Origin of the sequence: Actinocrispum wychmicini (genome assembly GCF_004345645.1) — a bacterium.
Lineage (GTDB): Bacteria > Actinomycetota > Actinomycetes > Mycobacteriales > Pseudonocardiaceae > Kibdelosporangium > Kibdelosporangium wychmicini.
On sequence record NZ_SLWS01000001.1, the window covers coordinates 570,449 to 628,119 of the forward strand.

Sequence of the window (57,671 nt, forward strand, 5' to 3'; positions counted from 1 at the left end):
GCGACCCGGGTGGAGAGCGACTTCTCCCTGCGTGGCGCGAACCTGCGCCCGGGGGATCTCACCGGCGCGGTCGTCGGCGCCGATCCCGGGTTCGACCTGACCGCGACCCTGATCGCCGACCGGATCCGGGTCGAGGGCAACCTCGAGCTGGACCAGGGCCTGCGGTCCACCGGGACGCTCCGGATCGTCAACGCGGTCATCGGCGGCTCGCTCCGACTGTCCAGTTCGGACATCGACGTGTCCGGCGAGGCGCCGCCGCCGTGGCCGCACCGGGCGCTGCACCTGGACGGCACCCAGATCAGCGGCGACTTCGACGCGCGGTCGATGCGGCTGGCCGGGCAGGCGCGGATGGTGGACGTGGCCATCCGCGGCAACCTGCTGCTGGACGGGGCCAACCTGCGCAACCCCGAGGCGGACGTGGTGCTCGGCCGGCGGTTCAGCGTCGGCGGCAACCTGGACGCCAGGTTCGTCGAAGCCGCGGGCAACCTGTCCCTGCAAGGCGCGCGGATCGGCGCGAACATGGACCTGCGCGGCACCCGCCTGGTCGAGCCCGGCAAACACGCGCGGACCAACGAGATGCTGCCGTCGGTGGACATCCGGGCCGCGATCATCGGCCGGGACCTCATCCTGTCCGCCGGGCACCGGCCGTTCGCCGCGCACGGCGGGGTCCGGATGCACCGCGCGGAGATCGGCCGGGAGGCCAACTTCGACGGCGCGATCCTCGGATCGGCGTTGACCGGGCGGGCGTTGAACGCGCACGGCGTGGTCGCCCAGGAACTCGTGCTGACCGTCGGGCAGGCCCCGCGCGGCCGGGTCACGCTACGGCACGCGCGGTGCGCTTCGTTGGCGGACAACGAGAAGTTCTGGAACACGACCGGCAAGCTCGACCTGGAGGACTTCCGGTACGAGGCGCTCGCCGTCCCGATCGACGTGAAGGACGACGCGGCGGTCCGCACGCGGCTACGTTGGCTGCACGGCGCCATGCAACGCAACTACAGCCCTGGCCCGTACGACCAATTTGCCGCCGTGCTGCGCGCGAGCGGCAACGAGGAGCACGCGTCCACTGTGCTGATCGAGAAGCAGAAGTGGCGCTATGTGGCCATGGCCGACGGCTTCCGGGTACTCGGGCCGGGTGTGCGGCTATGGAGCTGGCTGCAGCGTTCCATGGTGGGCTACGGCTACCGGCCGACCCGTGCGCTGGTGTGGCTGCTGCTGGCGCTCGCGTTGGGCAGCTTCTGGTTCGCCGTCCACCCGCGGCTGGAGGAGATCAACGAGCAGGACCACCTGATCTGGAACCCGGTGCTGTACACACTGGACCTGCTGGTGCCGATCATCGACTTCGGCAACAAGAATCGCTGGCAGGCGCCGGGCGCGTCACAATGGATCGCGTCCGGCCTGATCGCCACCGGGTGGGTGCTCGCCACCACGGCCGCGGCCGGCCTGACCCGCATGCTCAGACGCGCCTAGGAGTGTCATCGTGGAACCGTCGGCGACCGACAAGATCACCGTGAACGCGCCGGCCGATCAGGTGTACGACCTGATCAGCGACGTGGCGGAGATGTCCGCGCTGGCCGAGGAAACGGTCAGCAACACCCTGCTCGACGGCGCCAGGACCGCCACGGTCGGCGCCAGGTTCCGCGGCAGCAACCGCCGGGGTGTGCGCCGCTGGTCGACCCTCGCCACGATCACCGACGCGTCCCCGGCCACCCAGTTCGCGTTCGACGTCACGTCCTTCGGCATCCCGATCGCCCGCTGGCAGTACGACATCGAACCGACCGACACCGGGTGCGTGGTCACCGAGAGCACCTGGGACCGCCGGCCCCGCTGGTTCAACGGCGTGGGCCGGCTCATCACCGGGGTCGCCGACCGGGCCACCGTCAACCAGCGGAACATCACCGCGACCCTGACGCGCCTCAAAGCGAAAGCGGAGCACCAGTGATCCCACTGGTGATCATCGACGCGGCGAACGTCGTCGGCTCGGTCCCGGACGGCTGGTGGAAGGACCGCCACGGCGCCACCGAACGCCTCCGCGACACCCTCGCCACCCTGCCCACCACAGGCGTCGGCACCCTCGAACCCCCACTGGACGTGGTGATGGTCGTCGAAGGCAGAGCCAGGAACGTGACCGCCTCGGACACGATCCGCGTGGTGTCCGCCCCCGGCTCCGGCGACGACGCCATCGTCGACCTGGTCCGCGCCGCGCCGGACAGAACGTGCGTGGTCGTGACCGCCGACCGTGGCCTCCGTGCCCGCGTCACCGACCTCGGCGCGTCCGTCCTCGGCCCCAGCTCGGTACGTCAGTGAGGAGAAGACCAGTGACAGAGGTGGCACTGCGGTCGGTCGAGAACGCCGACCTCGACGCGTTGTTCGAGCAGATGCGTGATCCCGAATCGGTCCACATGGCCGCCTTCACCGCCAAGGACCCCAACGACCGCGCGGCCTTCGACACCCACATGTCGAAGTTGATGACCTCACCCGACCTCATCCTGCGCGCGGTGACCCGGAACGGTCAGCTCGTCGGCACCATCGGCAGCTTCGTCATGGACGGCAACACCGAGATCACCTACTGGATCGACCGTTCGGTCTGGGGACAGGGGGTCGCCAGCCAAGCCGTCGCCCTGTTGCTCGACATGGTCAAGATCCGTCCCGTGCGCGCCCGCGCCGCCAGCGACAACCTCGGCTCGATCAGGGTGCTGCAGAAGGCCGGCTTCGCGGTCGTCGGCACCGAGATCGCCTACGCCCCCGCGCGGAACACCGAGATCGAGGAGACCATCCTGCGTCTCGACTAAGCCGACCCGGTCGATCAGTTGAGCATGAGCGCTACCACCGGGGCGGGGATCGCCCATGTGGACGGCCCGGTGTCGGTGATGTTCTTGGTCGCCAGAACCCCACCGCCGTACTTGCCTTCGACCACCCGCGCCTCAGTTCGCCAGCCGTGCGACACCCACTTGGCTTCGAGCGGAGTCGTGCGCACCACCTGGCCTGCCACGGGCACCGGGACCGGCCCGAGATCAACTTCGTTTCCCGCGCCGGTCCGCACGTAGCCGATGGTGTCGCCACTCATCCAACGGCCGGGCTCGATGTCGTCGATCGTCACTGCCAGTGCGGACGCGAGTGCCATCTCGGTGAGCGACGGCATCGCCGGTTGCGGCAGACCGGCGCGCAACCGATGCCCCAGCCAGGCCAGCAGTGGATCAGTCAGATAGAACTTCGACTGTGCACCGGAGATCCGGGTACCAGCGTCACCGATCTGGTGACACCACAAGCCCGCGAAACTGTGCATCAATCGGCTGAGTCGGACGTCGAAGGTCTGGGCACTGGGGTATCCCAGCTGTTCAGCGGTGCTTCTGCGGTTGAGGGGCGACGTCGACCGATGCTGCAGTTCGGCGAGCAGGCGCGGAATGGAATCGGGCGGGGCGTCGTGGTCGACGTCGCGATGCAACCAGGCCGCCAGGTCTTCCATGAAGGACTGGCTCACCATCCCTTCTTTGGCGTGTTCGGCAACGGCTCGCGGGAATCCGCCCGAGGTCAGATAGGACTGCCAGGCCAGATCCAGATCATCCACGTGCAGCTCGAGGTCGTCCGCGACAGCTCTGGCTTCCGCGCTCTGCAATCCCCACGGTGGGAGAGGACCAGGCCGAGCGAGCTCCGGACGGGTGGCCGCGAGGACATCCCGGAAACGCATCGGCAGCAACAGTCGCGTTCGCCGGCATGCTCCGTTACCGGCCCGCCCGGCCAGCAGATCTCGTTCCACATCCGCCGTGTCACTCCACGACGATCCAGTGCAGACGACGGTGTCATCTCCGACGAGTGTGTTGTCCCGTAGGTACTTGAGTGCCGCTGTCCAGTCCTCGATGCCGGTCACCTCGTCCAGCAGCCAAATCCTGGGACGTGCTCCGTTCCGGTCGACCGACCTCGTGACGTCCCTGCCCAGCACGAGCGCACGACGCAGGTCCTTGGCCCGCATCCCGTCGGCAGGGAGGTAGACGATCTGACGCGGATCGACATCTTCCCGTCCGCACAGGACGGAAGCGGCGTCTTTCATCGTGACCGACTTGCCCACACGCCGTGGCCCGCGAAGGACTACCAACTTGTCATCGACAGGTCCTGATGCGACGTCGTCGAGAATGTCCGACCGGTAACCCAGGTCGTGGCGAGCGCGGTCCCGGAGGGCGCGGTCGTGGGTGACCCATGAGCACGGGTCACCACCGGCGGCAACTGCCCGCCACCACGGGTTGACTTCGCGAAGCCGGCCTTGGATCTCATCGTCGCGCACGGAACAGGCTTATCAGAACCAGGGGGGTTCTGCATGGTGGGTCACTCAAAAGAGGGGGGGTTCTGACAAGGACGATCTGCCGGCGATGTTCTGGTCCTGCAGTGTGGGCATTCAGAACAGCGACCTCCGCAGCGGTGTTCACTGTAACCGTGACCAATTCGATCAAACGGAAGGCTCGGGTGCGGGCGCCCGAACTCGTTGGGCGTGGCTGGTTGAACACGGGTGGTGAGGATGTCCAGCTCAAGAACCTGCGGGGCAAGATCGTCCTGCTGGACTTCTGGACGTTCTGCTGCGTCAACTGCCTGCATGTCCTGGACGAGTTGCGGCCGTTGGAGGAGGAGTTCGCGGACGTCCTGGTGACCATCGGGGTGCATTCACCGAAGTTCGTGCACGAGGCCGATCCGGCGGCGTTGCGGGCCGCGGTGGAACGGTACGAGGTGCGGCATCCGGTGTTCGACGACCCTGAGTTGACCAGTTGGCAGAACTACGCGGTCAAGGCGTGGCCCACGTTGGTCCTGGTGGATCCCGAGGGGTATGTCGTCCATGTCGCTGCCGGTGAGGGGCATGCGGAGGCGTTGCGGCGGGTGATCGGGGAGTTGGTCGAGGAGCACGAGAGCAAGGGGACACTGCATCGGGGTGATGGGCCGTATGTGCCGCCGGTGTCGGAGGCGACGGAGTTGAGGTTCCCGGCGAAGGCTGTTGTCACGTCGGACGGGACGTTGCTGGTGGCGGATACGCGCAACCACAGTGTCGTGGAGTTGGCGGCGGATGGGGAGACGGTCATTCGGCGGATCGGTGACCGGACGAGAGGGCGGCGGGACGGGCTGAAGCCCGCGTTCGCCGAGCCGTCCGGGATCGCGTTGCTGCCCAAGGACGTTGCCGCTCAGGTGGGTTATGACGCGGTGGTCGCGGACACGGTCAACCACTTGCTGCGGGGGCTCAACCTGAGCACGGGTGAGGTGACCACTGTTGCCGGGACCGGTGAGCAGTGGCGGGACGGGCCGGTTGACGGGCCCGCGCGGGAAATTGACCTGTCCAGTCCGTGGGACGTCGTGTGGTGGCGCGACGGCGTGATCGTGGCGATGGCCGGCAACCACACGTTGGGGCACTTCGATCCTTTGCGGGACAAGGTTTCCCGGTTCGCCGGTACCACAGTGGAGGGTTTGTACGACGCGCTGGTAAAGGACGCGTTCTTCGCGCAGACCTCGGGGCTCGCGGCCACTGAGGAGCGGCTGTGGCTGGTGGATTCGGAGACGTCCGCGCTTCGCTGGATCGACGCGGATCTGACCGTGCACACGGCGATCGGCAAGGGACTGTTCGACTTCGGCCACCGTGACGGTGACGCGGAGCAAGCGCTGTTGCAGCATCCGTTGGGGGTCGCTGTGTTGCAGGATGGGACTGTCGCGATCGCGGACACGTACAACGGCGCGATCCGCCGGTACGACCCGGAGACCCGTGAGGTGTCCACGCTCGCGACCGGTCTCGCGGAGCCGTCGGGGATCGCGACGATCGACGGGCGGATCGCGGTCGTCGTGTCCGCCGCGCACCGGATCGAGTTCCCGATCGCGCCCGGCGACGAGCAGCGCATCGCCGGCCAGGCCCACCAGGTCAAACGGCCGCCGACCGAGCTACGGCCCGGGGTGGTCGAGTTGGTCGTGGTGTTCCAGCCGCCGCCCGGCCAGAAGCTCGACGACCGCTACGGGCCGTCGACGCGCCTGGAGGTCACCGCGTCACCGCCCGAGCTGCTCGTCGACGGCGCGGGTGTGACTACCGAGCTGAGTCGGAAAATCACCCTCGCGAACATCGACAACGGTGTGCTGCATGTGGTGGCACAGGCCGCGAGCTGTGATGACGACCTCGCTGTCGAGCACCCGGTGTGCCGGCTGACCAGGCAGGACTGGGGGGTGCCTGTCCGGATGGCCGATACCGGGTTGCGCCGTTTGCCGTTGGTGATGGGTGGCATGGACGACTAATCCAGTGCCCGCCGCTTGCCGGCGGGCAAGTACGATTCGCCCGTGTCCGAACTCAAACTCGAGATCCAGATGCTGCACGACCGGGTGTTGGTGCGGATCTCACCCGAGGATGGGGAGCGGCGGAGCACGGGCGGCATCGTCATTCCGGCCACCGCGCAGATGGCGCGCCGGCTGGCCTGGGGCGACGTGCTCGGTGTCGGCAACAACGTCCGCCAGGTCAAGGTGGGCGACCGGGTGTTGTTCAACCCGGAGGACCAGCTCGAAGTCGAGGTGCAGGCGCAGACGTACCTGGTGATGCGGGAACGCGACGTGCACGCCATCGCCAGCGAGCGCACCGAACACGGCACCGGGCTGTACCTGTAGTTCCGTGGAGGATTGAGCGTTGCAGCCGCAGTGGCCGGAGTCGCACGACGACCAGACCGACCTGTTGCCCGTCGTCCAACCATCCGGGTCCGACGAGCCGACGGTTCAGTGGACCAAGGCCGCCCCGCTCAAGGCCGACCGGAAGCGCAAGAGCCTCCGCCGGAAGGCCGCGGTGGTGGCTGGTGCCGTCGTGGGCTTGTTCGGCGTGCTGTACCTCGTCGACCTCCTGACGAGTGAGGGTGACGTGCCACGCGGCGTCGTGGTGGCCGGTGTCGAGGTCGGTGGCCTGAGCCGGGCGAGCGCCGAGGCGAAGCTCAGGGAACAGATCGAACCGCGGCTGACCCGTCCGGTGCGGCTGGCGGCGGCCGACTTCACCACCCAGGTCGAACCGGCCAAGGCGGGCCTGGCCCCGGACTGGGCCAGGACCCTGGACAACGCCGGCGCCCAGCCGGTCAACCCGATCACCCGGCTGACCTCGTTCTTCACCAGCCGGGACGTCCCGTTCCAGACCCAGGTCGACCGGGCCGCGCTCGGCGGGGTCCTGGCGGAGATCGGCCAGAAGGTCGACCAGCAGCCGGTCGAGGGCACCATCACGTACGACAACGGCAAGCCCGCGATCGTGGAGCCCAAGGCGGGCCGCAAACTCGACCCGGCAGCGGGCGACCTGGTGGTCAGGCAGTGGGCCGACGGCAAGGCGATCGAGTTGCCGGTCGTGGTCGCGCCGGTGAAGGTCACGCCCGAGGCCGTGCGCAAAGCGTTCGACACCGTGGCGAAGACAGCCGTGTCCGCGCCTGTGGTGATCAAGGGCGACGGCAAGGACGCCACGCTGGGCCCGGCCGCGATCGGCACGGCGCTGACGTTCAAGCCGGCCGACAACGGCACGTTGGTGCCCGCGTTCGACCAGGCCAAACTGGTGGCCGCGGCCGACCCGCAGCTGAAGTCCACGGAGAAGGACGGCAAGGACGCGGCCATCGTGTTCGACGGCGGCAAACCCACGGTCCAGCCGTCCGTCGACGGCAAGGCGATCAAGTGGGACGCGCTGCTGGCGCCGTTGGCCGACGCGGTTCAGAAGGCCACCGGCCGTGAGGTCAAGGCCGAGTACGCGGCCAAACCGGCCAAGGTCACCACCGACCAGGCGAACCAGCTGGGGATCAAGGAAGTCATCGGCGAGTTCACCACCAGCGGCTTCGCAGCCGACTCCGGCGTGAACATCAGGACGGTCGCCCAGAAGGTGAACGGCGCCGTCGTCAAACCGGGAGACACCTTCAGCCTCAACGGGTTCACCGGCCCCCGCGGCGCCCCGCAGGGGTACGTGGAAGCCGGCGTGATCGAGAACGGCGCGCCCGCGAGGGAGGTCGGCGGCGGCATCTCCCAGTTCGCGACGACCCTGTACAACGCCGCCTACTTCGCCGGCATGAAGGACGCCGGGCACAAGGAACACAGCTTCTACATCAGCCGGTACCCGGCCGCCCGCGAGGCCACAGTGTTCCAGAACCCTGACGGCGGCAGCGTGATCGACCTGAAGTTCACCAACGACGCCACCACCGGCGTCGCGATCCAGACGATCTGGACCAACAGCAACATCACCGTGCGGATCTGGGGCACCAAGCGCTACAACGTCGAGTCGGTCCCCGGCCCGCGCACGAACCCGACCGACCCGGCCGAACAGGCCGGTCCGGCGGCGAACTGCCGGCCAAGCAACGGCGCACCTGGCTTCACCGCGTCGGACACCCGGGTCATCAAGGACCTCAACGGCAACGTCGTCCGCAAGGACACCCGGACCGTGAAGTACAACCCGCAACCCAAGATCACCTGCGGCCCGCCGGCCTGACGAGAAAGCGCAAGGGCGGCGATCCCCATGGGGAACGCCGCCCTGTTCTCACCGCGGGATGGCGAGCTAGAAAGCCGCTTCGGTCAGGTCCATCAGGGTGTTGTCGGCACCCTCGACGATCTTGCGGCCGGCGGACAGTTCGGGCAGCACGTTGTGCGCGAAGAACGAGGCCACCGCGACCTTGCCCTCGTAGAAGGACTTGTCGCGGGCGGAGACGTCGCCGGACAGGGCGCGCAGGGCGACGTCGGCCTGGCGCAGCAGCAGCCAGCCGATCACCAGGTCGCCGGTGGCCAGCAACAGCCGGACGGTGTGCTGGCCGACCTTGTAGATGCTGCGTGAGTCCTCCTGGGACGCCATCAGGTAGCCGATCAGCGCGCCGATCATGCCCTGCACGTCCTCAAGGCCCTGCTTGAGCAGCGCCCGCTCCTCCTTGAGCCGCCCGTTGCCGCTCTCCGCGGACAGGAAGGCGGTGATCTCGCCGGCGATGTGCGCCAGCGCCTGGCCCTTGTCCCGGACGATCTTGCGGAAGAAGAAGTCCATCGACTGGATGGCGGTGGTGCCCTCGTACAGCGAGTCGATCTTGGCGTCCCGGATGTACTGCTCGATCGGGTAGTCCTGCAGGAAGCCGGAGCCGCCCAGGATCTGCAGCGACTGGGTCAGCTGCTCGGACGCCCGCTCGGAGCCGACCCCCTTGACGATCGGCAGCAGCAGGTCGTTCACCCGCTCGTACAGGGCCTTGTCCGGGGCGTCCATGGCGATCTTGTCCTGGTACGTCGCCGTGTACAGGTAGGTCGCGCGCAGGCCCTCGGCGTACGCCTTCTGCAGCATCAGGCTGCGGCGGACCTCGGGGTGGTGCGTGATGGTCACCCGCGGCGCCGACTTGTCGAGCATGTTCGGCAGGTCGGCACCCTGGACGCGCTCCTTGGCGTAGTCCAGCGCGTTCAGGTAGCCGGTGGACAGGGTGGCGATCGCCTTGGTGCCGACCATCATCCGGGCGTACTCGATGACCTGGAACATCTGCGCGATGCCGTTGTGCACGTCGCCGAGCAGCCAGCCGACCGCGGGGGTGCCGTGCTGCCCGAAGGTCACCTCACAGGTGGCCGACGCGTTCAGGCCCATCTTGTGCTCGACGTTCGTCACGAACGCGCCGTTGCGGTCGCCCAGCTCGCCGGTCTGCGGGTCGAAGTGGAACTTCGGCACCAGGAACAGGCTGAGGCCCTTGGTGCCCGGCCTGGTCTCGACGCCAGGCCCCTCCGGCCGGGCCAGCACCAGGTGCAGGATGTTCTCGGTGATGTCCTGATCGCCGGACGTGATGAAGCGCTTCACGCCGTCCACGTGCCACGTGCCGTCCGCCTGCAGCACGGCCTTGGTGCGTGCGGCGCCGACGTCCGAACCGGCGTCCGGCTCGGTGAGCACCATGGTGGCGCCCCAGCCCCTGTCGATCATCAGCTGCGCCCAGTGCTTCTGCAGGTCGTTGCCGTTGCGGTGGATGACCTGGGCGAAGTTCGGGCCGGCCATGTACATGAAGATCGCCGGGTTGGAGCCGAGGATCAGCTCGGCCGCGGCCCAGGTCACCGTCGGCGGGATGCCCATGCCGCCGAGCTCGTCACCGAGGCCCAGCCGGTACCACTCGCCGTCCCACAACGCCTGGTACGACCGCTTGAAACTGTCGGGCAGCGTGACCGTGAACGTCTTCGGGTCGTACTTCGTGCCTTCGCGGTCCCCTTCCGCGAACGACTCGGCCAGCGGTCCCACCGCCAGCTTGTTCAGCTCGGCCAGCAAACCGCGCGTGGTCTCCTCGTCGGACTCGGCGAACGGTCCGGTGCCGAGTCGTTCCTGGACGTTGAACACTTCGAAGAGGTTGAACTCCAGGTCGCGCACGTTGCTCTTGTAGTGGCCCATGTGGTCGCTCCCCTGTCAGGCTGCACCGGCGCCGGGCAGGCTCGTGCTACTCGCCGGTAACCCCAGTTTATTACCCGCCGGTAACCTAAGCAAGTGAAGTAACTCTAATAGGGGTGATCCTCCTGGTTGACGGTCAGAACGCCGGACCGGAAAGCCACCGCGACCGCGTGCGTGCGATCCCGCGCGGACAGCTTGCGCAGGATGCTCTTCACATGAGTGCGGACGGTCTCCACAGATACATAAAGGATCTTGGCGATCGCCTGGTTCTCCAGGCCGTCGGCGATCAGCTGGAGCACCTGGTACTCCCGCCGGGACAGCGGCTGCTGGCCCGGGTTCACCGGCGGGGCGATCGGCTTGCCCTTCGGCGTGCCGAGGGCGGACGCGAGCGTGGGGTCGATGTACCGGCGTTCGGCGTGGACACGCTGGATGGCCTGGATCAGCTGGGGCGGCTCGCTGCGCCGGGAGATGACGCCGTGCACACCGGCCGCGATCGCGCCCGCGATGTACGGCGTGTTGCGCTGCGTCTCCCGGATCATCAGGAGCACGCCCAGGTCGGGATCGTTGCCGATGAGCATCCTGGACAGGTGCCACCGGGGATCCAGGCCCGAGTCGATGATCACCGCGTGCGGCCGGAACCGTTCACACAGCTGTAGCGCCGCATGCGGGCTGCCGGCGGCGCCGACCCAGCGCAGCCCCCGGGTTCGCATGACGAGCGCGGACAAGCCCTCGCGCACCAGCGGCACGGAGTCGACCAGGGCGATGCCCAGACCGCCCTCAGTCGACCGCCCGGTGGTGACCAACCCTGTCGGTCGCACCTGGCGGTGGTCGATGTTGTTCGCCATCCACACCTCCACGCCTCCTCACTCGTCCGATACTGCGACGTCAGAGACCTCCAGTCGTGACGTAGTGGCCCGATGTGACGTGCGGTAACACGAAAACTCACCCCCGCGGGTGATAACTGTCCAGTGTCCGGGCACACGTCATCGGGAACCAGATCCTGAATATGCCCGTTGGTCGGATATGCAGGCGATGGTGTGGGCGGTGTCACTCCCTGCCCTGGTCTTCTTACTCCTCGCACTGGGGGTGCTTGAGCGGGTCTGGCGCCGGATGCGCAAGACCCGCAAGACCGGCGGGCTGCCGGTGTCCGGGGCGTCCTTCGACGAGTTCACAGCCTTTCTCTACGGCACGAAACGCTACGAGCTTGACCAGCGAGCCACCCAGTCCCTGATGCGCGAGGAGGAGAACGACGGCGCGCCGCCCAACCAGGTGGATCTGGACAGTGGTGTGGTGGTCCTGCGGCAGCGTGACACACGCGACTAGAACACGTTACAGTTACCCTTCCGTCGAGCCGACCGAAGGGCAGCACACGGATGAAGTTCACCGTCGCCGTCGCACTGAGTCCGCTCGACCAGCTGACCGAGCTGGCGCGCACCGCGCAGGAGTGCGGCTACTCGGCAATAGCCTTGCCGGACTCCATCTTCTTCTCGGAACGGGTGTCCGAGGACTATCCGTACACCGCGGACGGGTCGCGGTTCTGGAACGAGGAGACGCCCTGGGTGGACCCGCTCGTCGCGGCCGCCGCGATGGGCGCCGTCACCGATGAGATCAGGTTCTACACCCAGGTTCTGAAACTCGGCCCGCGCAACCCGCTGCTGCTCGCCCGGCAGGTCGGGTCCGTTGCCTGCCTGACTGGCAACAGGTTCGGGTTGGGGGTCGGCATCGGCTGGACGCCCGAGGAGTTCGAGTGGTGTGGCGCGCCGTTCGAGAACCGCGGCGCCCGGGTGGACGAGGCCATCGAGGTGCTCCGGCTGGTCCTGGCCGGCGGCATGGTCGAGTACCACGGCGAGTTCTTCGACTTCGACCGATTGCGGATGAGCCCCGCCCCCACCGAGCCCGTGCCGCTCTACGTCGGCGGCCACACCGAGCGGGGCCTGCGCCGGGCGGCCAGGGTCGGCGACGGCTGGACCTCGGCGATGATCAAGTTCGACGACCTCGCCCAGACCATCGACCGGCTGACCCTGCTACGCGCCGAGTACGGCCGCGCCGACCTGCCGTTCGAGATCCAGGCGGTGTGCGTCGACCGGTTCGGCCTGGACGGCTACCGGCAGCAGGCCGAGATCGGCGTCACTGACGTGCTGGTGGCCCCGTGGGTGTTCTACGGCGTGCCGATGGACGGCCCGCTGCAGGCCAAGAAGGACGGTCTGCGACGGTTCGCCGACGAGATCATGGCCACCATGTGAGGAGTGTCCGGAGATGACGGCAGTGACCTGGGCGGCGACCGAGACCGAACACCCCGCCCGCAGCGCGTCCCGCCGGTCGATGGACGCGGTCTGCCGGGGCGCCAAGGACGAGTGGCTGGCACTGTTCGCGCCGGACGCCGTGGTCGAGGACCCGATCGGAACGTCCTACCTGGACCCGACCGGCGCGGGCCACCGCGGCCCGGTGGCCATCGCGGCGTTCTGGGACAGGACCATCGCGGTCGTCGAGCGGTTCGAGTTCGCCATTGACGACTCGTTCGCGGCCGGCGACGAAGTGGCCAACATCGGCACCATCACGGCGTTTCTGCCGGGCGGCATGCGGGTGGACACCGACGGTGTGTTCACCTACCGGGTCGGGCCGGACGGCCTGATCAGGGCGCTGCGTGCGTTCTGGGAGGTCGACCGGGCGATGGCGACCCTGCGTGCGGTGGGCTGACTCGGCTGAACGGCCCTAAGTGGACTGGTCGGCCACGGCTAAACATTTCGCCAACTAAGAGTTTCGACTAACGTGCACATTGTGGCTGAAGAGGGTGGGACCAAGGGGCGGCCGCGACCCGGCATCGACCCGCGTGACCTGCGGGTGTCCGACGCCGAGCGGGAGCATGTCGCCGGCCTGCTGAACAGGGCCCTCGAACGGGGGCTGATCGACCTTGACGGGTTCTCGTCGCGGATCGCCGCGGCGATGGAAGCCCGGACCCGCGCGGAGCTGAACGGCGTCCTGATCGATCTTCCCGGTGTGGTGGTGCGGATCGATCCGAACGGACGTGGCGGCTGACCAGGCGGACATGGCACGGTAGGCCGATTTCCTCAACTCGGACGCCGGCGGCCAGTCATCCGAAAGGGCCGCCGGCTAGCGTGCTGATGCGGGACACTTGACCGGCTGACGCTTCGTGATGGACTCGTGACCGCGGGCACCTAAGGTCCCGCGGGGCGGTCCGTTGCGTGGGCCAGGCCCGGTCGGACATGTACATAAGGGGTCGGTGAGTGACGGAAGCACCAGGGCGAGCGACGTTCCGCGAGGTGTTCGGACTGGCAGAGTTCCGGGCCCTGTGGTTCGCCGAGATCATGTCCATCTTCGGCGACCAGATGGCCAGGGTGGCCCTGTCGGTGCTCGTTTTCAAGCAGACCGGTTCCGCCACGCTGACCGGCCTCACCTACGCCCTGACGTTCGCCCCCTCGCTGCTCGGCGGCATCCTGCTGAGCCCGCTCGCCGACCGGTTCCCGCGGCGGAACGTGATGATCGCCGCCGACCTGGTCCGCTGCCTGTTCATCCTGCTGGTCGCGGTGCCGGCCATGCCGCTGTGGGCGATGGCGGTGTTCGTCGCCTGCGCGACACTGTTCAACCCGCTGTTCAAAGCGTCCCAACTGGCGATGCTGCCGGACATCCTCAAGGGCGACCGGTTCATCACCGGCATGGCGATCCGCAACATCACCACGCAGACCGCCCAGCTCGCCGGGTTCGCCGGCGGCGGCCTGTTGATCTCGCAGATCGACTCGCGGGTCGCGCTGGTGATCGACGCGGCCACGTTCGTGGTGTCCGCGATCCTGGTGCGGACCGGGGTGCGCAGTCGCCCGGCGGCCGCCAAGAAGAACGAGCGCCCGTCGTTCTTCGGCTCGATCGCGCAGGGCAGCCGGACCGTGTTCGCCGATCCCGGCCTGCGGTCGCTGCTGTTCGTCACGTGGCTGATGGGCCTGTTGCCGGTGTACGAGGGCATCGCCGCGCCGTACTCCCAGGCGGTGTTCGGCGGCAGTACCGTGGCCACCGGACTGATCTTCGCCAGTGACCCTTTGGGCAGCGCTTTGGGCGCCTTCATCTACACCAGGTGGGTGCCCCCCGGGCTGAAGCCGCGGCTGCCCGGCGTCCTTTCGCTGGCCGCGGCCGTGCCGCTGCTGCTCTGCTTCCTGCAGCCCGGCCTGGCGGTCTCGTTCGTGCTGTTCGTTGTGTCAGGGGGGCTGGGTACCGTGGCCTTGATGCAGGCGACAGCCACGTACTCGCTCGGCGTTCCCGACGCCAGCCGGGCGCAGGCCATGGGCCTGTCGAACACCGGACTGACGACTGTGCTGGGGGTGAGCCCACTGATCGGTGGCCTGATGGCCGATCACGTGTCGCCGCAGACGACGGTGGGGACCTTTGGGACCGCCGGGTTGCTGTTGGCGGTCCCGCTGGCTGTCGCGTGGCACCGTAGTATTCGCCGGAGTCCGGAGCGCTGGATTCCGGACACCACAGCCGCGGAAGGCGCCTAACGCCCCCAGGGATGCAGTGGCCAGAGGCTGCCGGAGATGCCCTGGCGCGGCGACATCACTGATCCTTGGTGCTGCCCATTGGTGCTCACCTTCCCTTTGACGACTATTAGAAAATACACACCTATGGCCCTTGTCGTCAGCCTGCCATCCGGTGGAAACTGTCTGTAAACGGGCGCATCGCCTAGAGCGACAAAGAGGGGTTTTGGGGGAAGGATGACGACTTCGGAGGAACCAGCCAGGCGACAATGGGTGCCGTTCCGTGACTGGGCGTTGTGGAAACGGCCGAGAAACTGGATTCGCTACACACTGGCGACCGAGGCGGTCACGCTCGGGCTGATCGTCGCGGCGATCGTGTATGTGCCGGTGACCAGCAGACAGCTGGTGATGTTCCTCGTGCTCGCCGGACTGGGGGTCCTGCAGGCCGAGATCAGCCGCAAGATCGAGCGGATGCGTCGGTCACTCAACGTCACTCCGCACATCAGCATGACGTCGGTCTGGATGCTGCCCGCCATCCTGCTCCTGCCGCCCCAGCTGATCGCCCTGCTGAGCTTCACCCTCTACCTGCACTCGGGGATCCGCAGTTGGTTGGGCATCCAGCACGTGGCGCTGCACCGCACCATCACCAACGCCAACGGCGTGAGCCTGACCTGCTTCGCGGCCAGCGCCGTGACCTTCGGACTCTTCGGCGCCGACGCGCTGACCGGTCCGAACGCGGCCGCGGCGGTGTGCGTTGCGGCCGTCATGTACTTCACGGCGAACACCGCGATCACCGGTGTCGGTCTGTACCTGGCCGCGCCGGACCGCGCGAGCGTCCACTCCATCATCGGCACCTGGGACGACAACCTGCTGGACATGGCCACCCTCTGCCTGGGCGGCCTGCTGGTGTTGTCGCTGGTCAACCAGCCTCTGCTGTGTGTCGTGGTGTTCGTGCCGATCTTCGTGCTGCAGCGGTCGGTGCTCGCCAAGCAGCTGGAGGAGCTGGCGTCCAAGGACCAGAAGACGGGTCTGCTGAACGCCACCGCGTGGCACGAGCAGGGCCAGCGCGAGCTGTCGCGGGCCGGCCGGGCCGACGGTGAGTTCAGCGTGCTCATGATCGACCTGGACTTCTTCAAGAAGATCAACGACAGCTTCGGCCACCTCGCCGGCGACGACATGCTCATCGCGCTCGCCGGTCTGCTGAAACGGGAGACCCGGACGCACGACCTGGTCGGCCGGTTCGGCGGCGAGGAATTCGTGGTTCTGTTGGCCGGCGCGTCCGAGCTTGAGGCACTGGTGGCGGCCGAGCGCATCCGTGGCCTGATCACCGAGCTGGTGGTGAACAGCAGGACGAACGACGGCACCCCGGTCACCATCCAGGACCGCTCGGCGTCCATCGGGGTGGCGGCCTACCCGACCGGCGGATCGACCCTGGACGAGGTCCTGGCCTCGGCGGACGCGGCCGTGTACGCCGCCAAGCGCGGGGGCCGCAACCGTGTGGTGGGGTCCGCGTTTCTCGATCCGGTATCCGCCACACCGGGTTAGGGAAATCCTTGTTTTAGATTGCTGAAAGTGACCGCCGGTGCGACAAGCATTCGGCGGTCGCTTATTGTTCGGGGAATTGTGGGTAATTGTCCCACCTCTGTTTAGGTGACCACAAAGCGCAGAGTGGGGCAGCTTCATTCTGGTGGTCAGCCGCTCGCTGGGCGACTCGCCCGCAGGGCACACTCCGCTTGGCACCGGGCTGCGTCCAACCGCTGGTGGCCAGCGAGAACTCTGTGAGAGCGGATGACGGGAATCGAACCCGCGTATTCAGCTTGGGAAGCTGATGTTCTACCATTGAACTACATCCGCGTTGCCTGGCCTACCCTACATGACGGCGGCTCAAGCCCGCACCAGGGTTCATCGCTAGGGTGGGCGCGTGTTGTTGAGCGATCGCGATCTGGCCAAGGAACTCGAGTCGGGGCGGCTCGGGGTGAACCCGTACGACCCCGCCATGCTGCAGCCGTCGAGCATCGACGTTCGGCTCGACCGGTTCTTCCGGGTGTTCGTCAACACCAAGTACACCCACATCGACCCGGCTCAGCAGCAGGACGAGCTCACGTCGCTGGTCGAGCAGGAGGGCGACGAGCCGTTCGTGCTGCACCCCGGTGAGTTCGTGCTGGGATCCACGTTCGAGCGGGTCACGTTGCCGGACGACCTGGCCGGCCGGCTGGAGGGGAAGTCGTCGTTGGGGCGGCTGGGGTTGCTGACGCACTCCACGGCCGGGTTCATCGACCCGGGGTTCTCCGGGCACATCACGCTGGAGCTGTCCAATGTGGCGAACCTGCCGATCACGTTGTGGCCGGGGATGAAGATCGGACAGTTGTGCCTGTTCCGGTTGTCCAGTTCGGCGGAGCATCCGTACGGGTCGCAGCGGGCCGGGTCGCGCTACCAGGGGCAGCGGGGGCCGACGCCGTCGCGGGCGTACCTGAACTTCCACCGCGTGGACACGAGCCGGCCCGACTCGAACGAGTGAACGGCGCTGCCGGGAACCGCCTGCCCTGACAGACTTCCTGGATATGCGCCTTGTGCTGGTCGGGCTGGTGTTGTTGGCAGGTTTGACCGGCGCTGCCCGCGCTGACGCCGCGGAACCGTTCGAGCAGGCGTACAACCGGATCGTCAACGGCGACTTTCTTAGCGTTGGCAATGGTTCCCTGCGGTGCCCGGTGGCAGCCGACAACGCGCCGACAACCAGTGAGGGCAACACGCCGGGCGCGTGTGCGGACGCGGCCATGCGGGCCAACAAGCGGGTCAACGACAACTTCTTCATGCAGTGGGCGGACGTCGACGACGACCCGGGCACGTTCGACTCCAGCAGCGCCACGGTCGACCTGCCGGCCAACGCGAAGGTCGAGTTCGCGCGCCTGCACTGGGGCGGCAACACGGGCCTGTTCGCCGACTCGACGGTCCCGATGTGCCAGTCACGGGGGTCGGAGACACCGGCGGTCCTGCCGGCGGGGGCACCGAACAAGCAGAAGGTCCGGCTGGTCACGAAGTCGAAGACGGTGGACGTGGCGCCGCGGCAGGTGATGGTCGATCCGCCGGGGACGTTCCGGGGAGCTGGACAGTTCTACTCGGCGTACGCCGACGTGACCGACGCGATCGCGGCCGGGCCTGTCGTGGTGGGGAACGTGTGGGCGCCCAAGGGGTTCGGGTGCATCGGCGGGTGGTCGTTGACGGTCGTCTACAGCGTGCCTGGCGGCAAGAAGCGGCAGGTCCTGGTCTACGACGGGCACGTGCGGCAGAGCAACGGAGACCCGAAGACCGTCGCGCACATCGACGGGTTCCGGGCCGCGACAACAGAAGCGCACGTGGGAATCACCGCCTACGAGGGCGACTGGGGCATCGGCGGCGACCAGTTCGACGGCAGCCCCGGCGACAACTTCTTCGTGTCGCAGGCAGACGGCCGCCTGAAGCCGGACGCGCCGAACAACTTCAGCGTGGACGTGCGATCGGTGACCATGCCGGTCACGCTCGGCGCCAGCAGCGTGGACCTCGGGTTCGTGACGACCGGGGACGGGTTCATGGTGCAGAGCCTGGCGTTCTCGGTGGCGGTACCGGCGTTGCAGGTAACCCAGACCGTCGACAAGCCGGCGGTCCACCCTGGGGACACGGTCACGTTCACGATCACAGTGACCAACACGGGTGGAACGCCGGTGACGGACATCCAAGCCGGGTGCCAGTCGATTCCTTCGCTCGAAAGTGGACAGTCGCACAGCCACACATGCACGGTGACCGCGCCGGCGGACGACTTCGCCAACGTCGTCAAGGTAACTGGGAAGACGCCGATCGGGGACGTCGAAGGCAGCGCGGAGACCCCCGTCGAAGTGCTGAACCCGGCGGTGGGCATCACGAAGACCGCGGACAAGGCCGCCTACCGGGACGGTGACACTGTCACATTCACGGTGACAGTGTCGAACACCGGTGACACACCGCTTCAAGGGGTCGAGGTGGTCGACGAGAAGACCCCCGCGTGCGGCCGAAAGCTCGCCGCGCCGGGGACGTTCACGTGCACCGCGGTCGCGCCGGTCGCCGGGAACGTGAACACGGCCAGGGTGAGTGGGGCCGACCGGTTGGGCAAGCAGGTGACGGCGTCGGCCGACGCGTCGGTGAAGATGATCCACCCTGGGCTGGCGTTGACCAAGACCGTTGACCGCGCGGTCGTCCGGCAAGGTGACACTGTCACGTTCACGATCGACGTACGCAACAGCGGGGACGCGCCGCTGACCGGAGTCGTGGTGCAGGACGACATTCCCAGCTGTGCCAAGGAGATCGGCGATCTCAGCAGCGGGCAGGAGATCCGGTATGCCTGCTCGGTGGTCGCCGAGGCGCGGGGGGCGTCCAGCGTGTCGACCGCGACCGGCGTTGACGAGACACAAAGGACGGTCACGGGCGGTGGGAGCGCCGGGTTCACCGTGATCCACCCGGGGATCTCGGTCGTGGTGAGTGTCGGCGGTCCGTATCGGCCGGGTGACGTCGTGACGTTCACGGTGAGCGTGCGGAACACCGGCGATGTGCCGCTGACCGATGTCGTGGTCACGGACCCCATCGCGCCGGACTGCGCACGGGCTTTGACGGCGTTGGCGGACTACCAGTGCACCATGGCGGCTCCGGCCGACGACCTCACGAACCTGGTGACGGTGTCGGCGAAGCCGCCGGTCGGGCCTCCGGTCGCCGCGGCGGACGGGGCGTTCGTGGACGTCGTCCTGCCCTAACTGTCGTGCTGGATCTTGACGATCACCTCGATCACTTTCCTGCGCCGCAGGCCGCCGGCCAGCAGGCCCAGGGCCACCCCGGCGGCGATCGGCGCGATCCGCTTCAGCAGCGGCTTCAGCACCAAGGCGAGGCCGTCCAGTTCCGTCGGTGGGGTCACGTCGACGGGCTTGGCCGGTTCGGTGGCTGAGCCGTTGGCGGTGAGGAGGTTCTCCACGTTGCCGGCGAACTGGCCGATCAGGCGTTGGCTGACCTCGCCGATCACGCCCCGGCCGAACTGGGCCACTTTGCCGCGGATCATCAGGTCGGTCTCGAACGCAACCTTGGCGCCGGTGCCGTCCGGCACCACTTTGGCGGTGACGTGCGCGTCGGCGTTTCCCTGGCCGTGCTGCTCCTTGCCGGAGGCCTTCAGGACGGCTGTGCGGCCGTCGTGGTCGATCTGGAGGAAGCGCACTGTTCCGGTGTACGCGACGCCGAGCGGGCCGATCCTGACTTTGACTTCGCCCTCGTAGGTGTCCTTGTCGAGTTGGCCGAGCAGGCGGCTGCCGGGCATGCACGTGGCCACCCGTGCCACGTCGAGCAAGGTGTTGAAGACCTCGGTGGGGTCCCGCTCGATGTGGACTTCGTTGGTCAGCTTCATCAGGGCTCCTACAGGTCCATCAGTGCTTTGCGCTGGCCGCCGTCGACCGGGATGTGCGCGCCGTTGATGAAGCTCGCTCGGGGCGACGCGAGGAAGGCGACCAGCGCGGCGACCTCGTCCGGTTCGCAGATCCGGCCGAACGGGATGGAACTGGTGGCCAGTTCGTGGGCGCGGTCCTGGGTGACCTTCTTGTCCCGGGCGAACGCCTTCTCCAGGGTGTCCCAGCGGTCGGTGTTCACCGGGCCCGGGTTGACCGTGTTGATCCGGACGCCGTAGCGGCCGTACTGCTCGGCGATCGAGGACGCGAAGTTGATGTCCGCCGCGTTGGCGACACCGGCGGTCAGCTCCCAGTAGCTGGGCTTCAGGCCGTCGTTGCCGACGACCAGGACGATGGAGCCGGAGCCGCGCTCACGCATGTGCGGGATCACGGCACGGACTGACCGCACGTAGCCCATGAACTTGAGGTTGAGGCTGGCCATCCACTGTTCCTCGGTCAGGTCCTCCAGCAGGCCGCCGGGTGAGCTGCCGGCGCACGTGACCAGGGTGTCGATGTGGCCGAAGCGGTCCAGGGTGGCCTGGACGCAGCGTTCCACGTCCGCGGACCTGCTCATGTCGCCGACCATCGGCAGCACGGACCGGCCGCTGGCGGTGGCGATCTCCTTCGCGGTGACCTCAAGGGCGTCCGCGGTCCGCGCGGTGATCACCACGTCCGAGCCCTCGGCCGCCAACTGTTCGGCGACCGCTCGGCCGATGCCCTTGCTGGCTCCGGTCACGAAGGCGACTTTGTCCGTCAGCTGCAGGTCCATGAACGACTCCTCACCTCGACGTTTGGTATACCAAATCTGGTCGGGCCTCCGCCAGGGCCACGCCGCCCGGGGTGGACTCGATCATGGTTCCCAGCCTGCCCACGGTGGCCTCGGCCTGTCGAGCCCCGATCACCTGCGCGCCCACCGGCAGCCCGTCGGCCAGGCCGGCCGGAACGGACATCGCCGGGTGTCCGGTGGCCGACGCCAGGGCCGTGAACCGGAAGTACGTCGACGCCAACCCCTTGGTGTCGACAGGGGCCGCAGGCACGGGCACGGTCGGCAGCAGGACCGCGTCGACTTCACGCAACAGCGCGTCAAGCTCCTCGCGGGCGGCTTGGACTAGCCTCCGGGCGGCCGTGACGTCCGTGGAACGGCCTTTGTCGAGCTCAGCGATGGTCTCCGGGCTCAACCCGTCCCGCCGGTCCCACCACAGCCCCGCGGCCTCGGCGAGCATGATCGCGTACGTTGCCGCGCGCACATCCGGCAACGTCACGTCGACAGTTTCCAGCGCAAGGGCGTCGACCGCTTCTTCGAGAACCTGTTTCACCGCAGGCCCGCAGTGGTCCAGCGAGACACCGATCCGGGCGATCTCAGCTGGTGGCGTGAGTGTTCCGCCGAGCATCTCGAACACCCGGAGACAGTCCTGGGCGGTCGGCGCGATCGGCCCAAGGGTGTCCAGCGACGGCGCGAGAGCGGTGACACAGCTCGTGCTGACGGCCCCGAAAGTCGGCCGCAGCCCGGCGACCCCGCACAACGCGGCCGGCACCCTGATCGAGCCGCCGGTGTCCGTGCCCAAGGCGTACCGGGCGGCGCCGACGGCGACCGCGACCGCCGATCCCCCACTGGACCCGCCGGCATGCATCCGTTCGCGCCAAGGGGTGACGCAGTCCGGGGTAGTGAGCGAGAGGGCCAGTTCGGGCATCCGGGTACGGCCGATCGCGTAGCAGCCAGGGAACCGGGCCATCACCGACAGGTCGATGTTCTCCTTGACCGCGACCGGAATGCCGTCCTGGAGCGGGAAGATCTCGGTGAACGCGCCCAACTCGGTGGCGCGTCGCAGCGGGGTTCGCAGGCGGTGTCGGGCGATCTTGCCCATGTGGTTGCGAGGCAGGGAACGCACTACGACGACCTGCTTCGGGCATTTGTACGGCGCCAGCCGAGTGCGCGCGTGCGCGATCAGGTCCGCTGGTTCGCGCAGGACGACCCAGGCCGTGACCTGCTCGCCCCACCTCTCGTCGGGTACCCCGGCGACCGCCGCTGCCACCACGGCGGGGTGTTCTTCGAGGGCGAGTTCGACCTCGCGCGGGTAGACGTTGAGGCCGCCGGTGATGACGAGTTCCTTGCTCCGGCCGCGGATCACCAGGTGGCCGTCCTCGACCACGCCGAGGTCTCCGGTGCGGAACCAGCCGTCGTCGGTGAACGGGTCGTCGGCGTTGTTCCAGTAGCCGTTGAACACCTGCGGCCCGCGGATCTGGATCTCGTCGGCCACGATCCTGACGTGCACGCCGGGCAGCGGAATGCCGACTGTGTCACCGCGCGGCGCATCCAGCGGGTTGCCCACGTTCAGCCCTGATTCCGTTGTCCCGTAACGAACCAGAGGCACGCGAGGGAGCCGCGCGGCCAACGCCGCACTCAGCGGGGCGGACCCGCAGACGCACAACCGAAGGCCGGCAAACGCTTCCGGTGCCGACGCTAACCGTTCGTAGATCGTGGGTACGGCGAACAACACGGACGCCGAACGCATCGACGATGTCAGCTCGTCCAGCGAGAACCGCGAGAACAGCCGTGCCGACGAGCCGGCGGCGAGGGTCGCGTGCACTCCGCTCAGGCCGTGTTGGTGGAACAGGGGCAGGCAGTGGGTGAGGACGTCGTTCTCGGACCACTGCCACGCGGCCATCGCCGACCGGATCGACGTCAGCAGGTGACGGTGGCTGAGCGGAACGCCCTTGGGGCGACCGGTCGTTCCGGACGTGTACGCCAGAACGGCGATGTCATCGGGGTTTCCGACGGGCTCGATCGGCGCACCGGCCGGTTCCCGCATGTCCGACACGGTCAGGACAGCGCCCGAGTCGCGCACGAGATGGGCGAGCTCGGCTTCGGTGTAGGTCGGATTGGCCAGGACCGCGACAGCTCCCGCGCGCAGAACCCCGAGGTAGCAACGCACGAAGTCGAGCGACGACGGCCCGACGAGGACGACGCGGTCGCCGGGGCGGGTGCGTTCGGCGAACCAGCCGGCGGCCGAAGCCGCGGCGGCGTCGAGCGAACCATGCGTCATCGCCTGGCCGTCCACGGACAAGGCGGGCTTGTCCGGCAGTCGTTGGGCGGTCGCCTGGGCCAGCGACGGGATTGTGGTGTCGCCGAGCGAGGCGACTAACGCGGCAGGGTCTTCAACCGTCGGCAGGTGCCGTCGCCAGGACTCCTCGCTCCACGAGCCGCTCATACAGCTCCCGACCAGATCGCTCGGATGATCGTCCGCTCGTAACATTGGCAGAGCAGAGCGGCGACGGTGTTCCTGGCCATAGCGAGGCGCATGCTGAAATATGGTATACCGATGCCGATGAGCGGAGGAAACACGTGAAGCCGGCGGCGTTCACCTACCATCGCGCGTACGACGTGAACGAGACGATCGCGCTCCTGGGTGAACTCGGCCCGGACGCCAAGATCCTGGCCGGCGGGCAGAGCCTGGTCGCGATGATGAACTTCCGTCTGGCCAGGCCGAGTGCCCTGGTCGACATCACCCGGATCGCCGGCCTGGACTACCAACGCCGCGACGGCGACGGCCTGCACATCGGGGCGTTGACCACGCATCGCGCGGTCGAGAAAGCCAAGCTGGACGGCTTCGCCGTGCTGCCCAAGGCCGCGCGCTGGATCGGCCACTACCCCATCCGCTGCCGTGGCACGTTCGGCGGCAGCATCGCGCACGGCGACGCGACTTCGGAGTGGTGCGTCCTCGCGGTCCTCCTGGAAGCCGTGATCGTGCTGCAAGGGCCGACGGGGCAACGCGAAGTCCCCGCGACTGAGTTCTTCCACGGCTTCTTCATGACCGCGACCGAACCGGACGAGATGGTCGTCGAGATCCGGTTCCCCAGGCCGGCGCCGCACGCCGCGCTGACTGAGTTCTCCCAACGCAAGGGCGACTTCGCGGTCGTCGCCGCGGCTGCTCGGCTGGATCTCGCAAACGACGAGGTGCTCACCTCGCGGATCGTGCTCGGCGGTGTCGGCCCGAAGCCGGTGGTGGTGGACGCGGACCTGGCGGGCCGGCCGGCGACCGAGGACACCTGGCGTGCGGCCGGCGAAGCCGCTGCGGCACAAGTGGATCCGCCGTCCGACGGGCATGGTAGTTCCGCGTACCGGAAGAAGCTCACGGCGACTCTCGTGGCCCGTGCGCTCGCGGAGGCCGCGGCATGACTCAGGTCGACGGCACGCGGTGGGTCGGAGCCCGGGTGCCGCGCAAGGAAGACCGCCGGATGTTGTTGGGCCGTGGCCGGTTCGTCTCGGACATGACTCGGGCGGACACCTTGCACGCGGCGTTCGTCCGCAGCCCGTACGCGTCCGCCCGGATCACCCGGATCGACGTGTCCCGGGCGAAGCGGGTCGACGGCGTGCTGGAGGTGTTGACCAGCAACGACCTGGGCGACCCAGGTCTGGTGGCCGTGCTGGAGCGCGACGAGTTCAAGCCGACCCGGATGCCGATGCTCGCCATGGACCGGGTGCGGTTCGTGGGCGAGCCAGTGGCCGTCGTGATCGCCGAGGACGCGTACTCCGCGGAGGACGGCATCGAGGCCGTGGACGTCGAGTACGAGATCGAACCGGTCGTCATGGACTTGGCCGCTGCGCTCGCCGAAGGCGCCCCGGAAGTCCACAGTGGAACCGGGAACTGCCTGGTCGACCTGGTCATGTTCGACGACCCCGCGTTGCCGGAGATCTTCGCGAACGCCCCGCTCGTGCTGGCCGCGAAGTTCACCAGCGGCCGGGTGTCCGGGCTGCCGATGGAAGGCCGGGCGACCCTCGCCGAGTGGGACGACCGGGACGGCCAGGTCGTCGTGCACACCTCCACGCAAGTCCCGCACCAGGCCCGGTCCGGGATCGCCCAGGCGCTGGACATCCCGGAGCGGACCATCCGGGTCATCGCACCCGATGTCGGCGGCGGGTTCGGCCAGAAATGCGTGGTCAGCCGCGAAGAGGTCGTGTTGGCCAAAGCGGCGATGACACTGCGCCGGCAAGTCGTCTGGGTGGAGGACCGGGCCGAGAACCTGACCGCGTCCGTCCATGGGCACGAGCAGGAGTACGACGTCCAGGCCGCGTTCGACGCCGACGGCCGGATCCTCGGCCTGGCAGCGGACATCAAGTGCGATATCGGGGCGTACTCGGTCTTCCCGTTCACGTGCGCGGTCGAGCCGCTGATGGCCGCGACCGAACTGCCCGGGATCTACAAGGTGCCCGCGTACCGGGCGCGCGGCCGGGGCGTGTCGACGAACAAGACGCCGACCGCGCCCTACCGTGGGGTGTCCCGGCCGCAGATCGTGCTCGTGATGGAACGCCTGATGGAGAAGGCCGCGGCGCAGTTGGGCATCGACTCGGTGGAGATCCGGCGGCGCAACATGATCCTGCCGGGCGAGTTCCCGTACGTCGGTGTGAACAAGATCAGCTACGACGAGGGCAGCTACCTGGAGTCACTTGAGCTGACCGAGAAGAAGATCACCGAGGCCGGCTGGTACGTCGAGCGGGACCAGCTGCGTGAGCAGGGCGTTCACGCGGGCATCGGGTTCTCGTGCTTCTCCGAGCGGACCGCGTACGGCACGCCGACGATGTCCCAGCGGCGGATGCGGATGACACCGGGTTACGACACCGCGCACGTCCGGATGGACCCGTCCGGCGAGGTGATCGTGACGACCGGGACATGCGGCCACGGCCAGGGGCACGAGACCACGTTCGCTCAGATCGTCGCGGACCAGCTCGGCGTGCATCCGGACCAGGTGCGGCTGCGGCAGGGCGACACGGACCTGACATCGTACGGCTGGGGCACGTTCGGCAGCCGGTCGATCGTGATCGGCGGCGGTGCCGCGCGCAAAGCAGCCGCTGTCGTGGCGGAGAAACTACGCAAGATCGCCGCGCACATGCTGGAGGTCAGCGAGAACGACGTCGTACTCGCCGATGGCAACGCCGGTGTCAGGGGTGTTCCGGACGTGCATGTGCCGATCGCGGAGCTCGCCCGGATCGTCCACTTCCAGGCGCACCAACTGCCGGCGGACACCCGGTACGCGCTGGAGGCACGGGAGACCGCGGACCCGCCGGGGACGTTCTCCAACGCCTGTCACGCCGTGTTCGTCACCATCGACCCTGGTACCGGCGAGATCAAGGCCCGGAAGTTCATGGTCGTGGAGGACTGCGGGGTGATCATCAACCCGATGGTGGTGGACGGTCAGGTGCGCGGCGGGATCGCCCAGGGCATCGCGTGCGCGTTGTACGAGAAGATCACCTTCGACACCGAAGGACAACCGACCACCACCACGCTCATGGACTACCTCGTGCCGACCGCCACCGAGATCTGCCCGATCGAGATCCACCACCTCGAAACACCGTCCCAGTTCAGTGAGAACGGGTCCAAGGGCATGGGCGAGGGCGGCACGATCGGCGCGCCCGCCGCGGTGCTCAACGCGGTGAACGACGCGCTGGCGCACCTCGGCGTCGAGATCGACCACATCCCTGTGCTGCCGGAGGACGTGCTGCGATGAAGGACATCCACCTGATCTCCCTGAGCGTCAACGGCTCGGACCACGAGGTCGTCGTCGAGTCCCGGCGCACGCTCGCCGACGTCCTGCGGCACGACCTCGGCTACACCGGCACGCACATCGGCTGCGAGCACGGGATCTGTGGTGCGTGCACGGTTCTGCTCGACGGCGAACCAGTGCGTTCATGTTTGATCTTCGGGGTTCAGGCCGACGGCTGTGCGGTACGGACCGTCGAAGGCCTGGCCGACCGAGAAGAACTCTCCGACCTGCAGAAAGCGTTCAGCCGGTGTCACGGCTTGCAGTGCGGGTTCTGCACGCCCGGGTTCCTGATGCTCAGCGAGGCGTACCTGGCCGAGACGGACGGGGTACCCGACGAGGGCGAGGTTCGCGAGGTGATGGCGTCGAACCTGTGCCGTTGCACCGGCTACCAGGGCATCGTGGAGGCGGTCCGGCAGGTCGCCGAGGAGCGCGCCGGATGACGTTCATCGGCGAGCGGGTGCCGCGCAAGGAGGATTCTCGGCTGCTTCGCGGCCACGGCCGGTTCGCTGACGACCAGGACCGCCCCGGCCAGCTTTGGGTCCGCGTGGTCCGGTCCCCCATCGCGCACGGCCGGATCCGGTCGGTCGCCACCGCCACGGCGTCCGAAGTGGACGGTGTGGTCCGGGTGGTGACCGCCGCCGACCTGCCCGATCGCCGGATTCCGGTGCGGCTCAAGGTCCAGGGCATCAACCTGGACGACCACCTGCAGCCCGTGCTGGCCACGGACACCGTCCGGTATGTCGGCGAACCCGTGGCGGTCGTCGTCGCCGAGGACCCGTATGTCGCCGAGGACGCGGCGGAGCTGGTGGAGCTGGACATCGACGAGCTCCCGGTCGTCGTTGAAACTTTTCAAGGCACGGTCGCGGCGGATTTCCGGCTCGGCTACGGCGATGTCGAACAGGCTTTCGTGGACGCCGCCCACATTGTCGAGATGGAATTCGACGTCGGCCGGCACAGTGCCGTGCCGATGGAACCCCGGGCGCTTCTGGTCGATGTCGATCCCGGGTCCGGGGCATTGCAGATCCACGGCATGACCAAGGTTCCGGTATTCAACCGGGACGTGCTGGCGACCATGCTCGGCGTGGATGAGAACCTGATCCACGTGCACGCGATCGACGCGGGCGGCGGATTCGGCGTGCGCGGCGAGTTCTACCCCGAGGATTTCCTGGTCCCGTGGCTGGCGCGCGAGCTCAACCGGCCCGTGAAGTGGGTGGAGGACCGGGCGGAACACCTGGTCGCGGTCAATCACTCACGCCAGCAACACCACACCATCGCCGCCGCGTTCGACAAGAACGGCGTGCTCCTCGCCATGCGGGACGACGTTCTGCATGACAACGGCGCATACGCCCGCACACATGGGATCATCGTGCCCGAACTGACGTTGGCGATGTTGCCCGGACCGTATCGGGTGCCCGCGTTCGCCGGCCGGATTCGGGTGATGCTGACCAACAAGACCCCATGTGGGACGTATCGTGCGCCGGGCCGGTTTGAGGGAACGGCCGTCCGTGAGCAGCTGCTCGATGTCGCCGCCGACAAACTTGGCATCGACCGGGTGGAACTCCGACGCAAGAACCTGTTGGACGCGCGCGAATTACCCCACACTCGTGAAATGAGCACGCTCGGCACCGATGTGGTCCTCGATTCCGGGGACTATGTCGGGCTGCTGGACAAGGCGATGGCCGAAGCCGACCGGCTCGGCTATCGGGCCGAGCTGGCGTCGTTGCGCGCGCAAGGACGTACCGCCGGTTTGGGGGTGGCGGTGTTCCTGGAGAAAAGCGGTCTGGGGCCACAGGAAACCGCGGACGTCATGGTCGGCACGTCCGGCGCGGTCCGCGTGCATTCCGGGGGAACGTCACTGGGGCAGGGCATCGAGACCGTGCTCGCGCAGATCACCGCGGACGCGTTGGATGTCGACCCGGCCGTGGTCACGGTCGTCAACGGGGACACAGCACTGCAGCCGTTCGGCGCGGGCTCGTGGGCGTCGCGGTCCACAGTCGTAGGCGGTAGCGCCGTGCACAAGGCAGCGTTGGCTGTGCGGGAACGTGCGATCCAGATGGCGTCGCGGATGCTTGAGGTGTCCGAGGACGACCTGGAGACGCGGTGCGGATCGATCGGCGTCCGCGGCGCACCCGGCAGCAGCGTGACTCTCGGCGAGGTGGCCAAGGCGTGCCGGCCGGGCAGCCCGCACCTGTTGCCCGACGAACCCGCTGGTCTGGCGGCCCGGCGCCGGTTCGAGGTCGAGCACATGACCTACCCGTACGGGGTACACGTCGCCCTGGTCGACGTCGACCGGGGGACTGGTCTAGTCCAAGTGCCGCGCTATCTCGTAGCCTACGAGATTGGCCGGGCGATCAACCCGACCTTGGTGGAAGGCCAACTGGTCGGTGGTGTCGCCCAGGGAATAGGTGGCGCTTTGCTGGAGGAGTTCCGGTACGACGAGGCCGGACAACCACAGGCGGTGACGTTCATGGACTACCTGCTGCCGACCGCGGCCGAGCTGCCCAAGGTCGACGTGCTGGTGACCGAGGACGCGCCGGCACCCGGAAACCCGCTCGGCGTCAAAGGAGCGGGCGAGGGCGGACTCACCGCGGCAGGCGCGGCGATCGCGGGGGCCGTCCGGGACGCGCTGGACTTGCCCGGACCGGTGAGGCGGCTGCCGTTGACCGCGGAGCGAGTACGCGGTCTGACAGATGAGGGGACCAGATGACAGAGCCGACGACACTCAACTACGTCAGCAAGACCGACATGGTGGTCGCGCTGATCCGTGAGCTGATCATCACCGGCGAACTGCCGGCCGGTAAACAGTTGAGACAGCGCGACCTGGCCGCCCGGTTCCACGTGAGCCAGACCCCGGTCCGCGAGGCCATGCGCCGCCTGGAGTCCGAGGGTTTGGTGGTGGGCGACGCCCATCGCGGCTTCACCGTGGTGGAGGCGGACTCGGGGTCGACCGAGGAGAACTTCCGGATCCGCGCCGCGCTCGAGGCGCTCGGCGCCGAGCTCGCGGTGCCGCGCATCGACGAGGCCGGCATCCAGAAGCTCACCGACCTCAACGAGCAGATGCGCAAGCTCGCCGAAGAGGACCAGTGTTATCCCGAGCTGAACCGTGAGTTCCACTTCACGCTCTACGAGTACGCCCACAGTCCCCTACTGGTGTCGATCATGCGTCTGCTGTGGCAGGCGTTGCGCGGCGGCCCGCGCGTGACCCGGACGCACGCGGAGTCCGTCGAGGAGCACGCGATGATCATCGACGCGCTTCGTCGTCGGGACGCGGAGGCGGCGGCCAAGGCGACCTACAACCACATCATGGGCACGACACCTCTGGACTGAGGCCCGGGTCGGTATACCATTTGATATACCGACCGATGGGAGGTTCCGTGCCGAGAATCGAGACCGACGACGGTGTGTCCTTGCACGTGGAGGAGACCGGGAGCGGCTTCCCGATTCTCTTCGTGCACGAGTTCGCGGGCGACCATCGCAGTTGGGAGCCCCAGGTCCGGCATTTCTCCCGTACTCATCGCTGCGTCACGTACTCGGCGCGCGGCTATCCACCCTCGGACGTACCGACCGATCCCGCGAAGTACTCGATGAACCGCGCTGTCGCCGACGCGGTGTCCGTTTTGGACGGTCTGGGCATCGACGAGGCCCATGTGGTCGGGTTGTCGATGGGCGGGTTCACCGCGCTGCACCTTGTCCTGCAGCATCCGCAGCGGGTCGCGTCGGCCGTTGTCGCGGGCGCCGGCTACGGCGCGCAACCCGAGCGGCAGGAGGCGTTCCGCGCCGAGGCGTACGCGACGGCGGACGCGTTCGAGACCGAGGGCGCGGCGGAAGTCGCCAAGAGGTACGCGGTCGGGCCCGCGCGCGTGCAGTTCCAGAACAAGAACCCGCGTGGCTGGGCGGAGTTCGCGGAGTCTCTCAGCGAACACTCGGCCGTCGGATCGGCGTTGACCATGCGTGGTGTGCAGGCCGCGCGTCCGTCACTCTACGACTTCACCGACCAGTTGACGGCCATCGACACCGCCATCCTGATCGTCGTCGGCGACGAGGACGAGGGCTGCCTCGAACCGGACCTGATGCTGAAACGGACGATCCGCACGTCCGGGCTGGCGGTCCTGCCGCAGACCGGACACACGGCCAACCTGGAGGAGCCAGACGTGTTCAACGCGGTCGTCGAGAAGTTCGTCACCGCGGTGGACCGGGGCGCGTGGCTGGCGCGCGATCCCCGGTCACGGTCCAGTTCCACCACCGGGATGTAGCTCGCGGCCGTAGCGGGCCAGCACCTTGGCACGGACGTCAGGATCGGTGCGGGGCACGGGTTCCAGGAAGATCTCATTCAGTTCGTGGAACTCCGCGCGTAGCTCACCGTCGATCCGCACGCACGCGCGCTCAAGGTCGGCCGCTCCCAAGGCGTCGTCGAAATCCAGGCGTGCGCAGAGCAACACGCTGTCTGTGCCTGTGGTCATGGTCAACAGGTCCACGACGGCTTCGACCTCGGGTGCCTCGGCCAGTCGGTCGCGGACGGCGAAGACCAGCACCGGATCCGCCTGACGTCCGATCAGCAGGGTCGCGTTCGTCCGCCCGAGCAGGTACGCCACGAACGCCAGCAACAGGCCGATCAGCAACGACGCGATGCCGTCCGGCAGGTTCGACCCGGTGATCTGGTGCAGCAGAACGCCGAGGAACGCGATGACCAGGCCGACCAACGCGGCACTGTCCTCGTACAGCACGGTCTTCGCGGTCGTGTCGTCGCTGCGGCTCAGGTACTCCTGGATCGAGCGGTTCTCCGCGGCCGCCTCGCGCCGGGTCTGCCGGATCGCCTGGGTCCACGACACCGACTCCAGCACGAACGCCAACGCGAGCACGATGTACGCGAGCAGCGGGCTCTCCTGCTCGCTGGGTGCGCCGAAGACCGTCCGGAAGCCTTCGTAGAACGCGAAAAGCGCCCCGGAGGCGAAGATCGACACCGCCGCGAGCAGCGACCAGAAGTACCGTTCCTTGCCGTAACCGAAGGGATGCCTGCGGTCGGCGGGCCGGTCGCTGCGGCGTAACGCGGTCAGCAGGAACAGTTCGGTGAACGTGTCCGCGATCGAGTGGGCCGCCTCGGACAGCATCGCGGCCGAGCCGCTGACCAACCCGGCGACCAGTTTCATGACCGCGATCGCGAGGTTGATCACCAGTGCGATGACGACCGTGAGCGTGCTTTCCCCGCCCGGTCGCTCCTCGTCGGGCATCAGAGGTCCGCCAGTGCCGAACCGATCGCCCGGTGGAAGGTCGGGTAGGCCAGGATCATGCCCTTCAACGTCGCCGTCGGCACTTCCGCGTGCACCGCGACCGCCAACGCGCTCATGATCTCCCCGCCGCCGGGGCCGACGACCGTGGCGCCGACGAGCACGCCACGGTCAGCGTCCTCGACCACCTTGATGAACCCGTCGTTGCCGAGTTTGTGCAGGTATCCGCGGGTCGAGTCGGACAACTTGGTGAACCCGGTGTTGACGTTCAAGCCCTTGGCCCTGGCCGCCGCCTCGGTCAAGCCGACCCCCGCCACCTCGGGATCGGTGAACGTGGCGTGCGGAACCGCGTGGTACTGAGCCTGGGGCACGTCCTCGCCGAGGATGTCCGCGGCCGCGATCTCCGCCTGGTACATGGACATGTGCGTGAACGCGCCCTTGCCGGTGATGTCGCCGATCGCCCAGACCCCGTCGGTCGCGCGCATCCGGTCGTCGACTTCGATGGTCCGGCCGTCGTCCGGCAGGCCGACCGCCTTGACGCCGATCGCCGCCAGGTCGGTCCGGCGGCCGGTGGCGACCAGAACCTGCGCCGCGGTCAGGGTTTCGTCGCCCGCCTGGACGTGGAACGTGCTGCCGTCGTGGCTGGCGCCGGTCACCCGGGTGCCGGTGAGCACGCGGATGCCTTCCCTGGTGAAGACGTCCGCCAGGACCTCGGCGGCCTCCGGCTCGTCGTTGGGCAGCAGCCGCTGGTTGGACTGGACGATGGTGACCTCGGCGCCGAACCGGGCGAAGATCTGGGCGAACTCGCAGCCGACCGGGCCGCCACCGAGCACGATCAGCGACTCGGGCACGGCGGTGGCGGTGACCGCCTCCCGGTTCGTCCACAGTGGAGTGTCCGAGAGTCCGTCCACCGGCGGGATCGCCGGGTCCGAACCGGGGTTGAGCACGATCCCGCGGCGGGTGCGGAACACCTTGTCGCCGACGGTGACCTCGTTCGGCCCGGTGATCCGGCCCCAGCCGTGCTCGATCCGCGCGCCCTTCGCGACCAGCGAGTCGACATGGCCCTGGTCGTTCCAGTTCGACGTGACCTCGTCGCGCAGCCAGGTGGCGACCGGCGTCCAGTCCGGCCGGACCTGCACCGACCCGGCCAGCTCGCCGGCCCGCCGCGCCTCGGCCAGGCTGTCCGCCGCCCGGACCATGGCCTTGGTCGGGACGCACGCGTAGAAGGGACACTCGCCGCCGACCAGCCGCGCGTCCACCCCCACCACGGCCAGCCCGGCACCGGCCAGCTTCGCGGTCAGCGCCTCCCCGCCTGGACCCAACCCGATGACGACGACATCCACATCCTCGGCCGGCATGCAGTACACCTCCACAGTCGTAGGTGCCTACCCCATCACGAACGGTCAGCCCCCGCACCATCGAGTCCGCGCGGCACCGGTGTCAGCACCGCACCTGCGAGCGGCATCAACGCGCACACCAGGAACGTCGTCCAGTAGTTCGTGGCACCGATCAGCCAACCGAACATCGGTGGGCACACCAACGCGATCACGTTCTGCCCGGTGTTGTGCACGCCCAGCGCCCGTCCCGCCCAGAACGGCCCGGCCAGCTCGGCGGTGGCGGTGAACCCGAGTCCGTTGTCCGCCACCGACACGATCAGGGTGGCCACCAGGGCGGGGACGGCGATCCACGAGTTCAGGACGTCCCCGAGGGCCCACAGCGCGAGCGCGGCCAGCACCAGGTAGGCGATCTGGCGCATCGGTCGCAGCCGGCTGCCCACCCGGTCCGACCACACCCCGACCGCGATCCGCCCGGCCGCCCCGACGACCTGGACCCCCGCGATGAGCTGGCCGGCGACCACCGGATCCCAGTGCCGCTGGCTCATCAGGTAGGTCAAGGCGTACGTCGACGCCAGCATCTGAGGCCCACCCAGCAACGCGCCAACCGCGTGCACCCGCCACAGCACCGGCGTCCGGTACGGCGAACTGGTCTCGCCAGTCGTCCGCGTCGGTCGGGGTGGGTCGACCACGATCAGAACGACCAGCAGCGCCGACACCAGGCACAGCCCGGCCGGTAACAGCAGCGCGGCCCGGAACCCGACGTGGTCGCCGAGCGGCGGCAAACTCACCGCGGCGAGCCCGACACCCAGCGGTTGCGCGGTCTGCCGGATCCCCATGGCCAGACCGCGTTCGTGCACGGCGAACCACCCCATCACCACCCGTCCGCTGGCCGCGTTCACCGAGGCCGCGCCCGCCCCCGCGAGTGCGAGCGTGGCCCCGAGTCCGAACAGCCCGTGGACGAGGGACGCGCCGAGCAGAAGGCCGCCTGCCAACACCATGCCGGTGGTCATCACGACCCGTTCGCCGAACCGGTCGGCGGCGGCACCCCAGATGATGAGTGTGGCCAACAACCCGACCACCGGGGTGCTCGTCAGGGCCGCCGCCCCGGCCAGACCGAGCCCCTCGGACCGCTGGATCTCCGGGATCAGGAACGGCAGCCCGTACAGGAACGAGCACGTCATGGCCTGCGCGGTGATCCCGACAGCCAGGATCAGCCAACGCCGGACACCCATGTGATTAGTTTAGGCAACTATTCCCGTACTCCGGGAGTAGCGTCTTAGATTTTGAGACACCTGAGCCCCATGAACATCGGCAGCCGCCGCCACCGGTCCCATTTCGGACCAGCGTCATCCACCGGCTCAGGCTCCCGAATGGCTTCAATAAGCAGGCCAGCACCCTCAATCGCCTTCGAATACAAGGCGAGCGGCCGATGCCACCCAGCAAAATGCATCCTGAGCCCACCCCGCTCAGCAACGTCATCGAACGGCGCCACCGCCAGATAGGAGCCCGCCAAGTGGAACGGCGCCGCCACGTCCTCCCGGTCGTACCGCACCCCATCCGCCATCGGATGCGTAATGGTGACGCACAACCGCCCACCCGGCCCCAACACCCGCGCGAACTCCTGCAACGCCCCATCGACATCGTCGATGTCCATCAAACTGTTGTACGCCACCAGAAGCCGCACACTGCCATCCTCGAACGGCAGGTCAGTGGCCGTCGCCTGGACATAGGTGCCGTCCGGATGAGCCTCCCGAGCCGCCCGCAACAAAGCCGACACCGGCTCGACACCCGTGATCTCGTATCCGCGCTCAGCCAGATCCCTGGTCAGCCGCCCTTCCCCGCAACCGACCTCCACAGTCAGCCCGTCCGGCGGCGGAAGTATCTCGAAGAAGCTGGCCCGGTAGTACCAGTACGCGTCGAACCCAGGCCGACGAGCCCACTCGATCCAGTTGCCCGCCTGCGATTCCCAGTGCTCAATGTCAGTGGTCACCCAGCCGACACTAGGAACCCTGTCACCCGGATTTCACAGGTCAAGCAACTCGACCGGATCGAACGACATCGCGAACGGCTCACTCACCTCGAACAGCTCACCCACCTGCGCCGACGCCACCAGTTGGTAGCCGTCGGAGGTCAACCGCTGGAGACGCGCGACAGCGAACTTGTCCCGGAGGCTTACCTCGGCGGCCAGGTAGTAAGGAATACCCGCGGCGGCGCAGATGTCTGGTTTGTCGATCCGATCCCGTGTTCGGCTACTCGGCGAAACCAGTTCGCCGACCAACTCGACATCTGTGGCCTCGACCCACACGCCGTCCGCTGGCGTATGGACGACCGCGAAGTCCGGCTGGATCCAACGTTGCGGGGTGAACCGGAGGTTGATCGTTCCGTACAACCGGAGACCAGCCGTCTCCACCGCGTTGCGCACGAGGTGGCCAAGCTTCATTGCCGCGTAGCTGTTGGGTGCGGCTTCGTAGGGGGTCAAGATCAGCTTTCCGTCGACACATTCGTATTTCGCCGGCGGCATGCCTTCGATCGGCAGGTAGCGTTCTGCGAGGTCGGTGGTCCACACGCCATGCAGTTCGACTAACGGGTCGAACGGTCCTCTCATGAGTTCCACAGTATCCCGCGTCGCCCCGGTGATCATGTACACGATCAGTGGGTAACCGGTGCCCCTTCCGGTTTTGGAGCCGCTGGCTGACCCCGTTTCACGGCCGTGAGCAGCAGCTGCGACACGTCCACGACCTCAAGTTGAGGCGACGCCAAGCCCTCGCTCTGCCGGGCGGTGACCCCGTCGCTCAGCATCACGCGGCAGAACGGGCACCCTGTAGCGATCTTTGTCGGCGCGGTGCCGAGGGCCTCGTCGACCCGCTCCACGTTGATACGTTTGCCGATTCGCTCCTCCATCCACATGCGAGCGCCGCCCGCGCCGCAGCACATGGACTGGTCGCCGTGCCGTGGCATCTCCCGCATCGACACGCCGGTGGAGCCGATCAGTTCCCGCGGCGCCTCGTAGACCTTGTTGTGCCGGCCCAGGTAACACGGGTCGTGGTACGTGACGTCCTCGGCGACCGGCGCCACCGGCACCAGACGGCGTTCCCGCACCAGCCGGTTCAGCAGTTGGGTGTGGTGCACGACCTCGAACTTCCCGCCCAGTTCCGGGTACTCGTTGGCGAGCGTGTTGAAGCAGTGCGCGCAGGTCGCGACGATCTTGCGGGTCGCCATTCCCTCGAACACGCCGTTGAGCATCTCGACGTTCTGCTGGGCCAGCATCTGGAACAGGAATTCGTTGCCCGCGCGCCTGGCCGGGTCGCCTGTGCAGGCTTCCGCCGAGCCGAGGACCGCGTACTTCACGCCGGCGATGTGCAGAAGTTCAGCCACCGCACGGGTTGTCTTCTTGGCGCGGTCCTCGAAGGCGCCGGCGCACCCGACCCAGAACAGGTACTCGAAGTCCTGTGAGCCGTCGAAGACGGGCACCTCGAAGTCCAGGCCCTCGGTCCAGGCGAGCCGGTCGCGGGCGTTCTGGCCCCACGGGTTTCCTTTGTTCTCAAGGTTTTTGAACATCCCGTTCAGCTCGCTCGGGAAGCTCGACTCGATCAGCACCTGGTAGCGGCGCATGTCCACGATGTGGTCCACGTGCTCGATGTCGACCGGGCACTGCTCGACGCACGCACCGCACGTCGTGCACGACCACAGCACCTCGGGGTCGATCACGTCGCCGACCAGGGCCATGCCGAGCACGTCCACGTCCGCGTGCGAGTTGTCCGCCAGCAGGTACGGCGCCTTGGCGTACGCGTGGTCGCGCAGTTGCGTGATGACGAGCTTGGGCGACAACGGTTTCCCGGTGTTCCACGCCGGACACTGGGACTGGCAGCGGCCGCACTCGGTACACGTGGTGAAGTCCAGCCAGCCCTTCCAGGAGAAGTCCTCGATCTTGCCGGCGCCGAACACGTCGGTCTCCGGGTCGGCCTCCTCGAAGTCCAGCGGCTTGCCGCCGCTCATCATCGGCTTCAGCGCGCCGAGCGCGACCCCCTCCTCGCGCTTGAAGTAGATGTTGAAGAACGCGGTGAACCGGTGCCACGCCACCCCCATGGTCTGGTTCATTGAGATCACGATCAGCCAGATCATCGCGCTGAAGATCTTCATCGCCGCGAAGACCGACACCAGCACGCCGCTCGCGGGCAGCACCGAGCCGATCAGGTGCGTGACGGGCGCGGCCCACACGGGTGCGTCGAAGTGACCAGCCGCGTACTTGGCTGACCGGATGCCCATCACGCCGAGACCCTCGATCAGCACGATCGCCTCGACGAAATACGCCCGGCCCTGGCGTGACCCGGCGAACCGCGACTGCCTGTCGGCGCGCCGCGGGTGGTTGCGTTGCCGGATCAGGATCAGCGCCAGGATGCCCAGGACCGTGGTCACCCCGAGCAGTTCGACGAACAGGTTGTAGACCGACCACGAGTCGATCAGGGGCAGTTCGAAGGTGGGGTCGAACACCTCGCCGTACGCGGCCACCACGCTCAGGATCAGGCCGCCGAAGCCGGCCATCACGAACCAGTGCGCGACGCCCACGTGGCTCCACTTGAGCATCCTGGTGTGCCCGAGGACCTCTTTCAGCATCGTGCCGAACCGCGCGCGGAACGGGCTGTTGCGGGTCGGGTCCGGCTGGCCGAGTCGGATCGTCGCGATCATCCGGCGCACAGTCCTGGTCGTCAGCACGACCGCGACCGCGGTCAGCAGGACGCACGCGATGCCCAAGATCAGTCCGGTCATAGCCGGGAAGCTAACCGATATTACTCGTCAGTAACTACGGCGGCGTGGCGTGGATCGCACAAATTGGGCTGGTATTGGGACGATCGTCCCGTTAGTTTGGCGGTATGCCTCCGTACCTGCTATTGGCGGTCGCGATCGTGGGCGAGGTGTCCGCCACCACGGCCCTCAAGCTGTCCGAGAACTTCTCCAGGCTCGGGCCCAGCGTCGTCGTGGTGGTCGGCTACCTGGTCGCGTTCGGCGTCCTCGGGAAGCTGCTCAAGGACGGCTTCCCGGTCGGGATCGCCTATGCGATCTGGGCCGCCGCCGGGATCGCCGCGGTCGCGCTGATCGGCGCGCTGTTCCTGAACGAACCGTTCACCTGGACCATGGCGGGCGGGCTGCTGCTCATCATCGGCGGCGTCGTGCTGCTGGAACTGGGGAGGTCGCACTGATCGCGCAGACCGTCGACGGACGCAAGGCCAGAGGTGACCGGCGGCGTCACGAGATCATCAAGGCGACCCTGCGGGTGATCGAACGCGACGGCGTGGCCGGCGTGACCCACCGGACCGTCGCGCGCGAGGCCGGCGTCCCCACGACGTCGACCACGTACCACTTCGCCAGCCTGGAGGACCTGCTCGTCGAGACGCTCAAATGGTGCGCGGACGGCTTCGCCATCGCCGTGCGCGACCTGGTCGAACGGGCCCGGATCCGGGGCAGCCAGGGCGCCCGGGAAGTCGCCGAGATGCTCGTGGAGGCCCTCGGCCCGCAACGCGGCCGGACCATGGCCGAGTACGAGCTGTACCTGTTCGCCGCCCGGCGGCCGGCGTTGCGGCCGGCCGCGCGACTGTGGCTGGACGTGCTCACGAGCCTGGTCCAACACGACGACGAAGTCGCGTTCCGGGCATTTCTGGCAGGCATCGACGGGCTGCTGATGCAGGGCCTGATCGACGACGACCCGCCGACGGTGAACGAACTCCAACCAGTGGTCGCCTATCTGATGCGAGGCCGGGCCGGGACGGCCGCGGACCGGTAGGTTCGACCGGGTGATAGGACTGCCGGATGCCATCAAAGCCCTGCTGTTCGATCTCGACGGAGTGCTGACCGGCACCGCCGAGCTGCATCGCAGGGCGTGGAAGCGGACTTTCGACGAGTTCCTGGCCCACCGCGACGGCCCCGACTTCCGGCCGTTCACCGAACGGGACTACCTGGACTATGTGGACGGACGGCCCCGCGCGGACGGCGTGCGGACGTTCCTCGAGTCGCGGGACATCCACCTGCCCGAGGGCAAAGCGGACGATCCGCCCGGCGACGCCACCGTCAACGGCGTCGGCAACAAGAAGAACGAACTGCTGCTGGCCGTGATCGAGGAAGAAGGCGTCCGGCCGTACCCGGGCTCGCGGCGCTATCTGGAGGCGGCGCGGGACGCCGGCCTGAAGATCGCGGTCGTCACATCGTCGGCCAACGGCGAGGCGGTACTGAAGGCCGCCGACCTGACGCAGTTCGTCCAGGCCAGGGTGGACGGCATCACGATCACGTCGCAGGGGCTGCGCGGCAAGCCGGCGCCGGACTCGTTCCTGGCCGGCGCCAAGGCGTTGGGGGTCGCCGCGAGCGAGGCCGCGGTGTTCGAGGACGCGCTCTCGGGCGTGCGCGCCGGCCGCGCCGGGAACTTCGGGTTCGTGGTCGGCGTGGACCGGGCGAACCAGGCGGACGCGCTGCGTGAGCAAGGCGCCGACGTCGTCGTGGAAGATCTGGCCGAACTGCTGGAGTCGTGAGCATGACCACCACCCCGCGTTACGAGATCGAGCCGTGGCAGCTGCGGTGGCGCGGTCTTGACCTGGACGCCCTGCGGCGGACCGAATCGACCTTCGCGCTGTCGAACGGTCACATCGGACTGCGTGGCACGTTCGAGGAAGGCGAGCCCCGTGGCCTGCCGGGCACCTACCTCAACGGCTTCTACGAGCGGCGCAAACTGCCGTACGCCGAGGCGGGTTACGGCTTCCCTGAGGACGGTCAGACCGTCGTCAACGTGACCGACGGCAAGATCATCCGGCTGCTGGTCGAAGACGAGCCGCTGGACATGCGTTACGGCCAGGCGCCGATGCACGAGCGTGTGCTGGACTTCCGCTCGGGCACGCTCCGGCGGACCACCGAGTGGGTTTCGCCGACCGGGCGGCACATCCGGGTGACGACCGAGCGGCTGGTGTCGTTCACCCAGCGCGCGGTCGCCGCGATCCACTACACCGTCGAGCCGCTCGACGGACCGCTGCAGCTGGTGATCCAGTCGGACCTGCTGGCCAACGAACCGATCCTGTCCCGCACGGAAGACCCGCGCGTGGCCGCGGCCCTGGACAAACCGCTGATCAGTGAGTTCGCGTGGGCAGACGACATGCGTGCCACGTTGTCGCACCACACGCGGACCTCGGGCCTGCGGGTGGCCGCGGCCATGGACCACGAACTGCACCTCGAAGACGACGGCATCCGCTCGGAGATCAAGGCGCTGCCTGACCTCGCGCGGCTGACCGTGGCCGCGGACGTCCCGAAGAACGGCAAGCTCAGCCTCGTCAAGTACCTCGCCTACGGCTGGTCCAGCCAGCGGTCCGCGCCGGCGTTGCGAGCCCAGGTCGACGCGGCCCTGGTCGGCGCGCTGCAGACCGGCTGGCAGGGCCTGCTGGACGAGCAACGGTCCTATTTGGACGACTTCTGGAACACCGCGGACATCGAGATCGACGGCGACGCCGAGCTGCAGCAGGCCGTCCGGTTCGCCCTGTTCCACGTGCTGCAGGCCGGGGCCCGCGGCGAGACCAGGGCGATCCCGGCCAAGGGCCTGACCGGCCCCGGTTACGACGGGCACGCCTTCTGGGACACGGAGTCCTTCGTCCTGCCGGTGCTGACGTACACCATCCCGGAGTCGGCAAGGGACGCCCTGCGCTGGCGTCACTCCACATTGGACAAAGCGCGGGAGCGGGCGAAGACCCTCGGCCAGAAGGGCGCCGCGTTCCCGTGGCGGTCCATCGACGGCGAGGAGTGCTCCGGCTACTGGCCGGCCGGCACAGCCGCGTTCCACGTGAACGCCGACGTCGCCGACGCGGTGATCCGGTACATGAACGCCACCAACGACGCCAGGTTCGAGTCCGAATGCGGCCTGGAACTGCTCGTGGAGACCGCGCGCCTGTGGGCCAGCCTCGGCCACCACGATGCCCACGGCAACTTCAGGATCGACGGCGTCACCGGCCCGGACGAGTACACGGCCATTGTGGACAACAACGTCTACACGAACCTGATGGCCCGCCGTAACCTCCGCGCCGCCGCAGCCGCCGCCGAACGCCATCCCCAAGCGGCACACGAACTCGGTGTGGACGAAGAGGAGACCGCCCGCTGGCGCGACGCGGCCGACGCGATGGTCGTGCTGTACGACGAAGACCTGGGCGTGCACCCGCAAGCGGAGAACTTCACCCACCACGCCCGCTGGGACTTCAAGAACACCCCGCCCGAGGGCTACCCACTGCTGCTCAACTACCCGTACTTCGACCTGTACCGCAAGCAGGTCGTGAAGCAGGCCGACCTGGTGCTGGCGATGCACCTCTGCGGCGACGAGTTCACCGACGAACAGAAAGCCCGGAACGTCGCGTACTACGAAGCCCTGACCGTCCGGGACTCGTCGTTGTCGGCCTGCACCCAAGCAGTGCTGGCCGCCGAGGTCGGCCACCTCGACCTGGCCTACGACTACTTCGCCGAAGCCGCCCTGACCGACCTCCACGACCTGCACGACAACGTCCAGAACGGCCTGCACATAGCGTCCCTGGCCGGCTCCTGGATGGCCGTGGTCGGCGGCTTCGGCGGAATGCGCGACTACCACGGCCACCTGAGCTTCGCACCGAGGCTGCCCAGCGAACTGGCTCGCGTCTCGTTCCGGATGTCCTACCGCGGCACGCGAATCGGCGTACAGGTCTGGCAGGAACACGCGGAGTACCGGCTGCTCTCCGGCGACCCGATCGACCTGGTACATCACGGCGAGGAGTTCAAGCTGGGCACGGACCCGGTCCAACTGACCGTGCCAGCCGCCCCCCGCCGACCGTCCCCCCACCAACCCCACGGCCGCGCCCCAGCCCGCCGCCGCCCAGCCTGACCCACCCCCGTTGGAGTGAAGTCCGTGCGAAAGGCCCCTTCGCACGGACTCACTGTTGTCGAACCTGCTCCCAAGCCCCCATCGGCGATACGCTGGCATCGGGGTCGCCCCCCTGGGAGGGCGGGGGTTTGTCAGTCGCGGAGTAGGGCACGGAAACTGTCGTTGATCTCGGTGAGGTGCTCCGCGACCTGGGCCAGTTTTTCGGCGTCCCAGCCGTGTAGGGCTTCGGCGAGCATGTCGACTTGGCGTCCGCGCCATTCCTCCAGGGTCCGCTCGCCGTCCGGGGTGACGCGTAGCAGCATGACCCGGCCGTCCTCGGGGGCGCGGCGTCGTTCGATCAGGCCGACCTTCTCCAGTTGGGCGGCCTGGCGGCTGACGACGGACGCGTCGACGAAACGTTGCTCGGCCAGGTCGGAGACCCGGGCCTCGCCCCGGTAGGACAGTTCGGCCAGTAGCTTTCCGGCGCCTGGTTGGAGGCGGGACTCCTGCCAGTTGCGCGTGGTCGTCGCGTGCTGAAGCTCGACAAGGGCGCGGATCTGGCGCAGCAGCGCCACATAGTGCTCGGCGGTCGGCTTCATTGCCCTACCTCCACCGCTATTTTGGTTGCTTATAACAACTATATAGGGTCACAGGTCACGGTTGAGCTTGGCGAGTAGGGCAGAAAATGCCGTGATGTCCTCGGTCGACCAGTTGTCGAAAATCGCCCGCAGCCGGGCCCGGCGATCCGCCCGGACCGTGTTCAGGCGTTGGGTCCCCACCGCGGTGAGCTGGACCTGGCGGGCGCGGCCGTCGGTGGGGTCGGCCACGCGTTCGACCAGGCCCAGCTCCTCAAGGCGGGCGATCTGCCGGGACACCGTCGACTTGTCCAGTCCGGTGCGTTCGACCACGTCGGCGGCCCGGACCGGGGAGATGTCGCCGAGGTGCAGCAACATCGAGTAGCAGGCCGCGTCCAACCCGGGGTGGATCTGCGCGGCCAGGGTCAGCGACACGCTCCGGGCCCGGCCGAACAGCACCGACAGCTCGTGTTCCAGGTCATGAGCTGCGGACTCGCGTGGGTGGGACGTGTTCACTACCCGGAAGTCTGCACCACTCCGTGCCACGGTCGCGGCGTGCCCTTGGCGCCGAAGTAGTCACCGGCCTTGCGCTTCACGTCGTCGGTGCCCCAGTCGCGGGTCCGCTCGACCGGCTGCAGCCGGGGGATGTGTTTGCGGCAGTGGATGTATGCCTCTTCGACCTCGACCACCACCCAACGTTCCACGTTGCGGTCGGCGACCAGGTGCGGGAACTCCGACCGCATGGCCGCGTCGTCGACGACCCTGGCCAGGCCGTTGACGTGCAGGCCGATCAGGTCGCGGACGAAGTCCACCAGGAGGATCGCCAGGTGCGGGTTCTCGCTGACGTTGCCGAGGCTGGCGTGGACGCCGTTGCCGCGGTACTCCGGGTAGGCCACGTGCCGGTCGTCGAGCACCTGGATGAAGCCCGGCGGCCCGGCGCGGAACGACGAGTCGCACTCACCCGCGGCGTCCGCGGTGGCGACGAACGCCATGTCCATCCGGCCGATGAACTCGATCATCGCGTCGTTCAGGTGATCGAGCAGTTGGTCGTTGTAGAACTTCTTGGCACGGTCACGGCTGCCGTAGGCGCATTGGAGGAGATGTTCACCACGGGACCCGGGGAGGCGTTCCGACTCGCTGTCGGCGAGCGGGTCGACGACCGAGGTCGCCGGCTCGTGCTCGGCGAGTTCCAGGTCCAACAGGTGCGCCTCGGCGGTGCCGGTCGGGGTCGGGGTTGCGGAAGGCACGCGGGTAACAGTTTCATATCGGGGGTGGGTGGCACAGGTCGCCCACCCGGTATCAGCCGGACGAGGGACAAGGTCGGACTTTCTGTGACCCACGAGTACACGAAGGTGGTATCAAGGCGGACATGGCACGAGAATCGGGTTAGTGTCCAACCCTGTCGGGGGATGGACGCATGAGAACAGTGACGTCGAACACGACGTCTTAGCCAGAGGTTGGAGTCCGTGCCCCGACCATGACCGCAAACGCACTAGTGAGCCCGATACCACAGACACCCAGATCCGCGGCCACACCTTCGAGATCCGCGGACGCCGCGTCCGGCGCGGCCGCGATGGTCCGGCTGGTTCGCGAGAGCTTCGCCGTAGTGGAGCCGCACGCGGACGACGTGGCCAGGTTCTTCTACGGGATGCTGTTCAGCCTGTCGCCGGGCGCGCGGGAGATGTTCCCCGCCAACATGGAGGTGCAGCGGTCCCGGCTGTTACGGGCGCTGGTGCACATCGTGCAGCTGGTCGACCGCCCGGACGACCTGGTTCCGTTCCTCCGCCAGCTCGGGCGCGACCACCGCAAGTTCGGTGTGATCAGCGCCCACTACGAGGCCGTCGGCACAGCCCTGATCGCCGGGGTGAAGAAGTACTCCGGCAAGTCCTGGACCGACGAGATCGAACGCGCGTGGGCCGAGGCGTACACGATCATGGCCCGCGCGATGCTGGAGGCCGCCAACGCCGAGGACGGCCCCGCCTGGTGGCCCGCCACCGTCATCGACCACCGGCCGTTGAGCTGGGACCTCGCCGTGGTCACGGTCCGGCCCGACCACCCGATCCCCTACCAGCCCGGCCAGTACCTGAGCGTGGAGTGCCCGCACCGGCCCCGGCTGTGGCGTTACCTGTCCCCGGCCAACGCGCCGCGCGAGGACGGGTCGATCGAGTTCCATGTCCGCAACGTCGACGGCGGCTGGGTCAGCCGCGCCATCGTCCGGCACACCCGGCCCGGCGAGGTGTGGCGGGTCGGCCCGCCGATGGGCCGGATGCGGGTGGACCGCGAGAACGGCCGGGACCTGGTGATGGTCGCCGGCGGCACCGGTCTGGCGCCGATGCGGGCGATCATCGACGAGCTCGGCCAATGGGGCGAGAACCCGCGCGTGCACCTGTTCTACGGCGGACGCGTCCAGGAAGACCTGTACGACCTGAAAAACCTGCAGCACCTCGCGTCCAGCAACCCGTGGCTGACCGTGGTGCCCGTGCTGGAGTCCGAGCCGGACGCCAGCGGGGTCGAGCACGGCACCCTGGCCGACGTGGTGACCCGCTACGGCGCCTGGGCCGAACGGGACGTGCTGGTGAGCGGGTCGCCAGGGATGATCCGGTCAACGGTGTCCCGCATGCTCGTCGCGGGAACACCGCTGGACCACATCACCTACGACCCGTTCACGCTGGACTGAGCGCCCCGGTCACCCGGTGGTCGTCAGCGTCGTGGCTGCGGTTTCCAGACAACCAAAGCTGTTTGGCGGCGGACGGGGACCAGTTCGTGCCGATACGACTTGTGGATGGCGGCCGCCGCCTGCTCGGCCGCAGCGTAGGCCGCGGCCAGTTCCTCGGCGAGTTCATGCACGCGCGCCTGCAGCGCGTCGACCTGGTTCTCCAGTTGGATGATCCGCTTGACGCCAGCCAGGTTCACGCCCTCCTCCTGGGAGAGCCGCTGCACCTCACGCAGCACGGCGATGTCGCGCATGGAGTACCGGCGCCCGCCGCCTGACGTGCGGCCAGGGGACACCAGGCCGAGCCGGTCGTAGCTGCGCAGGGTCTGTGCGTGCAGGCCGGACAGTTGGGCCGCCACCGAGATCACGAAGATCGGGGTGTCCTCGTCGGCGTTGGCCGGGAAGGGGACTCCGCTGGGGAACGAGATCATCATCCGGTCCTCTGGTTCAGCAACGCGGTCAGCTCCGGTCGCGGATCCTCGCCGGCGGTGGCCTGTGCGTACGCCTCCAGTGCGGCCTTGGCCTCCGCGTTCAGCTTGGCCGGCACCGCCGCCTGCACAGTCACGAGCAGATCGCCGGTGGCGCCCTCACGTTTGACGACGCCCTTGCCGCGCACCCGGAACACCCGCCCGTTGGCCGTGCCCGGCGCGACCCGCAAGGTCACCTTGCCGTCCAGGGTCGGCACCGTCAACGTGCTGCCCAGCGCCAGTTCCTGGAACGTCACCGGCACCGTGATGGTGATGTCGTTGCTGGAGCGGCCGAAAACGGCGTGCGGGGTCACGTGCACGCGGACGTACAAGTCACCCGCATGGCCGCCGTTCTGACCCGGTTCACCTTGCTCGGCCAACCGGATCTTCTGGTCGTCCTCCACCCCCGGCGGGATGCGCACGGTCAGCGTCCGGCTCTTGGTGCTGACCCCGTCGCCGCCGCACTCCGGGCACGGGTCGTCCACGATCCGGCCGGTGCCCCGGCAGTCCCGGCACGGCTCGCTGAACGCGAACGCGCCCTGGCTGCGGTTGATCAGGCCGGCGCCGTTGCAGGTCGGACAGGTCCGCGGGGACGTGCCCGGCCGGGCGCCCGAGCCGGCGCAGGTGCCGCAGGTGGACGGGCTGGACAGCCGCAACGGGACCGTGGCGCCTTTGACCGCCTCCAGGAAATCGATCCTGACCTCGGTCTCCACGTCCGCGCCACGGCGTGGGCGGCCGGCCGCCGTGCCCTGGCCGCGGCGGCCGAACAAGCCGCCGAGGATGTCGCCGAGCCCGCTGAAGCCGCCGCCGGCCTGGTTGGCGTTGCCGAACAGGTCGCCCATGTCGAAGTTGCCGCCGCCGCCACCGCCGAAGCCGCGCAGCCCGCCGGTGCCGAACAGCCGGCGGGCTTCGTCGTACTGCTTGCGTTTCTCCGGGTCGCCCAGGACGCCGTACGCCTCGGAGACCGCCTTGAACCGCGCCTCCGCCTCGGCGTTGCCCGGGTTGGCGTCCGGGTGCAGCTCGCGGGCGAGCTTGCGGTACGCCTTCTTCAGCTCGTCGTCCGTGGCGCTGGACGAGACGCCCAGCTCGCGGTAGAAGTCCTTGTCGATCCAGTCCCTCGCACTCACCGGACGTCCCCTCCTCTCCTGCTCTTATCGCTGTTCGTCCGACTCGCCATCAGACGGCTCGATCCACTCCGCTTCAACGGGTTTCTGCTCTTCCGCCTCGTGATCCGTGACGGCGACCAGCGCGGGACGCAGCGTGCGCTCGCCGAACCGGTAGCCGCGGCGCAGCACCGCGGTGACCGTCGGGCCGGACACGTCCGAGGACGTACCGTGCTGCACCGCCTCGTGCACGGCCGGGTCGAACGGTTCGTTCTCGTGTCCGAACGGTTCGAGTCCGACTCGTTGCACAGTCGCGATCAGCTTGTCCGCCACCGACTTGAACGCGCCGGTCAGGTCGCCGTGCGCGGCCGCCCGCTCGATGTCGTCGAGCACACCCAGCAGTTCCGAGGCCACCGACGCCTTGGCGTTGGCGATGACGCCTTCCCGGTCGCGGTCCACCCGCTTGCGGTAGTTGGCGTACTCCGCCTGCAGCCGCTGCAGGTCCGCGGTGCGCTCGTCGAGTTGGGCCTGCAGCAGGGCCTCCCCGAGGATCTCGGCCTCGATCGGCGGCTGCGCCGCTGGCGCCTCGCCGTCCACGACGGCGCCCGCCTCGTCGGCGGGCACCTCCTCGGCGGCCTCGGGCACTGACCGGACCTCCCCACTCTCGGGGTCTATCCGGCGACGGTCGCGCACGACCACACGCGGCTCCTCACCGGTTCCGTTGGTGGGTTGCTGGTCAGTCACTTCTTGTCGCCCTCGTCGACGATCTCGGCGTCAACCACGTCGTCCTGCGGCGGGGTCGACGACCCGGCCGAGCCGCCACCGGCGGCACCCTGGGCGGCGTTGGCGTTGGCGTACATGGCCTGGCCCATCGCCTGCGACTCCTGGGAGAGCTTCTCGACCGCGGCCTTGATCGTGGCCGTGTCCTCGCCCTTGAGCGCCTCGTTGGCCTCGGCGATCGCGGCGGTGACCTTCTCCTTGGCGTCCGCCGGGACCTTGTCCTCGTTGTCCTTCAAGAACTTCTCGGTCTGGTACACCAGCGTCTCGGCCTGGTTGCGGGTGTCGGCCTCGTCGCGGCGGCGCTTGTCCTCCTCCGCGTGCGCCTCGGCGTCCTTGACCATCCGGTCGATGTCCTCCTTGGGCAGCGCCGAGCCGCCGGTGATGGTCATCGACTGCTCCTTGCCGGTGCCCAGGTCCTTCGCGGACACGTGCACGATGCCGTTCGCGTCGATGTCGAAGGTGACCTCGATCTGCGGCACGCCACGCGGCGCCGGCGGCAGTCCGGTCAGGTCGAACGTGCCGAGCTTCTTGTTGTGCACGGCGAACTCGCGCTCACCCTGGAACACCTGGATGCCCACGGTGGTCTGGTTGTCGTCGGCGGTGGAGAAGATCTCCGAACGCTTGGTCGGGATGGTCGTGTTCCGCTCGATCAGCTTGGTGAACACGCCGCCCTTGGTCTCGATGCCGAGCGACAGCGGGGTCACGTCGAGCAGCAGGACGTCCTTGACCTCGCCCTTGAGCACACCGGCCTGCAGCGCGGCGCCGACGGCGACGACCTCGTCCGGGTTGACGCCCTTGTTCGGCTCCTTGCCGCCGAGCAGCTCCTTGACCAGGTCGGTGACGGCGGGCATCCGGGTGGAGCCGCCGACGAGCACCACGTGGTCGATGTCGGCGACGTTGATGCTGGCGTCCTTGATCACGTTGTTGAACGGCGCCCGGGTGCGGTCCAACAGGTCCGTGGTGATCCGCATGAACTCCGCACGGGTCAGCGTCTCGTCCAGGAACAGCGGGTTCTTGTCCGCGTCCACCGTGATGTACGGCAGGTTGATGTTGGCGCTGCTCGAACTGGACAGCTCGATCTTCGCCTTCTCCGCGGCCTCCCGGATCCGCTGCAGCGCCATCTTGTCCTTGGTCAGGTCGATGCCGCTGGACTGCTTGAACTTGTCCACCAGCCAGTCGACGATCCGCTGGTCCCAGTCGTCGCCACCGAGGTGGTTGTCACCGCTGGTCGCCCGGACCTCGACCACGCCGTCGCCGATCTCCAGCAGGGACACGTCGAACGTGCCGCCGCCGAGGTCGAAGACCAGGATGGTCTGCTCCTTCTCGCCCTTGTCCAGGCCGTACGCCAGGGCGGCCGCGGTCGGCTCGTTCACGATCCGCAGCACGTTCAGGCCGGCGATCTGGCCGGCTTCCTTGGTGGCCTGCCGCTGCGCGTCCTCGAAGTACGCGGGCACCGTGATCACCGCGTCGGTGATCTGCTCGCCCAGGTACGCCTCCGCGTCCCGCTTGAGCTTCATCAGTACCCGCGCGCTGATCTCCTGCGCGGTGTAGCTCTTGCCGTCGATCTGGGCGGTCTTCCAGTCGCTGCCGATGTGCCGCTTGACCGAACGGATGGTGCGGTCCACGTTGGTGACCGCCTGGTTCTTCGCCGGCTGTCCGACGAGCACCTCGCCGTTCTTGGCGAAGGCGACGATGGACGGGGTCGTCCGCGAACCCTCGGAGTTGGCGATGACCGTCGGCTCACCGCCTTCGAGAACGGCGACGACAGAGTTGGTCGTCCCCAGGTCGATGCCGACCGCTCGCGCCATTTCAATCCTCCTGGTATGTGTCCTTGAGCCTGTTGCGCTCAAGTCTGCTCCGAGAGGACTTTGCCAGTCAAACCAGACTTGAGCGGATCCCGCTCAACCTTCCTGACAAGGCCAACGAGCGTGCGTCCGGGTTTGTTCCCGACCCGGCTCAGCTGTAGTCAACGGTCACGTCGCCGCTGTTCGCCTGCAGTTCCATGACGGTCGAGGCATTGGGGTCGGTGGCCACGTTGACCCGTTGGTCGCCGCTGGACGTCGTGACCGACGTCTTGTACGGGGTGCCCTTCGGCACGTTGACCCGGATGTCCCCGCTGGACGCGGTCACCTTCACGTTCTGGCTGGCCGCCATGGTGAGCGTCACATCCCCGGACGAGCTCTGCACCGAGGTCTTCCCACTCAGTCCGGTGCCGACGACGCTGCCCGACCGGGCGACGACCGTGGCGTCCCCCTTGACGTCAGTCAGCCGGACATCCCCCGAACTGGCCTCCACCACGGCCGACTGCCCGAGCCCGGACAACTCCGCCCGCCCCGAACTGACCTTCACGGTGACCGGTCCGGCGACATCACGCACGGTGATGTTGCCGGAGCCGGCCTGCACCCCCACCTCCGACATGCCCGTCAGCTCGATCTCCCCCGACCCGACCTCCCCCATGACCTTGGCACCGGCGGCCAGGACCACGTCGTAGTCGATCGAGCAGTTGCGGATCTTGCAGTCCTCCAACACCAACGTGTCCCCCTCGAAGTGGGAGGTCTGCGCGGGCTTGTCGTTCTGGTAATACACCGTGCGGTGCACCCCCGGCTTCGCGCCGACACTGATGTGCACCCGGCCCGAACCGTTCTCGATCCGAACCGCCGACACCGTCTGCTGGACGGCGTTGTCGTCGCTGAACTGCTGCGACGCCACCCGGAAGCCGCACCCGGACAGCACCAGCGTGCCCACCCCGATCGCGCAGACCCCCACCACAACACGTCGACGAGACATTCCTGGCTCTCCGCTCATCAGCTCCGGTCCTTGACGCTCCGAAAACTACGAGCCAACGTCCGCGCGGGCATCGGGGACCACCCCGAACCCGACCCGGACCGCTGACCCTGAGTGGACCGTCAGCAAGGAACCTACGCATCAGGGCCGCGCACCGCCCTGGAGTTGGCTTCCGAACACCCGGGGGTGCTGCCCCTACCCCCGTTCGGCGCAACCGGGTATGCCGGTCTCCAAGACCTACCAACCCTGTGGATGGGGGTCTTGAAGACCGGCCAACTACTGCTGGGCGCCGGCGACCTGGAGGCGGGCTCCGTCGTCAGTGGTGTCGACGACCACCTTGTCGCCGTCGCGGATCGCTCCGGACAGCAGTTTCCTCGCCAGTTCGTCGCCGATGGCCGAGGCCACCAGGCGACGCAGTGGACGGGCGCCGTAGATCGGGTCGAACCCGTTGAGGGCCAACCAGTCGCGGGCGGTCGGCGTGACTTCCAGGGTCAGCCGGCGTTGGGCCAGGCGCTCGCCGAGCCGGGCGACCTGGATGTCCACAATGGTGGTGAGCTCCTCGGTGGCGAGCTGGTGGAAGACCACCACGTCGTCCAGCCGGTTCAGGAACTCCGGCTTGAAATGGCGTTGCACCACCGCGAGCACCGCGTCCTTGCGCTGCTGCTCGGTCAGGGTCGCGTCGGCGATCGCCGCGGAGCCCAGGTTCGAGGTCAGCACCAGGATCGTGTTGCGGAAGTCGACCGTGCGGCCTTGGCCGTCGGTCAGGCGGCCGTCGTCGAGCACCTGCAACAGCACGTCGAACACGTCCGGGTGGGCCTTCTCCACCTCGTCCAGCAGGACCACGCTGTACGGCCGGCGCCGCACCGACTCGGTGAGCTGGCCGCCCTGGTCGTAGCCGACATACCCGGGTGGGGCGCCGACCAGGCGGGCCACGGAGTGTTTCTCCGCGTACTCGCTCATGTCGATCCGGATCATCGCGCGCTCGTCGTCGAACAGGAACTCCGCCAACGCTTTCGCCAGCTCGGTCTTGCCGACCCCGGTGGGGCCGAGGAACAGGAACGACCCGGTGGGCCGGTCAGGGTCGGCGACTCCGGCGCGGCTGCGCCGGACCGCGTCGGACACCACCCGGACCGCCTCGGCCTGGCCGACCACGCGCTGGGTCAGCGAGTCCTCCATCCGCAGCAGCTTGGCGGTCTCGCCCTCCAGGAGCCGGCCGGCCGGGATCCCGGTCCACGCGGACACGACGTCGGCCACGTCGTCCGGGCCGACTTCCTCCTTCAGCATCACCGATTCGGTCTTGGTGGACTCGGTCGCGACCGACAAGTCCTTCTCCAGCGCCGGAATCCGGCCGTACCGCAGTTCCGCGGCCCGCCCGAGGTCACCGTCGCGCTCGGCCCGCTCGGACTCGCCGCGCAACTGCTCCAGCTGTTCCTTCAGGCCACGGACCTTGTCGATGGAGCCCTTCTCGTTCTGCCACCTGGCAGTCAGCGCGGACAGTTCCTCCCGCTTCTCGGCCAGTTCGGCGCGCAACGCGGCCAGGCGTTGCTTCGACGCCGCGTCCTCTTCCTTGGCCAGCGCCATCTCCTCGATCTCCAGCCGGCGCACGGCCCGTTCGACCGTGTCGATCTCGACCGGCCGGGAGTCGATCTCCATCCGCAGCCGGGAGGCGGCCTCGTCGATCAGGTCGATCGCCTTGTCCGGCAGGAATCGCGCGGTGATGTACCTGTCCGACAACGACGCCGCGGCCACCAGCGCCGCGTCTGTGATCCGGACGCCGTGATGCACCTCGTAGCGTTCCTTCAGGCCGCGCAGAATCCCGATGGTGTCCTCAATGGACGGTTCGCCGACGAGCACCTGCTGGAAGCGGCGCTCCAGCGCCGGGTCCTTCTCGATGTGCTCGCGGTACTCGTCCAATGTGGTCGCGCCGACCATCCGCAGCTCGCCACGGGCCAGCATCGGCTTGATCATGTTGCCGGCGTCCATCGCGCCCTCGCCGGTCGCGCCCGCGCCGACGATCGTGTGCAACTCGTCGATGAACGTGACGACCTGCCCGGCCGAGTCGGTGATCTCCTTCAGGACCGCCTTCAGCCGCTCCTCGAACTCGCCACGGTACTTCGCGCCGGCGACCATCGAACCCAGGTCGAGGGACACGACGCGCTTGCCGCGCAACGACTCCGGCACGTCACCGGCGACGATCCGCTGGGCGAGGCCCTCCACGATGGCGGTCTTGCCGACACCGGGCTCGCCGATCAGCACCGGGTTGTTCTTGGTCCGTCGCGACAGCACCTGCACGACCCGCCGGATCTCGGCGTCCCGCCCGATCACCGGGTCCAGGTCGCCGGCACGGGCCTGCGCGGTCAGGTCGACGCCGTACTTCTCCAGCGCCTGATACGTCCCCTCGGGGTCGGGCGAGGTCACCCGGGAGGAGCCGCGGACCTTCGTGAACGCCTCCCGCAGCGCGTCCGGGGTGGCGCCGTGCCGACGCAGCAGGTCGCCGACCTGGCCGCGCTCGGCCGCGAGGCCCCAGAGCACATGCTCGGTCGAGACGTACTCGTCGCCCATCTCGGTCGCGAGCTTCTGCGCCTGCTGCAGCGACCGGCCCGCCTCCGCGTTCAGCTGGGGCGCCGACACGGTCGCCCCCGTCGCCGACGGCAGGCCGGCGGTGATCTGCTCCAGGTCCTTGCGCACGACCCCGGGGTCGGCGCCGACGTTGGTCAGCAGCGGAGCCGTCAACCCGTCGCCCTGCGCCAGCAGTGCGGCCAGCAGATGTGCCGGCGTTATGTCCGGGTTTCCGGCCACGGTCGCGGCCTGCTGCGCCGCGGAGACCGCCTGTTGGGTCTTCGTGGTCGGGTTGAAAGCGTCCATCCCTCACCTCAGTACACGTGGTTGCGCCGCTGCCCAGCTTCCCGCATGGGCCGTCCCTGTGCTCAACGTCAGAAAAGTTGAGTCTGTTCCGCTCAACCCAGTTTCACTCACATGTACCAACGCCGTTGTCCACACAACCGGCCAAGTTGTCCACAAACCGCAGGTCGCTATCCACAGTACGGTGGACAATGGAACAAATGGTCGCATCCGACAGCGCCGGGCAAGCGGCCGTCCGGGTGGACTGCCCTCGCCCAGGGTGACGGGTCCCGCCCGCGCGGCGAAAGACCGGGCACGCAGGTCCACCCGCTCGGCCGCCCCAACGGGCCGCCCCGGTGCGGCGACGAGCAGGTGATCCGCCGAGCCGAGACGCGCGGGGCCCGTGATCTCCTGTTCCGGCCACCGACCGCTACCCTCATCGGGTGGGCTTCCCCTCTTGGGTCTGGTTCGCCGTAGCCGCTCTGGCGGCTCTCGGTGGCGTCGCCCTGCTCGCGCGGGATCGTGCCGTCCGAACCTCGCGCAACCGGGAACGACGCCGGTGGGCCGCGTTGCGCGGCTGGCAGTTCACCGAGACCGACCATGTGCTGCCCACCCAGTGGCAGGGCGGCGCGGTCGCCTACTACGGCGGGGGCAACGCGGCGGACGTCGTCGCAGGGTCCACGTTCACCGCCGACGGGCGACGCCGCGTCTACGTCTTCGACCTGGACAACGGCGGCCGGGTCAGCGCGGTCATCGCGGCCGTCCAGTGCCGCCGCAAGCATCCTGTGGTCATCGAGCTGTGGTTGCCGAGCGTCCCGTTCGAGCAGGAGCACATGCCGGAGCTGCTCGGTCCGGTTGGCCAGCGGTACGCGTTCGTCTCCGACCTGGCCAAGGCCCGTGCCCTGATCACCCCGGACCTGGTGGACGCCGCCGAGGAGGTCGGGCCGGACGTGATGGTCGCCTGGATCGAGGACGGCTGGGTGCTGGCCGCCGCGCCGGTGAACGCGAACCCGTCCCGGCTGGAGCGGTTGCTGCGGTCGCTGGGTGAGGTCGCGGACGTGGTCGACCCGTTCGAGGACGACGCCCAGGACGGCACCGCGCAGCTCCCACCCGGGCGACACGGCCAACAACAGTAGGTGTGATGCCGACTTCCCTTGTCACCGGCGCGACCGCCGGAATCGGCTTGTCGTTCGTGCGTCGACTCGCGCGTGAAGGTCACGACCTGGTGCTGGTCGCGCGCACGGAGCCCCGCCTGCACAGCGTGGCCGAGGAGATCCGCGCCGAGCACAGCGTCGACGTCGAGATACTGCCGGCGGACCTGTCCAGCGCCGAGGGGCGGCTGAAGGTCGAGCGGCGCCTGGCCGAGTCACCGGTCGACCTGCTGGTGAACAACGCCGGCTTCGGCACCCGCGGCCGGTTCGCCGAGGTCGACATCGACTGGCTGCAGAGCCAGTTGGACGTCAACGTCACCAGCGTCCTGCGGCTGACCCACGCGGCGCTGCCGGGCATGGTCGAGCGCGGCCGGGGCGCGGTGGTCAACGTCTCCAGCATCGCCGGATTCTTCCCCGGCACGGGTGCGACCTACGGCGCCTCGAAGGCCTGGGTGACCGCGTTCTCCGAAGGTCTCGCGGTCTCCCTGCAGGGCACGGGTGTGCGCGTCATCGCGCTGTGCCCGGGGTTCACGCACACCGAGTTCCACGCTCGCGCCGGCGACGACATCAGCACGATCCCCGACTTCCTGTGGCTCGACGCGGACCGGGTCGTGGCGGACTGCCTCAAGGACCTGGCGCACAGCCGGATCCGGTCCGTCCCAGGCGCGCAGTACAAGCTCGCGATCGGGCTGACGCGGCTGATCCCGTCGGCCCTGCTGCGTCGGATGGAGAGCAAGGGGAGCCGGGACCGCACGTGAACAACGGGTTATGGTGGCTGGTCGTCGTCTTCGTTGTCCTGGCGGTACTGGGTGCTGTCGCGATGCGGGCACGTAACCGCCAGAAGGACACGGCCTACACCACGCTCGCTCAGCAGTACGGCTGGCGATACCTTGCCGAGGATCCCCAGCTGCCGGCGCGGTTCACCGGTGAGCCGTTCGGCACGGGCCACTACCGCAAGGCGCGTTTCGTGCTGTCGGGCCAGTATCGCGGCTATCCGATGGTGGCGTTCGACTACAGCTTCTCCCCTCCTGGCGACGGCGAGGGAAGTTCGCCGACACACCGGTATTCGGTGGTCGTGCTGACCACCCGGCCGCCGACTCCGCAACTCGCCGCTCAGTTGCCGGCCAACCAACGGTTCGAGGGCGCCAGCCTGATCACGTGGATCAGGGGCCGGATGGACGCCACCAAGTTGATGGGGCTGTTGAACTCCACGTGTGACGCGCTCGACCAGGTGCCTCCGCACCTCTGGCAGGGCTAACGCCTAGGGTGGGGTCCTGTGCCCGTCGATCTGAACGCCCAGTCCGAACTCGCCCGCCTGATCACCGAACTGGCCGTGGTCCACGGCAAGGTGACCTTGTCCTCCGGCAAGGAGGCGGACTACTACATCGACCTGCGTCGGGCGACCCTGCATCACGCGGCCGCGCCCCTGATCGGGAAGTTGTTGCGGCAGCTGACGACCGACTGGGACTACGTGGCCGCGGGCGGTCTCACGCTCGGCGCCGACCCGGTCGCGTGCGCGATGATGCACGCCGCCGCGGCGGCCGGCGAGGTGCTGGACACGTTCGTGGTGCGCAAAGCCGCGAAGGAGCACGGCATGCAGCGCCGGATCGAGGGCATCGAGGTGGCCGGCCAGCGGGTGCTCGCGGTCGAGGACACCTCAACGACCGGCGGCAGCGTGCTCACCGCGGTCCAGGCCCTGCGCGAAGCGGGCGCGGACGTGGTGGGCGTGGCGACCGTGGTGGACCGGGCGACCGGGGCGCGTGAGGCGATCGAGGCCGAGGGGCTTCGGTACCGGTCACTCCTCGGACTGGCCGATCTTGGTCTGATGTAGATGGTGGAGCCCGCGCCACCGACAGAGCCGCGGCGGCAGCGGTAGGCTGATGCCGTGGCTGGGTTATTGGCCGACGTGGTGATGGCGGTGCACTTCCTCGCCCTGCTCTACATCGGGCTGGGCGGGTTCTTGGCGTGGCGGTGGCCCAAGTCGATCTTCGTCCACCTGTTCTTCGCAGCCTGGGGCGTCGCGATCAACACGGTCCCTGGCCTGCTCTGCCCGCTGACCACGGCCCAGGACTACTTCCGGCACCAGCAGGGCCTGCCGTCGATGCCGGGTGGCTTCAACGAGTACTACATCTACGACCATCTGATCCCGCGTAGCCTGTTGCCGGTGGTGGCAGTGTTGGCGGTGGTCGTTCTGGTCGTCTCGTACGCGGGCGCGTACATGCTGTGGCGTCGTCGCCGCGCTGTAGTCGCATGACCGGCCCGACCGAGTGGGTGTTCGGCGAACCGGTCGGTGTCGGCCCATGGGAAGGGCCCGTGCCGACGGACCCACGCTACGACCCCGAACTCCTGGCGGGCGGCGACCGTCGCAACGTCGTGGACAAGTACCGCTACTGGCGTCGCGAGGCCGTGGTCGCGGATCTGGACACCAGACGGCACGACTTCCATGTGGCGATTGAGAACCTGCAGCACGACCACAACATCGGCACGGTCGTGCGGACCGCCAACGCCTTCCTGGCCAGGACTGTCCACATCGTGGGACGAAGGCGCTGGAACCGGCGCGGCGCGATGGTGACCGACCGGTACCAGCACATCGAGCATCACCCGGACATCGAGTCGCTCGTGAAATTCGCGGGACAGGAGGGACTCACGGTGGTGGGTGTGGACAACACGCCAGGGTCCGCGCGGCTGGAAACGGTGAAGCTGCCCCGTCACTGTGTGTTGTTGTTCGGCCAGGAAGGGCCCGGCCTGACCGACGCGGCAAGGAAAGCCGTGGGTATCACGGTGTCCATCGCGCAGTTCGGCTCCACCAGGTCGATCAACGCGGGCGTGGCCGCGGGCATAGTGATGCACGCATGGATCCGCGATCACGCGGATCTGGACGCTGCCTTGTAAGTGATTTGATTACCCCAAGTGGGGCGAGTGTCCGTCTTCGGGGTTCCTCGGAACCGATTCAGACCGCACGATGTCGAGTATGGGCAATGACATCGTGGCGAGCGCGCGGTTGTGGGCGGCCCGCGCCGCGGTGTCCGAGTTGGGCGTGCAGGCCCGG

Annotated in this window: 54 protein-coding genes and 1 tRNA gene (2 of these 55 running past the window's edge); 33 read left to right on the top strand and 22 right to left on the bottom strand. The window is 68.2% G+C overall.

The genetic code is table 11. The features are described from left to right. The 4 genes in view from EV192_RS02795 to EV192_RS02810 are tightly spaced (at most 11 nt apart) and all read left to right on the top strand, a layout consistent with a single transcriptional unit that may run on beyond the window. On the top strand, window positions 1–1,467 hold the 3' portion of the coding sequence (locus EV192_RS02795; RefSeq protein WP_132110749.1) for a pentapeptide repeat-containing protein. The gene continues 711 nt to the left of window position 1, outside the view; the window shows 1,467 of its 2,178 coding nt (coding positions 712–2,178); the start codon falls outside the window, past its left edge; the stop codon is at window positions 1,465–1,467. Window positions 1,468–1,474: 7 nt separating this feature from the next. Then, a complete protein-coding gene (locus tag EV192_RS02800; protein WP_132110751.1) occupies window positions 1,475–1,939 on the top strand; it encodes an SRPBCC family protein in 465 nt (154 codons plus the stop codon). After that, window positions 1,936–2,304: a hypothetical protein gene (locus EV192_RS02805; RefSeq protein ID WP_132110753.1), complete on the top strand. Its 369-nt coding sequence runs from the start codon at window positions 1,936–1,938 to the stop codon at window positions 2,302–2,304. Before EV192_RS02800 ends, EV192_RS02805 begins: the two co-directional genes overlap by 4 nt. Window positions 2,305–2,315: 11 nt before the next feature. Further along, window positions 2,316–2,789: a GNAT family N-acetyltransferase gene (locus EV192_RS02810; protein WP_132110755.1), complete on the top strand. Its 474-nt coding sequence runs from the start codon at window positions 2,316–2,318 to the stop codon at window positions 2,787–2,789. 14 nt (window positions 2,790–2,803) lie between these two features. Here the strand turns inward: EV192_RS02810 and EV192_RS02815 are convergent, their stop codons facing one another. Then, complete coding sequence (locus EV192_RS02815) at window positions 2,804–4,276, bottom strand: AAA family ATPase (RefSeq protein ID WP_132110757.1); 1,473 nt, start codon at window positions 4,274–4,276, stop codon at window positions 2,804–2,806. 179 nt (window positions 4,277–4,455) lie between these two features. Here EV192_RS02815 and EV192_RS02820 point away from each other — a divergent pair, with 179 nt between their 5' ends. The 3 genes from EV192_RS02820 to EV192_RS02830 all read left to right on the top strand — a co-directional run bounded on the left by EV192_RS02820 (window position 4,456) and on the right by EV192_RS02830 (window position 8,443). Next, the gene (locus EV192_RS02820) at window positions 4,456–6,249 is read left to right on the top strand and encodes an NHL domain-containing thioredoxin family protein (protein WP_132112913.1); all 1,794 of its coding nucleotides are present in this window, start codon (window positions 4,456–4,458) and stop codon (window positions 6,247–6,249) included. A 69-nt stretch (window positions 6,250–6,318) separates the two neighbouring features. Beyond that, window positions 6,319–6,612 carry a GroES family chaperonin gene (locus tag EV192_RS02825; protein WP_132112915.1) on the top strand — a complete coding sequence of 98 codons (294 nt, stop codon included), beginning with the start codon at window positions 6,319–6,321 and terminating at the stop codon, window positions 6,610–6,612. Between the two features lie 19 nt (window positions 6,613–6,631). Then, window positions 6,632–8,443, top strand: coding sequence for a VanW family protein (locus EV192_RS02830; RefSeq protein WP_132110759.1), 1,812 nt, complete (start codon window positions 6,632–6,634; stop codon window positions 8,441–8,443). Between the two features lie 66 nt (window positions 8,444–8,509). On the opposite strand, the gene EV192_RS02835 is transcribed toward EV192_RS02830, so the two are convergent. Beyond that, on the bottom strand, window positions 8,510–10,345 hold the full coding sequence (locus EV192_RS02835; RefSeq protein ID WP_132110761.1) for an acyl-CoA dehydrogenase: 1,836 nt from the start codon (window positions 10,343–10,345) through the stop codon (window positions 8,510–8,512). A gap of 104 nt (window positions 10,346–10,449) precedes the next feature. After that, the gene (locus EV192_RS02840; protein WP_132110763.1) at window positions 10,450–11,187 is read right to left on the bottom strand and encodes a response regulator transcription factor; all 738 of its coding nucleotides are present in this window, start codon (window positions 11,185–11,187) and stop codon (window positions 10,450–10,452) included. A gap of 199 nt (window positions 11,188–11,386) precedes the next feature. On the opposite strand from EV192_RS02840, the gene EV192_RS02845 reads away from it, so the two are divergent. The 6 genes from EV192_RS02845 to EV192_RS02870 all read left to right on the top strand — a co-directional run bounded on the left by EV192_RS02845 (window position 11,387) and on the right by EV192_RS02870 (window position 16,368). Then, window positions 11,387–11,665, top strand: coding sequence for a DUF6191 domain-containing protein (locus EV192_RS02845; RefSeq protein ID WP_243726598.1), 279 nt, complete (start codon window positions 11,387–11,389; stop codon window positions 11,663–11,665). A 50-nt stretch (window positions 11,666–11,715) separates the two neighbouring features. Continuing rightward, window positions 11,716–12,585 carry a TIGR03619 family F420-dependent LLM class oxidoreductase gene (locus tag EV192_RS02850; protein ID WP_132110767.1) on the top strand — a complete coding sequence of 290 codons (870 nt, stop codon included), beginning with the start codon at window positions 11,716–11,718 and terminating at the stop codon, window positions 12,583–12,585. A 13-nt stretch (window positions 12,586–12,598) separates the two neighbouring features. After that, on the top strand, window positions 12,599–13,039 hold the full coding sequence (locus EV192_RS02855; RefSeq protein ID WP_132110769.1) for a nuclear transport factor 2 family protein: 441 nt from the start codon (window positions 12,599–12,601) through the stop codon (window positions 13,037–13,039). Between the two features lie 81 nt (window positions 13,040–13,120). Beyond that, a complete protein-coding gene (locus EV192_RS02860; protein WP_207925864.1) occupies window positions 13,121–13,378 on the top strand; it encodes a DUF1707 domain-containing protein in 258 nt (85 codons plus the stop codon). A gap of 209 nt (window positions 13,379–13,587) precedes the next feature. Further along, window positions 13,588–14,847: an MFS transporter gene (locus EV192_RS02865; RefSeq protein ID WP_132110771.1), complete on the top strand. Its 1,260-nt coding sequence runs from the start codon at window positions 13,588–13,590 to the stop codon at window positions 14,845–14,847. A 213-nt stretch (window positions 14,848–15,060) separates the two neighbouring features. Further along, window positions 15,061–16,368 carry a sensor domain-containing diguanylate cyclase gene (locus tag EV192_RS02870; RefSeq protein WP_132110773.1) on the top strand — a complete coding sequence of 436 codons (1,308 nt, stop codon included), beginning with the start codon at window positions 15,061–15,063 and terminating at the stop codon, window positions 16,366–16,368. Between the two features lie 238 nt (window positions 16,369–16,606). On the opposite strand, the gene EV192_RS02875 is transcribed toward EV192_RS02870, so the two are convergent. After that, a tRNA-Gly gene (locus EV192_RS02875) sits at window positions 16,607–16,677 on the bottom strand. A 67-nt stretch (window positions 16,678–16,744) separates the two neighbouring features. Here EV192_RS02875 and dcd point away from each other — a divergent pair. Together dcd and EV192_RS02885 are read left to right on the top strand one after the other, a co-directional pair. Further along, entirely contained in the window at window positions 16,745–17,341 is a 597-nt protein-coding gene (gene dcd / locus EV192_RS02880) for a dCTP deaminase (protein WP_132110775.1), read from the top strand. A 43-nt stretch (window positions 17,342–17,384) separates the two neighbouring features. Further along, the gene (locus tag EV192_RS02885; protein ID WP_132110777.1) at window positions 17,385–19,580 is read left to right on the top strand and encodes a DUF7507 domain-containing protein; all 2,196 of its coding nucleotides are present in this window, start codon (window positions 17,385–17,387) and stop codon (window positions 19,578–19,580) included. Here the strand turns inward: EV192_RS02885 and EV192_RS02890 are convergent. The 3 genes from EV192_RS02890 to EV192_RS55475 are packed head-to-tail and all read right to left on the bottom strand — an operon-like array spanning window position 19,577 to window position 23,464. After that, entirely contained in the window at window positions 19,577–20,218 is a 642-nt protein-coding gene (locus tag EV192_RS02890; protein ID WP_132110779.1) for an SRPBCC family protein, read from the bottom strand. The genes EV192_RS02885 and EV192_RS02890 overlap by 4 nt on opposite strands. Before the next feature lie 8 nt (window positions 20,219–20,226). Further along, the gene (locus EV192_RS02895; RefSeq protein ID WP_132110781.1) at window positions 20,227–21,024 is read right to left on the bottom strand and encodes an SDR family oxidoreductase; all 798 of its coding nucleotides are present in this window, start codon (window positions 21,022–21,024) and stop codon (window positions 20,227–20,229) included. A gap of 10 nt (window positions 21,025–21,034) precedes the next feature. Then, on the bottom strand, window positions 21,035–23,464 hold the full coding sequence (locus EV192_RS55475) for an AMP-binding protein (protein ID WP_132110783.1): 2,430 nt from the start codon (window positions 23,462–23,464) through the stop codon (window positions 21,035–21,037). A 134-nt stretch (window positions 23,465–23,598) separates the two neighbouring features. Between EV192_RS55475 and EV192_RS02905 the strand changes: the two genes are divergently transcribed. From EV192_RS02905 to EV192_RS02930, 6 genes are read left to right on the top strand one after another with little or no spacing between them, the layout of a single operon-like run. After that, window positions 23,599–24,432: an FAD binding domain-containing protein gene (locus EV192_RS02905; RefSeq protein WP_132110785.1), complete on the top strand. Its 834-nt coding sequence runs from the start codon at window positions 23,599–23,601 to the stop codon at window positions 24,430–24,432. Continuing rightward, entirely contained in the window at window positions 24,429–26,759 is a 2,331-nt protein-coding gene (locus EV192_RS02910) for a xanthine dehydrogenase family protein molybdopterin-binding subunit (RefSeq protein ID WP_132110787.1), read from the top strand. The genes EV192_RS02905 and EV192_RS02910 overlap by 4 nt, the downstream gene beginning before the upstream one ends. After that, a complete protein-coding gene (locus EV192_RS02915; RefSeq protein ID WP_132110789.1) occupies window positions 26,756–27,235 on the top strand; it encodes a (2Fe-2S)-binding protein in 480 nt (159 codons plus the stop codon). The genes EV192_RS02910 and EV192_RS02915 overlap by 4 nt, the downstream gene beginning before the upstream one ends. Then, entirely contained in the window at window positions 27,232–29,502 is a 2,271-nt protein-coding gene (locus EV192_RS02920) for a xanthine dehydrogenase family protein molybdopterin-binding subunit (RefSeq protein ID WP_132110791.1), read from the top strand. The genes EV192_RS02915 and EV192_RS02920 overlap by 4 nt, the downstream gene beginning before the upstream one ends. Next, the gene (locus EV192_RS02925) at window positions 29,499–30,122 is read left to right on the top strand and encodes a GntR family transcriptional regulator (RefSeq protein ID WP_132110793.1); all 624 of its coding nucleotides are present in this window, start codon (window positions 29,499–29,501) and stop codon (window positions 30,120–30,122) included. Before EV192_RS02920 ends, EV192_RS02925 begins: the two co-directional genes overlap by 4 nt. A gap of 47 nt (window positions 30,123–30,169) precedes the next feature. Further along, window positions 30,170–31,048 (top strand): alpha/beta fold hydrolase, encoded by an 879-nt coding sequence (locus tag EV192_RS02930; RefSeq protein WP_132110795.1) that lies wholly within the window; start codon window positions 30,170–30,172, stop codon window positions 31,046–31,048. Here EV192_RS02930 and EV192_RS02935 read toward each other — a convergent pair. From EV192_RS02935 to EV192_RS02960, 6 genes are read right to left on the bottom strand one after another with little or no spacing between them, the layout of a single operon-like run. Then, on the bottom strand, window positions 31,019–32,023 hold the full coding sequence (locus tag EV192_RS02935) for a cation diffusion facilitator family transporter (RefSeq protein ID WP_132110797.1): 1,005 nt from the start codon (window positions 32,021–32,023) through the stop codon (window positions 31,019–31,021). The two genes, EV192_RS02930 and EV192_RS02935, sit on opposite strands and share 30 nt — an antisense overlap. Beyond that, window positions 32,023–33,378 (bottom strand): dihydrolipoyl dehydrogenase family protein, encoded by a 1,356-nt coding sequence (locus tag EV192_RS02940; protein ID WP_132110799.1) that lies wholly within the window; start codon window positions 33,376–33,378, stop codon window positions 32,023–32,025. Before EV192_RS02940 ends, EV192_RS02935 begins: the two co-directional genes overlap by 1 nt. 35 nt (window positions 33,379–33,413) lie before the next feature. After that, window positions 33,414–34,589, bottom strand: a complete 1,176-nt coding sequence (locus tag EV192_RS02945) for an MFS transporter (protein WP_132110801.1) — start codon at window positions 34,587–34,589, stop codon at window positions 33,414–33,416. Between the two features lie 44 nt (window positions 34,590–34,633). Then, window positions 34,634–35,347 (bottom strand): class I SAM-dependent methyltransferase, encoded by a 714-nt coding sequence (locus tag EV192_RS02950; RefSeq protein WP_132110803.1) that lies wholly within the window; start codon window positions 35,345–35,347, stop codon window positions 34,634–34,636. Window positions 35,348–35,380: 33 nt separating this feature from the next. Beyond that, window positions 35,381–35,962, bottom strand: a complete 582-nt coding sequence (locus EV192_RS02955; RefSeq protein WP_132110805.1) for a Uma2 family endonuclease — start codon at window positions 35,960–35,962, stop codon at window positions 35,381–35,383. Window positions 35,963–36,006: 44 nt separating this feature from the next. Further along, a complete protein-coding gene (locus tag EV192_RS02960) occupies window positions 36,007–38,124 on the bottom strand; it encodes a (Fe-S)-binding protein (protein WP_132110807.1) in 2,118 nt (705 codons plus the stop codon). A 104-nt stretch (window positions 38,125–38,228) separates the two neighbouring features. Here EV192_RS02960 and EV192_RS02965 point away from each other — a divergent pair, with 104 nt between their 5' ends. From EV192_RS02965 to EV192_RS02980, 4 genes are read left to right on the top strand one after another with little or no spacing between them, the layout of a single operon-like run. After that, window positions 38,229–38,555, top strand: a complete 327-nt coding sequence (locus tag EV192_RS02965) for a DMT family transporter (RefSeq protein WP_132110809.1) — start codon at window positions 38,229–38,231, stop codon at window positions 38,553–38,555. Continuing rightward, complete coding sequence (locus tag EV192_RS02970; protein ID WP_132112919.1) at window positions 38,555–39,136, top strand: TetR/AcrR family transcriptional regulator; 582 nt, start codon at window positions 38,555–38,557, stop codon at window positions 39,134–39,136. Before EV192_RS02965 ends, EV192_RS02970 begins: the two co-directional genes overlap by 1 nt. Window positions 39,137–39,146: 10 nt before the next feature. Continuing rightward, entirely contained in the window at window positions 39,147–39,875 is a 729-nt protein-coding gene (locus EV192_RS02975; RefSeq protein ID WP_207925865.1) for an HAD family hydrolase, read from the top strand. Window positions 39,876–39,877: 2 nt separating this feature from the next. Then, window positions 39,878–42,229: a glycoside hydrolase family 65 protein gene (locus EV192_RS02980; protein WP_132110811.1), complete on the top strand. Its 2,352-nt coding sequence runs from the start codon at window positions 39,878–39,880 to the stop codon at window positions 42,227–42,229. A 131-nt stretch (window positions 42,230–42,360) separates the two neighbouring features. On the opposite strand, the gene EV192_RS02985 is transcribed toward EV192_RS02980, so the two are convergent. From EV192_RS02985 to EV192_RS02995, 3 genes are read right to left on the bottom strand one after another with little or no spacing between them, the layout of a single operon-like run. Beyond that, window positions 42,361–42,807, bottom strand: a complete 447-nt coding sequence (locus tag EV192_RS02985; protein ID WP_132110813.1) for a MarR family winged helix-turn-helix transcriptional regulator — start codon at window positions 42,805–42,807, stop codon at window positions 42,361–42,363. A 48-nt stretch (window positions 42,808–42,855) separates the two neighbouring features. Further along, on the bottom strand, window positions 42,856–43,299 hold the full coding sequence (locus EV192_RS02990; protein WP_132110815.1) for a MarR family winged helix-turn-helix transcriptional regulator: 444 nt from the start codon (window positions 43,297–43,299) through the stop codon (window positions 42,856–42,858). After that, a complete protein-coding gene (locus EV192_RS02995; RefSeq protein ID WP_132110817.1) occupies window positions 43,299–44,030 on the bottom strand; it encodes a pyridoxamine 5'-phosphate oxidase family protein in 732 nt (243 codons plus the stop codon). Before EV192_RS02995 ends, EV192_RS02990 begins: the two co-directional genes overlap by 1 nt. 230 nt (window positions 44,031–44,260) lie before the next feature. On the opposite strand from EV192_RS02995, the gene EV192_RS03000 reads away from it, so the two are divergent. Continuing rightward, the gene (locus tag EV192_RS03000) at window positions 44,261–45,460 is read left to right on the top strand and encodes an FAD-binding oxidoreductase (protein ID WP_207925866.1); all 1,200 of its coding nucleotides are present in this window, start codon (window positions 44,261–44,263) and stop codon (window positions 45,458–45,460) included. Between the two features lie 23 nt (window positions 45,461–45,483). Here EV192_RS03000 and EV192_RS03005 read toward each other — a convergent pair whose 3' ends face one another. The 6 genes from EV192_RS03005 to clpB form a co-directional block, all read right to left on the bottom strand. Further along, window positions 45,484–45,927, bottom strand: coding sequence for a heat shock protein transcriptional repressor HspR (locus EV192_RS03005; protein WP_132110819.1), 444 nt, complete (start codon window positions 45,925–45,927; stop codon window positions 45,484–45,486). Then, on the bottom strand, window positions 45,927–47,090 hold the full coding sequence (dnaJ, locus tag EV192_RS03010; RefSeq protein WP_132110821.1) for a molecular chaperone DnaJ: 1,164 nt from the start codon (window positions 47,088–47,090) through the stop codon (window positions 45,927–45,929). The genes EV192_RS03005 and dnaJ overlap by 1 nt, the downstream gene beginning before the upstream one ends. Window positions 47,091–47,114: 24 nt before the next feature. Further along, entirely contained in the window at window positions 47,115–47,810 is a 696-nt protein-coding gene (grpE, locus tag EV192_RS03015; protein ID WP_132110823.1) for a nucleotide exchange factor GrpE, read from the bottom strand. Continuing rightward, on the bottom strand, window positions 47,807–49,654 hold the full coding sequence (gene dnaK / locus EV192_RS03020) for a molecular chaperone DnaK (protein ID WP_132110825.1): 1,848 nt from the start codon (window positions 49,652–49,654) through the stop codon (window positions 47,807–47,809). Before dnaK ends, grpE begins: the two co-directional genes overlap by 4 nt. Before the next feature lie 148 nt (window positions 49,655–49,802). Next, window positions 49,803–50,633 carry a DUF4097 family beta strand repeat-containing protein gene (locus tag EV192_RS03025; protein ID WP_165960185.1) on the bottom strand — a complete coding sequence of 277 codons (831 nt, stop codon included), beginning with the start codon at window positions 50,631–50,633 and terminating at the stop codon, window positions 49,803–49,805. 273 nt (window positions 50,634–50,906) lie between these two features. Next, window positions 50,907–53,495 carry an ATP-dependent chaperone ClpB gene (gene clpB, locus EV192_RS03030; RefSeq protein ID WP_132110829.1) on the bottom strand — a complete coding sequence of 863 codons (2,589 nt, stop codon included), beginning with the start codon at window positions 53,493–53,495 and terminating at the stop codon, window positions 50,907–50,909. Window positions 53,496–53,914: 419 nt separating this feature from the next. On the opposite strand from clpB, the gene EV192_RS03035 reads away from it, so the two are divergent. The 7 genes from EV192_RS03035 to EV192_RS03065 all read left to right on the top strand — a co-directional run. After that, window positions 53,915–54,607, top strand: a complete 693-nt coding sequence (locus EV192_RS03035; RefSeq protein WP_132110831.1) for a type III secretion system chaperone family protein — start codon at window positions 53,915–53,917, stop codon at window positions 54,605–54,607. 5 nt (window positions 54,608–54,612) lie between these two features. Continuing rightward, the gene (locus EV192_RS03040; protein ID WP_132110833.1) at window positions 54,613–55,380 is read left to right on the top strand and encodes an SDR family NAD(P)-dependent oxidoreductase; all 768 of its coding nucleotides are present in this window, start codon (window positions 54,613–54,615) and stop codon (window positions 55,378–55,380) included. Next, entirely contained in the window at window positions 55,377–55,880 is a 504-nt protein-coding gene (locus tag EV192_RS03045) for a hypothetical protein (protein WP_132110835.1), read from the top strand. Before EV192_RS03040 ends, EV192_RS03045 begins: the two co-directional genes overlap by 4 nt. A gap of 18 nt (window positions 55,881–55,898) precedes the next feature. Continuing rightward, window positions 55,899–56,453, top strand: a complete 555-nt coding sequence (gene pyrE / locus EV192_RS03050; protein WP_132110836.1) for an orotate phosphoribosyltransferase — start codon at window positions 55,899–55,901, stop codon at window positions 56,451–56,453. Between the two features lie 54 nt (window positions 56,454–56,507). Further along, entirely contained in the window at window positions 56,508–56,876 is a 369-nt protein-coding gene (locus tag EV192_RS03055) for a DUF2784 domain-containing protein (RefSeq protein ID WP_132110838.1), read from the top strand. Beyond that, the gene (locus EV192_RS03060) at window positions 56,873–57,514 is read left to right on the top strand and encodes a TrmH family RNA methyltransferase (RefSeq protein ID WP_132110840.1); all 642 of its coding nucleotides are present in this window, start codon (window positions 56,873–56,875) and stop codon (window positions 57,512–57,514) included. Before EV192_RS03055 ends, EV192_RS03060 begins: the two co-directional genes overlap by 4 nt. Before the next feature lie 79 nt (window positions 57,515–57,593). Next, on the top strand, window positions 57,594–57,671 hold the 5' end (the start) of the coding sequence (locus tag EV192_RS03065; RefSeq protein ID WP_132110842.1) for a glycoside hydrolase family 76 protein. Its footprint extends 1,038 nt past the window's final position; the window shows 78 of its 1,116 coding nt (coding positions 1–78); the start codon lies at window positions 57,594–57,596; its stop codon lies beyond the right edge, outside the window.

Excerpts from the sequence above, each read along its gene's own strand:
- EV192_RS02825 (WP_132112915.1), top strand. The coding sequence starts at position 6,319 with ATGCTGCACGACCGGGTGTTGGTGCGGATCTCACCCGAGGATGGGGAG.
- EV192_RS02835 (WP_132110761.1), bottom strand. The coding sequence starts at position 10,345 with ATGGGCCACTACAAGAGCAACGTGCGCGACCTGGAGTTCAACCTCTTC.
- EV192_RS02840 (WP_132110763.1), bottom strand. The coding sequence starts at position 11,187 with ATGGCGAACAACATCGACCACCGCCAGGTGCGACCGACAGGGTTGGTC.
- EV192_RS02850 (WP_132110767.1), top strand. The coding sequence starts at position 11,716 with ATGAAGTTCACCGTCGCCGTCGCACTGAGTCCGCTCGACCAGCTGACC.
- EV192_RS02855 (WP_132110769.1), top strand. The coding sequence starts at position 12,599 with ATGACGGCAGTGACCTGGGCGGCGACCGAGACCGAACACCCCGCCCGC.
- EV192_RS02870 (WP_132110773.1), top strand. The coding sequence starts at position 15,061 with ATGACGACTTCGGAGGAACCAGCCAGGCGACAATGGGTGCCGTTCCGT.
- EV192_RS02885 (WP_132110777.1), top strand. The coding sequence starts at position 17,385 with ATGCGCCTTGTGCTGGTCGGGCTGGTGTTGTTGGCAGGTTTGACCGGC.
- EV192_RS02890 (WP_132110779.1), bottom strand. The coding sequence starts at position 20,218 with ATGAAGCTGACCAACGAAGTCCACATCGAGCGGGACCCCACCGAGGTC.
- EV192_RS02895 (WP_132110781.1), bottom strand. The coding sequence starts at position 21,024 with ATGGACCTGCAGCTGACGGACAAAGTCGCCTTCGTGACCGGAGCCAGC.
- EV192_RS55475 (WP_132110783.1), bottom strand. The coding sequence starts at position 23,464 with ATGAGCGGCTCGTGGAGCGAGGAGTCCTGGCGACGGCACCTGCCGACG.
- EV192_RS02910 (WP_132110787.1), top strand. The coding sequence starts at position 24,429 with ATGACTCAGGTCGACGGCACGCGGTGGGTCGGAGCCCGGGTGCCGCGC.
- EV192_RS02915 (WP_132110789.1), top strand. The coding sequence starts at position 26,756 with ATGAAGGACATCCACCTGATCTCCCTGAGCGTCAACGGCTCGGACCAC.
- EV192_RS02920 (WP_132110791.1), top strand. The coding sequence starts at position 27,232 with ATGACGTTCATCGGCGAGCGGGTGCCGCGCAAGGAGGATTCTCGGCTG.
- EV192_RS02925 (WP_132110793.1), top strand. The coding sequence starts at position 29,499 with ATGACAGAGCCGACGACACTCAACTACGTCAGCAAGACCGACATGGTG.
- EV192_RS02935 (WP_132110797.1), bottom strand. The coding sequence starts at position 32,023 with ATGCCCGACGAGGAGCGACCGGGCGGGGAAAGCACGCTCACGGTCGTC.
- EV192_RS02940 (WP_132110799.1), bottom strand. The coding sequence starts at position 33,378 with ATGCCGGCCGAGGATGTGGATGTCGTCGTCATCGGGTTGGGTCCAGGC.
- EV192_RS02945 (WP_132110801.1), bottom strand. The coding sequence starts at position 34,589 with ATGGGTGTCCGGCGTTGGCTGATCCTGGCTGTCGGGATCACCGCGCAG.
- EV192_RS02955 (WP_132110805.1), bottom strand. The coding sequence starts at position 35,962 with ATGAGAGGACCGTTCGACCCGTTAGTCGAACTGCATGGCGTGTGGACC.
- EV192_RS02960 (WP_132110807.1), bottom strand. The coding sequence starts at position 38,124 with ATGACCGGACTGATCTTGGGCATCGCGTGCGTCCTGCTGACCGCGGTC.
- EV192_RS02965 (WP_132110809.1), top strand. The coding sequence starts at position 38,229 with ATGCCTCCGTACCTGCTATTGGCGGTCGCGATCGTGGGCGAGGTGTCC.
- EV192_RS02980 (WP_132110811.1), top strand. The coding sequence starts at position 39,878 with ATGACCACCACCCCGCGTTACGAGATCGAGCCGTGGCAGCTGCGGTGG.
- EV192_RS02985 (WP_132110813.1), bottom strand. The coding sequence starts at position 42,807 with ATGAAGCCGACCGCCGAGCACTATGTGGCGCTGCTGCGCCAGATCCGC.
- EV192_RS03000 (WP_207925866.1), top strand. The coding sequence starts at position 44,261 with ATGACCGCAAACGCACTAGTGAGCCCGATACCACAGACACCCAGATCC.
- EV192_RS03005 (WP_132110819.1), bottom strand. The coding sequence starts at position 45,927 with ATGATCTCGTTCCCCAGCGGAGTCCCCTTCCCGGCCAACGCCGACGAG.
- dnaK (WP_132110825.1), bottom strand. The coding sequence starts at position 49,654 with ATGGCGCGAGCGGTCGGCATCGACCTGGGGACGACCAACTCTGTCGTC.
- EV192_RS03025 (WP_165960185.1), bottom strand. The coding sequence starts at position 50,633 with ATGTCTCGTCGACGTGTTGTGGTGGGGGTCTGCGCGATCGGGGTGGGC.
- clpB (WP_132110829.1), bottom strand. The coding sequence starts at position 53,495 with ATGGACGCTTTCAACCCGACCACGAAGACCCAACAGGCGGTCTCCGCG.
- EV192_RS03040 (WP_132110833.1), top strand. The coding sequence starts at position 54,613 with ATGCCGACTTCCCTTGTCACCGGCGCGACCGCCGGAATCGGCTTGTCG.
- EV192_RS03060 (WP_132110840.1), top strand. The coding sequence starts at position 56,873 with ATGACCGGCCCGACCGAGTGGGTGTTCGGCGAACCGGTCGGTGTCGGC.